At 71.2% G+C, this 56,372-nt stretch carries 51 protein-coding genes (1 of these 51 cut by a window edge); 22 read left to right on the top strand and 29 right to left on the bottom strand.

Annotation, left to right across the window (positions count from 1 at the left end; genetic code table 11):
* Positions 1-28, top strand: partial view of a M81 family metallopeptidase gene (locus tag RIC31_RS08130; protein ID WP_350104999.1) — the 3' portion only. It extends 1,487 nt beyond the left edge of the window; only the last 28 of its 1,515 coding nucleotides appear in the window; the start codon falls outside the window, past its left edge; its stop codon occupies positions 26-28.
* Between the two features lie 432 nt (positions 29-460).
* On the opposite strand, the gene RIC31_RS08125 is transcribed toward RIC31_RS08130, so the two are convergent.
* The 7 genes from RIC31_RS08125 to RIC31_RS08095 all read right to left on the bottom strand — a co-directional run bounded on the left by RIC31_RS08125 (position 461) and on the right by RIC31_RS08095 (position 7,052).
* Entirely contained in the window at positions 461-1,267 is an 807-nt protein-coding gene (locus RIC31_RS08125) for an ABC transporter ATP-binding protein (RefSeq protein ID WP_350104997.1), read from the bottom strand.
* A complete protein-coding gene (locus tag RIC31_RS08120; protein WP_350104994.1) occupies positions 1,264-2,307 on the bottom strand; it encodes a FecCD family ABC transporter permease in 1,044 nt (347 codons plus the stop codon). The genes RIC31_RS08125 and RIC31_RS08120 overlap by 4 nt, the downstream gene beginning before the upstream one ends.
* On the bottom strand, positions 2,283-3,317 hold the full coding sequence (locus RIC31_RS08115) for an iron ABC transporter substrate-binding protein (RefSeq protein ID WP_350104992.1): 1,035 nt from the start codon (positions 3,315-3,317) through the stop codon (positions 2,283-2,285). Before RIC31_RS08115 ends, RIC31_RS08120 begins: the two co-directional genes overlap by 25 nt.
* A gap of 13 nt (positions 3,318-3,330) precedes the next feature.
* On the bottom strand, positions 3,331-4,056 hold the full coding sequence (locus RIC31_RS08110; protein ID WP_350104990.1) for a substrate-binding domain-containing protein: 726 nt from the start codon (positions 4,054-4,056) through the stop codon (positions 3,331-3,333).
* Positions 4,053-4,571, bottom strand: coding sequence for a GNAT family N-acetyltransferase (locus RIC31_RS08105; RefSeq protein ID WP_350104988.1), 519 nt, complete (start codon positions 4,569-4,571; stop codon positions 4,053-4,055). Before RIC31_RS08105 ends, RIC31_RS08110 begins: the two co-directional genes overlap by 4 nt.
* Positions 4,568-5,740, bottom strand: coding sequence for an aminotransferase (locus RIC31_RS08100; RefSeq protein WP_350104986.1), 1,173 nt, complete (start codon positions 5,738-5,740; stop codon positions 4,568-4,570). Before RIC31_RS08100 ends, RIC31_RS08105 begins: the two co-directional genes overlap by 4 nt.
* A gap of 205 nt (positions 5,741-5,945) precedes the next feature.
* The gene (locus tag RIC31_RS08095) at positions 5,946-7,052 is read right to left on the bottom strand and encodes an aminotransferase class V-fold PLP-dependent enzyme (RefSeq protein ID WP_350104983.1); all 1,107 of its coding nucleotides are present in this window, start codon (positions 7,050-7,052) and stop codon (positions 5,946-5,948) included.
* A gap of 93 nt (positions 7,053-7,145) precedes the next feature.
* On the opposite strand from RIC31_RS08095, the gene RIC31_RS08090 reads away from it, so the two are divergent.
* Together RIC31_RS08090 and RIC31_RS08085 are read left to right on the top strand one after the other, a co-directional pair.
* Positions 7,146-7,934, top strand: coding sequence for an enoyl-CoA hydratase/isomerase family protein (locus RIC31_RS08090; protein WP_350104981.1), 789 nt, complete (start codon positions 7,146-7,148; stop codon positions 7,932-7,934).
* A gap of 200 nt (positions 7,935-8,134) precedes the next feature.
* On the top strand, positions 8,135-9,670 hold the full coding sequence (locus RIC31_RS08085; protein WP_350104978.1) for a class I adenylate-forming enzyme family protein: 1,536 nt from the start codon (positions 8,135-8,137) through the stop codon (positions 9,668-9,670).
* 112 nt (positions 9,671-9,782) lie between these two features.
* On the opposite strand, the gene RIC31_RS08080 is transcribed toward RIC31_RS08085, so the two are convergent.
* From RIC31_RS08080 to RIC31_RS08060, 5 genes are all read right to left on the bottom strand, one after another.
* Entirely contained in the window at positions 9,783-10,283 is a 501-nt protein-coding gene (locus RIC31_RS08080) for an LLM class flavin-dependent oxidoreductase (protein WP_350105709.1), read from the bottom strand.
* 48 nt (positions 10,284-10,331) lie between these two features.
* The gene (locus tag RIC31_RS08075) at positions 10,332-10,523 is read right to left on the bottom strand and encodes a hypothetical protein (RefSeq protein WP_350104976.1); all 192 of its coding nucleotides are present in this window, start codon (positions 10,521-10,523) and stop codon (positions 10,332-10,334) included.
* A 14-nt stretch (positions 10,524-10,537) separates the two neighbouring features.
* Positions 10,538-11,701, bottom strand: a complete 1,164-nt coding sequence (locus tag RIC31_RS08070; protein ID WP_350104974.1) for an aminotransferase class V-fold PLP-dependent enzyme — start codon at positions 11,699-11,701, stop codon at positions 10,538-10,540.
* Positions 11,702-11,903: 202 nt separating this feature from the next.
* Complete coding sequence (locus RIC31_RS08065; RefSeq protein WP_350104971.1) at positions 11,904-13,052, bottom strand: CaiB/BaiF CoA transferase family protein; 1,149 nt, start codon at positions 13,050-13,052, stop codon at positions 11,904-11,906.
* A 280-nt stretch (positions 13,053-13,332) separates the two neighbouring features.
* A complete protein-coding gene (locus RIC31_RS08060; RefSeq protein WP_350104969.1) occupies positions 13,333-14,598 on the bottom strand; it encodes an acetyl-CoA hydrolase/transferase family protein in 1,266 nt (421 codons plus the stop codon).
* A 125-nt stretch (positions 14,599-14,723) separates the two neighbouring features.
* On the opposite strand from RIC31_RS08060, the gene RIC31_RS08055 reads away from it, so the two are divergent.
* A complete protein-coding gene (locus RIC31_RS08055) occupies positions 14,724-15,524 on the top strand; it encodes an IclR family transcriptional regulator domain-containing protein (RefSeq protein WP_350104967.1) in 801 nt (266 codons plus the stop codon).
* 173 nt (positions 15,525-15,697) lie between these two features.
* Here RIC31_RS08055 and RIC31_RS08050 read toward each other — a convergent pair whose 3' ends face one another.
* Complete coding sequence (locus tag RIC31_RS08050; protein WP_350104964.1) at positions 15,698-16,558, bottom strand: MaoC/PaaZ C-terminal domain-containing protein; 861 nt, start codon at positions 16,556-16,558, stop codon at positions 15,698-15,700.
* 184 nt (positions 16,559-16,742) lie between these two features.
* On the bottom strand, positions 16,743-17,876 hold the full coding sequence (locus tag RIC31_RS08045) for an acyl-CoA dehydrogenase family protein (RefSeq protein ID WP_350104962.1): 1,134 nt from the start codon (positions 17,874-17,876) through the stop codon (positions 16,743-16,745).
* A gap of 209 nt (positions 17,877-18,085) precedes the next feature.
* Here RIC31_RS08045 and RIC31_RS08040 point away from each other — a divergent pair, with 209 nt between their 5' ends.
* The 7 genes from RIC31_RS08040 (at position 18,086) to RIC31_RS08010 (ending at position 26,984) form a co-directional block, all read left to right on the top strand.
* Positions 18,086-19,105 (top strand): LLM class flavin-dependent oxidoreductase, encoded by a 1,020-nt coding sequence (locus tag RIC31_RS08040; RefSeq protein WP_350104960.1) that lies wholly within the window; start codon positions 18,086-18,088, stop codon positions 19,103-19,105.
* A 17-nt stretch (positions 19,106-19,122) separates the two neighbouring features.
* Positions 19,123-20,361, top strand: coding sequence for an MFS transporter (locus tag RIC31_RS08035; RefSeq protein ID WP_350104958.1), 1,239 nt, complete (start codon positions 19,123-19,125; stop codon positions 20,359-20,361).
* Positions 20,362-20,478: 117 nt separating this feature from the next.
* Positions 20,479-21,414: an SDR family NAD(P)-dependent oxidoreductase gene (locus tag RIC31_RS08030; protein ID WP_350104955.1), complete on the top strand. Its 936-nt coding sequence runs from the start codon at positions 20,479-20,481 to the stop codon at positions 21,412-21,414.
* Positions 21,415-21,611: 197 nt separating this feature from the next.
* The gene (locus tag RIC31_RS08025) at positions 21,612-23,066 is read left to right on the top strand and encodes a 3-oxoacyl-[acyl-carrier-protein] synthase III C-terminal domain-containing protein (protein WP_350104953.1); all 1,455 of its coding nucleotides are present in this window, start codon (positions 21,612-21,614) and stop codon (positions 23,064-23,066) included.
* Between the two features lie 12 nt (positions 23,067-23,078).
* Positions 23,079-24,284 carry an acetyl-CoA acetyltransferase gene (locus RIC31_RS08020; protein WP_350104951.1) on the top strand — a complete coding sequence of 402 codons (1,206 nt, stop codon included), beginning with the start codon at positions 23,079-23,081 and terminating at the stop codon, positions 24,282-24,284.
* Between the two features lie 175 nt (positions 24,285-24,459).
* The gene (locus RIC31_RS08015; RefSeq protein ID WP_350104949.1) at positions 24,460-25,227 is read left to right on the top strand and encodes an SDR family NAD(P)-dependent oxidoreductase; all 768 of its coding nucleotides are present in this window, start codon (positions 24,460-24,462) and stop codon (positions 25,225-25,227) included.
* Positions 25,228-25,331: 104 nt separating this feature from the next.
* The gene (locus RIC31_RS08010; protein WP_350104947.1) at positions 25,332-26,984 is read left to right on the top strand and encodes a flavin-containing monooxygenase; all 1,653 of its coding nucleotides are present in this window, start codon (positions 25,332-25,334) and stop codon (positions 26,982-26,984) included.
* Here the strand turns inward: RIC31_RS08010 and RIC31_RS08005 are convergent.
* From RIC31_RS08005 to RIC31_RS07995, 3 genes are all read right to left on the bottom strand, one after another.
* Complete coding sequence (locus RIC31_RS08005) at positions 26,957-27,505, bottom strand: PAS domain-containing protein (RefSeq protein WP_350104945.1); 549 nt, start codon at positions 27,503-27,505, stop codon at positions 26,957-26,959. The genes RIC31_RS08010 and RIC31_RS08005 overlap by 28 nt on opposite strands.
* Positions 27,506-27,600: 95 nt before the next feature.
* Positions 27,601-28,707 carry an alanine racemase gene (locus RIC31_RS08000; RefSeq protein WP_350104943.1) on the bottom strand — a complete coding sequence of 369 codons (1,107 nt, stop codon included), beginning with the start codon at positions 28,705-28,707 and terminating at the stop codon, positions 27,601-27,603.
* A gap of 5 nt (positions 28,708-28,712) precedes the next feature.
* A complete protein-coding gene (locus RIC31_RS07995; RefSeq protein ID WP_350104941.1) occupies positions 28,713-29,669 on the bottom strand; it encodes a dihydrodipicolinate synthase family protein in 957 nt (318 codons plus the stop codon).
* Positions 29,670-29,760: 91 nt separating this feature from the next.
* Between RIC31_RS07995 and RIC31_RS07990 the strand changes: the two genes are divergently transcribed.
* Positions 29,761-30,075 carry a type II toxin-antitoxin system HigB family toxin gene (locus RIC31_RS07990; RefSeq protein ID WP_502990113.1) on the top strand — a complete coding sequence of 105 codons (315 nt, stop codon included), beginning with the start codon at positions 29,761-29,763 and terminating at the stop codon, positions 30,073-30,075.
* A gap of 2 nt (positions 30,076-30,077) precedes the next feature.
* Positions 30,078-30,455, top strand: a complete 378-nt coding sequence (locus tag RIC31_RS07985; protein ID WP_350104939.1) for a helix-turn-helix domain-containing protein — start codon at positions 30,078-30,080, stop codon at positions 30,453-30,455.
* A 27-nt stretch (positions 30,456-30,482) separates the two neighbouring features.
* Here RIC31_RS07985 and RIC31_RS07980 read toward each other — a convergent pair whose 3' ends face one another.
* The 8 genes from RIC31_RS07980 to RIC31_RS07945 form a co-directional block, all read right to left on the bottom strand.
* Positions 30,483-31,913, bottom strand: a complete 1,431-nt coding sequence (locus RIC31_RS07980) for an amidase (RefSeq protein ID WP_350104937.1) — start codon at positions 31,911-31,913, stop codon at positions 30,483-30,485.
* 9 nt (positions 31,914-31,922) lie between these two features.
* Positions 31,923-32,957 (bottom strand): ABC transporter ATP-binding protein, encoded by a 1,035-nt coding sequence (locus tag RIC31_RS07975; RefSeq protein ID WP_350104935.1) that lies wholly within the window; start codon positions 32,955-32,957, stop codon positions 31,923-31,925.
* Complete coding sequence (locus RIC31_RS07970) at positions 32,957-33,967, bottom strand: ABC transporter ATP-binding protein (RefSeq protein WP_350104933.1); 1,011 nt, start codon at positions 33,965-33,967, stop codon at positions 32,957-32,959. The genes RIC31_RS07975 and RIC31_RS07970 overlap by 1 nt, the downstream gene beginning before the upstream one ends.
* Positions 33,968-33,976: 9 nt before the next feature.
* Positions 33,977-34,882 carry an ABC transporter permease gene (locus tag RIC31_RS07965; protein ID WP_350104932.1) on the bottom strand — a complete coding sequence of 302 codons (906 nt, stop codon included), beginning with the start codon at positions 34,880-34,882 and terminating at the stop codon, positions 33,977-33,979.
* 21 nt (positions 34,883-34,903) lie between these two features.
* Complete coding sequence (locus tag RIC31_RS07960; protein WP_350104930.1) at positions 34,904-35,821, bottom strand: ABC transporter permease; 918 nt, start codon at positions 35,819-35,821, stop codon at positions 34,904-34,906.
* 63 nt (positions 35,822-35,884) lie between these two features.
* The gene (locus RIC31_RS07955) at positions 35,885-37,435 is read right to left on the bottom strand and encodes an ABC transporter substrate-binding protein (RefSeq protein WP_350104927.1); all 1,551 of its coding nucleotides are present in this window, start codon (positions 37,433-37,435) and stop codon (positions 35,885-35,887) included.
* A 314-nt stretch (positions 37,436-37,749) separates the two neighbouring features.
* Positions 37,750-38,718: a LysR family transcriptional regulator gene (locus RIC31_RS07950; protein ID WP_350104925.1), complete on the bottom strand. Its 969-nt coding sequence runs from the start codon at positions 38,716-38,718 to the stop codon at positions 37,750-37,752.
* 148 nt (positions 38,719-38,866) lie between these two features.
* Positions 38,867-40,402, bottom strand: coding sequence for an acyl-CoA synthetase (locus tag RIC31_RS07945; RefSeq protein WP_350104922.1), 1,536 nt, complete (start codon positions 40,400-40,402; stop codon positions 38,867-38,869).
* A 158-nt stretch (positions 40,403-40,560) separates the two neighbouring features.
* On the opposite strand from RIC31_RS07945, the gene RIC31_RS07940 reads away from it, so the two are divergent.
* The 3 genes from RIC31_RS07940 (at position 40,561) to RIC31_RS07930 (ending at position 44,318) form a co-directional block, all read left to right on the top strand.
* Entirely contained in the window at positions 40,561-41,901 is a 1,341-nt protein-coding gene (locus tag RIC31_RS07940; RefSeq protein WP_350104920.1) for an NAD(P)-dependent oxidoreductase, read from the top strand.
* An 11-nt stretch (positions 41,902-41,912) separates the two neighbouring features.
* Complete coding sequence (gene preA, locus RIC31_RS07935) at positions 41,913-43,220, top strand: NAD-dependent dihydropyrimidine dehydrogenase subunit PreA (protein ID WP_350104918.1); 1,308 nt, start codon at positions 41,913-41,915, stop codon at positions 43,218-43,220.
* A 153-nt stretch (positions 43,221-43,373) separates the two neighbouring features.
* Complete coding sequence (locus tag RIC31_RS07930; protein WP_350104916.1) at positions 43,374-44,318, top strand: DMT family transporter; 945 nt, start codon at positions 43,374-43,376, stop codon at positions 44,316-44,318.
* A 28-nt stretch (positions 44,319-44,346) separates the two neighbouring features.
* Here RIC31_RS07930 and RIC31_RS07925 read toward each other — a convergent pair whose 3' ends face one another.
* A complete protein-coding gene (locus RIC31_RS07925; protein ID WP_350104914.1) occupies positions 44,347-45,138 on the bottom strand; it encodes a phytanoyl-CoA dioxygenase family protein in 792 nt (263 codons plus the stop codon).
* A 219-nt stretch (positions 45,139-45,357) separates the two neighbouring features.
* On the opposite strand from RIC31_RS07925, the gene RIC31_RS07920 reads away from it, so the two are divergent.
* The 4 genes from RIC31_RS07920 to RIC31_RS07905 all read left to right on the top strand — a co-directional run bounded on the left by RIC31_RS07920 (position 45,358) and on the right by RIC31_RS07905 (position 49,989).
* The gene (locus RIC31_RS07920; protein ID WP_350104912.1) at positions 45,358-46,281 is read left to right on the top strand and encodes a phosphotransferase family protein; all 924 of its coding nucleotides are present in this window, start codon (positions 45,358-45,360) and stop codon (positions 46,279-46,281) included.
* A 174-nt stretch (positions 46,282-46,455) separates the two neighbouring features.
* On the top strand, positions 46,456-47,706 hold the full coding sequence (locus tag RIC31_RS07915; protein ID WP_350104910.1) for a Zn-dependent hydrolase: 1,251 nt from the start codon (positions 46,456-46,458) through the stop codon (positions 47,704-47,706).
* Between the two features lie 26 nt (positions 47,707-47,732).
* On the top strand, positions 47,733-49,187 hold the full coding sequence (hydA, locus tag RIC31_RS07910) for a dihydropyrimidinase (RefSeq protein ID WP_350104908.1): 1,455 nt from the start codon (positions 47,733-47,735) through the stop codon (positions 49,185-49,187).
* A gap of 19 nt (positions 49,188-49,206) precedes the next feature.
* Positions 49,207-49,989: an ABC transporter ATP-binding protein gene (locus RIC31_RS07905; protein WP_350104905.1), complete on the top strand. Its 783-nt coding sequence runs from the start codon at positions 49,207-49,209 to the stop codon at positions 49,987-49,989.
* Positions 49,990-50,149: 160 nt separating this feature from the next.
* Here the strand turns inward: RIC31_RS07905 and RIC31_RS07900 are convergent, their stop codons facing one another.
* Entirely contained in the window at positions 50,150-50,788 is a 639-nt protein-coding gene (locus RIC31_RS07900; RefSeq protein ID WP_350104903.1) for a TetR/AcrR family transcriptional regulator, read from the bottom strand.
* A gap of 123 nt (positions 50,789-50,911) precedes the next feature.
* Here RIC31_RS07900 and RIC31_RS07895 point away from each other — a divergent pair, with 123 nt between their 5' ends.
* Both RIC31_RS07895 and RIC31_RS07890 read left to right on the top strand, forming a co-directional pair.
* The gene (locus RIC31_RS07895; protein ID WP_350104901.1) at positions 50,912-53,266 is read left to right on the top strand and encodes an efflux RND transporter permease subunit; all 2,355 of its coding nucleotides are present in this window, start codon (positions 50,912-50,914) and stop codon (positions 53,264-53,266) included.
* A gap of 5 nt (positions 53,267-53,271) precedes the next feature.
* Positions 53,272-54,069, top strand: a complete 798-nt coding sequence (locus tag RIC31_RS07890) for an outer membrane lipoprotein-sorting protein (RefSeq protein WP_350104899.1) — start codon at positions 53,272-53,274, stop codon at positions 54,067-54,069.
* Positions 54,070-54,976: 907 nt separating this feature from the next.
* On the opposite strand, the gene RIC31_RS07885 is transcribed toward RIC31_RS07890, so the two are convergent.
* Positions 54,977-55,633: a dioxygenase family protein gene (locus RIC31_RS07885; protein WP_350104897.1), complete on the bottom strand. Its 657-nt coding sequence runs from the start codon at positions 55,631-55,633 to the stop codon at positions 54,977-54,979.
* Positions 55,634-55,638: 5 nt separating this feature from the next.
* Positions 55,639-56,271, bottom strand: coding sequence for a protocatechuate 3,4-dioxygenase subunit alpha (pcaG, locus tag RIC31_RS07880; protein ID WP_350104895.1), 633 nt, complete (start codon positions 56,269-56,271; stop codon positions 55,639-55,641).
* Positions 56,272-56,372 lie beyond the last annotated feature (101 nt).

Here is a 56,372-nt window from a genome sequence, read left to right as displayed (position 1 = left end):
GACCCTCTACCCGTTGCGCGCCGGCTGACCGGCCAGCGCCCTCTCTTCCCCTGTCGTCATTCCGGAGCGGAGCGCCGCAGGCGGGACGGAGCCTGAACCCAACAGCCGCAGCCGTCGCAGGAGGTGGCACCCGTCGTCACGTTTATGGTGTTCACACATCGCGAAAACGTCAGCTTCTTGAAGTATTTGGCAGTGCCCGTCACGCAGTGGATCCCGGAGCCGGCTGCTCGCGCAGCCCCTCCGGAATGACGAAGTGAGGGGTGGATCCAGGAGGGAAACCGGCCAAATCCTGCCCACCTTCGTCATTCCGGAGGGGACGCGCGAGCGTCCGGCTCCGGAACCCACCCGCCGCCGAGAAATGTGTGAATCGCGAAGGTCGTCACGTGGGTTCCGGCTCGGCGGCGCCGGGGGCGGCGCATCCGTCCGGAATGACGAAAGGGAAGGAGGCACGATACCGGAATCAGCCGGTGCCGGGCTCGGCCAGCGCCGGCACGCAGACCCGGCGGCCGGAGGCCAGGGTCTCGACCGAGACCGGCACGCCGTAGACCGCGCTCAGGGCGGCGTCGGTCAGCACCTCCGGCGGTGCCCCGAGCCCGCGGATCCGGCCGTCCTGCAGCAGCGCCACCCGGTCGCCGACCGCGAAGGCGTGGTCCGGGTCGTGGGTCGACAGCACGATGCCGAGGCCGCGGTCGGCCAGCCGCCGGATCTCGGTCAGCACCAGGGCCTGGTTCCCGAAATCCAGGCTGGCGGTCGGCTCGTCCATGACCAGCAGCGGCGCCGCCTGGGCCAGCGCCCGGGCGATCAGCACCAGCTGGCGCTGGCCGCCGGACAGGTCGGTGTAGGGAGACCCGGCGCGCTCCGCGAGCCCGACCGCCGCCAGCGCGTCGTCGGCCGCCTGCCGGTCGGCGGCGCCGGGCTGCGCGAACAGGCCGAGCCGGGCGGTCCGGCCCATCAGCACGACCTCGTGGGCGCTGAACGGGAACACCGGGGCGTGCGACTGCGGGACATAGGCGGCGCGGCGGCCGATCTCCGGCCGCGGCATCCGGTCGAGCGGGTCGCCGCCCAGCCGCACCGTCCCGCCCTGCGCCGGCAGCAGGCCGAGCAGGGTGCGGAACAGCGTGGTCTTGCCGGAGCCGTTCGGCCCCAGCAGGCACAGCACCTCGCCGGCGGCGACCGCCAGGTCGATGTCGCGGCCGACCGCCCGGCCCGGATAGCCGATCGCCAGGCCGCCGGCTTCGACGAGCGGGTTCATGGGGCGCGCGGTCACGACCAGCTGCGCCGGCCGCGCGCCAGCAGCCACAGGAAGAACGGCGCCCCGATCGCCGCCGTCAGGATGCCGAGCGGCACCTCGGCGGTCCCGATGCTGCGGGCCAGGGTGTCGACCACCAGCATGTACAGGGCGCCGAGCAGGGCCGCGACCGGCAGCAGCCGGCCGAAGCCGGGGCCGACCAGCATGCGCGCGACATGCGGGATCACCAGCCCGACCCAGCCCACGACGCCGGCGATCGCCACCACGCTGGCGGTCACCAGGGTGGCGCACAGGATCACCCCGGCACGCAGCCGGCGGACCTCGACGCCGAGCGCCCGGGCCTCGTCGTCGCCGAGCGCCAGGACATTGATCCGCCAGCGCAACAGAACCAGCGGCACCAGCCCGACGGCGACCGCCGGCAGCGCCGGGACCAGGTCGCCGGCGCGGATCGAGGCCAGGCTGCCGAGCAGCCAGAAGGTGATGGCCGGGAGCTGGTCGTAGGGATCCGCCAGCACCTTCAGCAGCGAGGTCGCGGCCCCGGCCAGCGCGCCGACCACGACGCCGGCCAGCACCAGCACCAGGATCGGGTCGCGGCCCCGGACCGCAGCCGCCACCGCCGCCACCAGGGCGACGCAGGCGAGGCCGCCGGCGAACGCCATGCCCTGGATCGCCGCGACCGGCAGCGACAGGAAGATCCCCAGCACCGCGCCCAGCCCGGCGCCGGCCGACACCCCGAGGATGTCGGGCGACACCAGCGGGTTGCGGAACAGGGTCTGGTAGCAGGTGCCGGCGGCCGCCAGCGCGCCGCCGACCAGCAGCGCCGCGGCGACCCGCGGCAGCCGGATCGCGAACACCACGGTGTCGACGCTGTCGCCGATCGTTGCGCTTCCGGACAGCCGGGCGGCGACCGCCGCCAGCACCTGGGCAAGCGTCAGCGGGTAGGGCCCGACCAGCATCGCCGCCGGCACCGCGGCCGCCAGCAGCAGCGCCAGGATCGCGACCGCGCCGGGCGACCGCATCGCGCCCGGGCCGGTCAGGGCGCCCGCCCGTCGGCCCATTCGATCAGCCGGTCGATCGCCGGCCCGTCGAGGTTCACATGGTAGTAGGTGCTGTAGAACGTTCGGACCTGGGTGCGCAGATCGCTCGGGAATCGCTCCGGGTAGAACAGCCCGGCCAGCCATTTCAGGCCCATCAGCCGGTTCAGCGACGGCGGCCGGTCGATCCAGCCGAACGGCGCGGTCGGCGACAGGTAGACCCGGCCGCGCTTCACGGCGGCGATACCGGCCCACAGCGGGTCGGTCCGGACCGCCCGGTAGAAGTTGCGGTCCCAGGTCACGATGGTGTCCGGGTCGGCGACGATCACCTGCTCGAGCGAGGCCTGTACCAGGCCGCGCCGACCGTCGCCGGGGTCGGCGACGTTGCGGCCGCCGGCGCGCTCGATGATCTCGGTGTTGATCGAGCCCTTCAGCCCGGTCTCCAGCCCGTCCGGTCCGCGCGCCAGGTAAACCCTCGGTCGTTGCGCTTCCGGAATCTCCGCCAGCGCGGCGTCGAGCCCGGCGAAGCTCGCCTCGACGTCGCGCGCCAGGGCCTCGCCGCGATCGGCCACGCCGAGCGCCGCGCCGGCGGCCCGCAGCGAGGCGGCGGTGCTCTCGAACCGGCCGTCGAACAGCAGGTAGGGGATGCCGGTCTGGGCCTGCACCCGGTCGGCGAGCGAGACGTAGGTGTCGCGCACCGAGCCGAAGTCGACGATCACGTCCGGCTTCAGCGCCAGCACCAGCTCCAGGTTGGCGTCGCCGCCGCGCCCGGTCAGCCGGCCGGTCTCCGGCAGGTCGCGGTAGGGCTCGGCGACGTAGGGCCGCTCCTCGGCGCGCAGGGCGCGCGGCCAGCCCAGCAGCGCCTCGGGCTTCAGGACGTAGACCAGCACCGAGGCCGGCGGGCCGGCGGCGAACACCCGGCCGACGCTGTCCGGGACCTCGACGGTTCGGCCGGCGGAATCGGTGACGGTCCGAGCCGCCGCCGGAAGCGCCGCGAGCAACACCGCCAGGATCAGGAGTACCCGCTGCACCATGCGTCCCGGTCCGTCATCCGTCGGTCGTGAAGCCGTGGACCTGCAGAACCTCCCGGCCGTCCGGCGCCAGTATAGCCAGGGCCAGCCGGCGGGCCGAGGCGGGGGCGTGGCGCCGTACGGCAAGGGCATAGGATGCAGCCACCGACAGTGCCGGCGGCGGGTCGACCATCCGCAGCGCCGGGTTGTCGGCGATCGCCGCGACCGCGTTGGTCCGGTAGGTCAGGAACAGGTCGGCCTGGCCGCCGTCGACCAGCCAGGCGTAGACGTGGCGGCCGGGCGGCGCGGCCGGCGGGACCTCGCCGCCGGTCAGCACCCGGGCCTTGGCCACCAGCGCGGCCCGGGCGCCCGGCCGCAGGGTGTCGGCGGCGGCGAACAGCCGCCAGGCGTAGTCGCCGGACGGATCGGCGCCGGGCGTCGAGGTGCCGACCGTCACCGCCGGGTCGAGCAGCACGTCCAGCAGGGTCCCCGGCGAGACCGCGAGGCCGGGTCGCGCCAGGGCGCACAGCCCGTTGCCGGCAAACCGCACGACCGCCGATGCCCAGCCATGGCGGGCCAGCGCCAGCGGGTGACCGAGGTCGGCCGACAGGAACAGGTCGCAGCGCTCACCCGCGGCGATCCGCCGACGCAGCAGGCCCGACGGGCCGACCGTGATGTCCGCGTCCATTCCGGGCCGCGCCGTGAGGTCGGCGACCGCCGCGGCCAGGCTGCCGGCGGCCCACAGCGCCGGGCGCCCGGTCATCGCCCGCCCGGTCCCCGGCCGCCCGGTCCCCGGCCGACCGGCTTGGCCATCGACGCCGAGGTCGGGCGGTCGAAGCCGGGATGCGCGGTGCGCGCGGTCTCGACGTAGCCGAGCCGCTCGAACATCCCGATGTTATCCGCCAGGGCCAGCCGCACGCCGAGCGTCACCGAGGCGGCGCCGGTTTCGGCGGCGAAGGCTTCGACCGCCGCCACCAGGGCCGCCGCCACCCCGCGCCCGCGGGCCGCCGGCGGCACCGCCAGACGGTCTAGATAGATCGCTTCGCCCTTACGCTCGGCACAGACCGCCCCGATCACCGTGCCGTCGGCATCCTCGGCGACAAACAGCGCGCCGGCGGCCAGCCGCCGGGCCAGGCTGTCGACGGTCTCCTTCATGGCCGCCGACGGCGGCGCCAGCTTCCCTTCGTATTCGGCGAAGGCGCCGTGGATGGCGGCCAGCACCTGCGGCAGCCGGGCCGGCCCGTCCAGCCGGACGACCCGGACGCCGGCGGCATTCACACCGCGCCCCGCAGCCGGTCGCCGACCTCGCCCATGCGCTCGGCCTCCAGGTTGGCGAAGGCCAGTCGCAGATACGGGTCCTGGCCGGGGCCGAACACCGTGCCGGGCAGCGCCAGCACGCCGTGCTCCTGGGCCAGCCGCTTGGCGACGGCCGCCGCGGTCTCGCCGACGAAGGGGTGGCGCAGATAGGCGAAATAGGCGCCGGTCGACACCAGCTCGAAGCCGAGGTTGCCGCTCTCGAACTCGCGCAGCAGCGCCTCGCGCCGGCCGGCCATCATGGCCCGCTTCCCGTCGGCCCAGGGCAGCAGGTGCCGCAACGCGTACAGCGCGCCGTCCTGGGCGATCCGCGAGGCGCAGATCGACACCGTGTCCATCAGCTTGGCGACCTGGTCGACGAAGCCGGCGCCGGCGACGATCGAGCCGACCCGGTAGCCGGTCAGGCTGAACGCCTTGGAGAAGCTGTAGAGCTGGATCACCGTGTCGCCCCAGGCCGGGTCGCGGAACAGCCCGTGGCGCGGCTCGCCGGGGTCCAGGAAGTCCTTGTAGGTCTCGTCCAGCACCAGGGCGATGCCGTATTCGGCGCAGACGTCGCGGAACTGCGCCAGCACGTCGGGCGGGATCACCGCGCCGGTCGGGTTGTTCGGGGTGACCAGCACCAGCGCCCTGGTGTTCGGGCCGATCAGCTTGACGGCGTCGGCCGGGTCGGGCACGCCGCCGCGGTCCGGCCGGAACGGCAGGTGCCGGGCGGTCACGCCGAGGGCATCCAGCCACATCTGGTGATTGAAGTAGTAGGGCAGCGGCAGGATCACCTCGTCGCCGCGCCGGGCGAGCGCCATCAGCGCCAGGGTATAGGCCTGGTTGCAGCCGCCGGTGACCAGCACGTTGTCGGCGTCGATCGAGCCGCCGTACACCCCGGCCATGTGCTCCGCGAGCGCCTCGCGCAGCGGTGCTATACCGGTGATCGCGGTGTATTGCGCGGTCTCGAACAGCCGCACGCGCTCGGCCAGGTGGGCGCGCAGCTCCTCGGCCGGCGGATAGCTCGGCACCGCCTGGCAGAGGTCCAGCAGCGGCCGGTGCGCCGGGTAGGTGCGTCCGGCGACCCAGCCCTTGGCCTCGGCGATCGGCGGCTCGACGACGGACACGACGTCGGGATTGGCGGCGAAGGGCATGGCGCGGAAACCGGTAGGTGGCGGACGGCGGAGGATATGGCGGGCGAGCGGGCGCGCGCCATACCCTATCTACCGCTCGTCGCTGCGTGGGTCCCGGAGCCGGCTGCTCGCGCAGCCCCTCCGGGATGACGACCTAATGTTTCCGTCATCCCGGAGGGCCCGCGACAGCGGGCGGCTCCGGGACCCACAGGGCGACGGGCGCCCCCTACCGCACCCCCTCCGCCGCCAGCCACTCGAGCAGCCGGTCCACGTCGCCGTCGTCGTTGAACAGGTGGACCGAGCAGCGCACCCGGCCGGAGCCGTCCCACAGGTGGATGCCGGCGGCGGCGGCGCGGGCGACGATGCCGGCATCGTCCGGGTGCGCGAAGGCGACGTTGCCGGCCCGCTCGGCGGCCGGTCCGGGGGTGACCATCTCGAGGCCGCGCGCCGCGAGGCCGGCATGCAGGCGGGTCGCGAGCCGCTCGGCGTGGGCGGCGATCGCCGGGATGCCGAAGCCGGCCAGGTAGTCGAGCGAGGCGCGCAGCAGGTAGACGTCGAGATGGTTTGAGTTGCCGGCCTGGGCCCGGCGGCCGTCGGCGTGCGGAACGTAGCGGCTGTGGTCGGGCCCGTCGCTGCCCGAGCACCAGCCGACCGCCAGCGGCTCGAAGTCCGGCCGGCGCGCCCGGTTCCAGGCCAGCACGCCCATCTGGGTGGCGCAGAGGTACTTGTAGCAGCTCGATACCGTGACGTCGGCGAGGGTGCCGTCCACCGGCACCACGCCGAGCGCGTGGCTGGCGTCGACGATCAGCATGGTGCCGGCCGGCAGGCCCGCGGCCAGCGCCGCGACGTCGATCCGCTGGCCGGTCAGCGAGGTGACCTGGCTGGCATACAGCGCCCGGGTGCGGGCGTCGCAGGCCGCCAGCAGGTCGGCGGGCTCGATCCGCCAGCCGCGGCCCGGCACGACGCGCGGCTCGACCCCGAGCTGGGCCAGCCGCAGCATCGCGTGCCGGCCGGCGGCGTAGTCGAGCGCCGAGACCACCACGCTGTCGCCTTCCCGCCAGTCGATCGCCGACAGGGCCCGCGCGATGCCCTCCGACGCGCTGCCGATCAGCGCGTGGTCGGCGGGCGGCAGGCCGGTCAGGGCGGCCAGCCGGTCCTTGGCCTCCAGCCCGACGTCCCAGTGCCGGTGGTAGCCGGCGGCGCCGCCGGCCTTGTCGGCTGCATAGGCCTCGAAGGCGGCGCGGTGGGCCTTCAGCAGCGGCGGCTGCCCGCCGGTCGCCAGGTGGACGCGGCCGTCGTCGAGGCCGATGAAGTCGGATTTCGGGGCCAGCATGGAGGGATGATAGGGCGGCGGCGAAGACGATTGTCAATTTCGCAGAACGAAACGACAGTTCAAGAAAATCGATCGGATCCAGGGAGGCACGACATGGACGGAAGCGACGGGCAATCGGTGCTGCTGCGCCGCGAGGGCGCGGTGGCGGTGGTCACCCTGAACGAGCCGGCGTCGCTGAACGCGCTGTCGGCCGGCATCAAGGACGGCATCGAGGCCCACATCCCCGCGCTGGTGGCCGATTCCGCGGTGCGGGCGATCGTCATCACCGGCACCGGCCGGGCGTTCTGCGCCGGCGGCGACATCCGGGCCTTCGACCAGCGCGACACCACGGCGATGCGGCTGCGCATGCAGCGCACCTACCGCTGGCTGGTCCCGCTGCTCACATCCGACAAGCCGGTCGTGACCGCGGTCAACGGGGTCGCCGCCGGGGCCGGGTTCTCGCTGGCGCTGGCCGGCGACGTGGTCTGCGCCTCGACCGAGGCGAAATTCAAGCCGGGCTTCCCGGGCATCGGCGCGGTGCCCGACCTGGCGCTGGCCTATGCCCTGCCGCGCGCCGTCGGCATGGTGCGGGCCAAGGACATCCTGCTGTTCAACCGCGAGGTCTCGGCTACCCAGGCGCACGAGATCGGCATGGTGGCGCATCTGGCCGAGCCCGACGCGCTGATGGACACCGCGCTGGAACTGGCCGGCCAGCTCGCCGCCGGCCCGACCCTGGCGTTCGGCCTGACCAAGCAGCTGCTGCAGCGCGCCTTCGAGCTGCCGCTGGAGGGGTTCCTGGAACTGGAGGCGATGGCCCAGACCACCGCCTTCGGCAGCGCCGACTTCGCCGAGGGGGTGGCGGCCTTCCGCGGCAAGCGCAAGCCGGACTTCAAGGGCGGGTGAGGTGCGGGGCGGCGGGTGGGTTCCGGCTCCGGTCCGCCGTCGGCGGCCCGGTCCGGAATGACGAAGGGAGGGGAGGCGTCGGAGGCCCTATCCGCATATTGTCGTCATCCCGGACGCAGCGGCGCAGCCGCGTAGATCCGGGACCCACCCACCGCCGAGAAGTTTCCAGGCGCCGACCCCGACCGAACCCCGAGCAGACCATGACCGAACCGTCCCAGCCCATCCGGGCGCCCGAGATCGCCGGCGAGGAACTGGTCGACTTCGGCGCCCGCGTCGCCGCCAACGCCGCCGCGTTCCCGGACAGGCCGGCGGTGATCGACGAGGACCGCACGCTCACCTGGCGCGAATTCGGCGTCCTGGCCGCCCGGATCGCCGCCCGGCTGGCGGCGGCCGGGGTCGGGCGCGGCGACAACGTGGCCAGCCTGGCGGAGAACTCGGCCGCCCATGTGGCGCTGTACGCCGCGGCACTGAGTGCCGGCGCCTGCATGGTGCCGCTGCCGTTCAGCGCCGCCCCGGACGCCCTGCGGAAGATGCGCGACGACAGCGGCGCGCGGCTGCTGTTCGCCTCGACCGCCCGGATGGCGACCGCCACAGGCCTCGGTGCGACGGAGACGGTCGACCTCGCCGACATCGACGGATGGTGCGGCGATGCCGCCCCGCGCCCGCCCGTGGCCGTCGACCCCGGCGACCCGTTCAACATCATCTATTCCAGCGGCACCACCGGCACGCCCAAGGGCATCCTGCACCCGCACCGCTTCCGCTCGCGCCAGATCCGGCGCTTCGCGACCATGGGGATCGGCCCCGACACGATCATGCTGGCCTCGACCCCGCTGTACTCCAACACCACCCTGGTGGCGGTGCTGCCGACCCTGGCGCTGGGCGGCACGGTGGTCACCATGGCGCGGTTCGACACGAAGCGCTTCCTGGCGCTCAGCCAGCGCCACCGGGCGACCCACACCATGCTGGTGCCGGTGCAGTACATGCGGCTGATGGACGAGCCGGAATTCGACCGCTTCGACCTGTCGTCCTACCGGGCCAAGTTCTCGACCTCCGCACCGCTGCCCGGCCCGCTGATCGCGCGGGTGATGGCGCGCTGGCCGGGCAACCTGATCGAGATCTACGGCCTGACCGAGGGCGGCATCTCGACGACGCTGGACTGCGCCGCCCACCCGGACAAGTGGGACACCGCCGGCCGGCCGTCGCCGGGCGCCGACGTCAGGATCATCGACGAGCACGGAACGGAACTGCCGCCGGGGTCGTTCGGCGAGATCGTCGGCCGATCCGGCGCCATGATGCAGGGCTATTTCAACGCCCCCGACAGATCCGCCGAGATGGTCTGGCGCAGCCCGGAGGGCGACGACTTCATCCGCTCCGGCGACATGGGGCGGTTCGACGCGGACGGCTTCCTGCAGCTGCTGGACCGCAAGAAGGACATGATCATCTCCGGCGGCTTCAACATCTACGCCGCCGACCTGGAGGCGGTGCTGCGCGGCCACCTCGACGTCGCCGACGTGGCGGTGATCGCGATCCCCAGCCGGGAATGGGGCGAGACCCCGCTCGGCCTGGTGGTGGCGAGGCCAGGGACGGCCGCTGACGCCGAGGCGATCCGCGACTGGGCGAACGCCCGCCTCGGCAAGACCCAGCGGCTGTCGGCGGTCGAGCTGCGCGAGGACCTGCCGCGCAGCGAGATCGGCAAGATCCTCAAGCGCGAGCTGCGGGCGGCGTATTGGGGGTAGCGGCCCTTCGCGGCCCCCGGCGCGAGGCCGGGGGCACCTCAGGGCGACAGAATATATCACTATCGCCCTGAGGTGCCCGCAGCGCAGCGAAGGGTCGGCCAGCCGCGAGGGGCTACCCCCGCAGATTCTCCCGCAGGGTGCTGCCGGTATAGCGCTTGCGGAAGATCCCGCGACGCTGCAGCTCCGGCACCACGGCGCGGCAGAACTGCTCGAACATGCCCGGGAACATGGTCGGCGACAGCACGAAGCCGTCGCGCACCCCGGCCTCGAACAGCCCCTGCAGGCGGTCGGCGATCTGCGCCGGGGTGCCGACCAGCTCGCGCCGGCGGTGGCGCCGGGCCGCGGCCTCGGCGAGAGTCAGGCCCTCGGCCTTCATCGAGCGCTCCTCGCGCGGCGGCAGCGCGTCCATGCCGGCGTTCCTGGCCTCCAGGTCGGTCGCCGAGGTCACCACGTTCCAGGCGACCCGACCGCCGCTCAGCACGTCGAGCGAGCCGAGCCAGCGCGCCAGGTGACAGGGCGTGTGGAAGCTGGTCGACAGGGTGGCACCGAGGCCGAGATGCGTGGTCGCCGCCGCCATGACCGGCAGGACCACGGTCGGGTCGAGGAAGCTGATCTGGCCGCCGCGCCGGACATAGGGGTCGAAGCCGGCGCCGTGGATGTCTTACAGCCCGAACAGGTCGGCGAAGAAACAGCCGTCAAAGCAGCCGGCCTCCAGCACCCGGGCGATGTGCTGGTAGCGGCTGGGGTGCAGGATGTCGTCGAGGGTCGATTCCGGGTGCCGCCAGCCGCCGACATGCAGCGCGGTCGGCCCGGTCTTGAGGTAGGCGACCAGATGCATCTGACGCTGGGCCATGAAACCTCGGGTCTTCAGCGGATGCCGGACTTCTCGACGAGAGCGGCGGCCAACTCGTCGATCTCGTCCTCCGAGTTGTAGTAATGTGGCGAGACGCGAAGCGCACCCTCGCGAAAGCCGATGTGAATGCCCCGATCCCGCAGGTAGGCGACGGTTTCCGGATCGGCGATCGCCGGATGGTGGAAGCTCAGTATCCCGGACCGGGCGCCGGCTTCCATCGGACTTCTGACCTCGAAGCCGTGCCGTCGCGCCAGGTCGGCAAACCGGTCGTTCAGGTGAAGAATTCGTCGTTCGATGCCCTCGATCGTGTAGGCCTCGATTTCTCTGATCCGCTGCGCCAATCCGAAGATCCCCGCCGCGTTCTCGGTGCCGGGTTCGAAACGGGTGGCATTGTCGGGCAGGTCGATTTCACGATTGAAGGCGAAGGGGTCGTTGACGCTCAGCCAGCCGAGCTGGGTTACGCGTGTTCTGGCGAGCATCTCGCCGGACAAGGCCATGAAACCGATGCCCAGGGGGCCGAGCATCCACTTGTGGGCGCTGACGACCAGTGCATCGATTCCCATCGCCTCGACATCGATCGGGACCGCACCGACGCTTTGCGTTCCGTCGACCACGAGGAGTGCGTTGCGGGCATGGGCCACCTCGGCGATCGCCGACAGGTCCGCTCGGAAGCCGTTGAAATACTGAACATGGCTGAGAGCGACCACTCTTGTGCGGTCATCGATCGCGCGGCTCAGTTCCTCCGCCGTTGCCCGACCCTGGACGACCTTCAATCTGCGGAGTTCGACGCCCCGATCCGCCAGGTTGAGCCATGCCAGGTAGTTCGATGGAAATTCCATCTCGGGCACGATGACGTTGTCGCCCGCGCGCCAGTCCTGACCGTTGGCCAGGAGCGAGATGCCGTGCGAGGTGTTCTGGACGAATGCGACATGCGCCGCACTCGTGCCGACCAGCCGCGCAACGGACTCGCGGCATTCCCTGAAGACGGGCTCATATCTCTCGGTCGCGGTTTCATGCTGGGTCGTGTGGATCTCGGTTTGCCGACGGATCGCTTCCTGGACGCCGCGGGAGATCGGTCCGGTCGCCGCGTGGTTGAGATAGTTCACGCGTTCCGACACTGGAAAACGCCGCCGCAGCTCCTCCAGGGACAGGGAGGCACCGTGATCGAAATCGTTCAACTGACCTCTCCCACACAACAGCCGCGAGGAACTCTGAACGGGCCTGCTCCGCTCAACCTACCTGACGGGCCGTGTCCGTCCCACCGATTCACGGCGGCGCCAGAGCCCGGATCAGCGGACCCTTGCCGAGTATCCGACGCAAACGGCGAGGGCGCGCGGCGAAGCGGCACCGAGGCACGGCCCGATACCGCGCCACCGTGCCTCACCCGCCTCCCACCACCCCCGCCTTCCGGAGCGCTGCGATCCGCCCCGGCTCCACGCCCCAGTCGGCCAGCGCCGCGCCGGTGCCGGCGCCGGCGGCCTCCGGCGGCGTCGGGGTCGCCGGCACCGTGCGGCTGAAGCGTGGGGCCGGGGCCGGCTGGGTCACGCCGTCGATCTCGACGAAGGTCCCGCGCGCCCGGTTGTGCGGGTGGCCCGGCGCCTCGGCCATGGTCAGGACCGGGGCGACGCAGGCGTCGGTGCCCTCCAGCACGGCGCACCACTGGTCGCAGGTCCGGGTGGCGATCCGGGCCGCGACCAGGCGCTTCAGCTCGGGCCAGTCGGCCGGGTCGTCGCCGGAGGGCGCGTCGTCGCCGAGCTCGATCAGCCGGAAGAACTCGGCCCGGAAGCGCTTCTCGATCGGCGCCACCGACAGCCAGCGCCCGTCGGCGCAGCGGTAGACCTCGTAGTACGCCGCCCCGGAATCCAGGATGTTGGCGCCGCGCCGTTCGCCCCAGATCCCGGCGGCGGCCATGCCGTAGAAGCCGGCCATCAGCGAGGCGGCGCCGTCGACCATGGCGGCGTCGACCACCTGGCCCCGGCCGGAGCCCCTGGTCTCCAGCAGCGCACAGACCACGCCGAAGGCGAGATACAGCGCGCCGCCGCCGTAGTCGCCGACCAGGTTCAGCGGCGGCGTCGGCGGCGCACCCTCGCGACCGATGGCGGCGAGCGCGCCGGTCAGCGCGATGTAGTTCAGGTCGTGGCCGGCGGCCCTGGCGAGCGGGCCGTCCTGGCCCCAGCCGGTCATCCGGCCGTAGACCAGACGCGGGTTGCGGGCGAGGCAGTCGTCCGGCCCGAGGCCCAGCCGCTCCATGGTGCCGGGGCGGAAGCCCTCGACCAGGGCGTCGGCGCGGGCGACCAGATCGAGCGCCAGGGCCACGCCCTCCGGCTGCTTCAGGTCGATGGCGGCCGAGCGGCGCCCCCGGTGGGTGACCTTGAAGCGGTCGGGCGAGGCGATGCCGAGGTCGCCGGCCGCCTCGATGCGGTCGAGCTTGAGCACCGTCGCCCCCATGTCGGCCAGCAGCATGGCGGCCATCGGCCCGGGGCCGATGCCGGCGAACTCGACGATACGAAATCCGGCGAGCGGTCCCATGGGCGTCTCCTCGTCAGAGCGTGAGAATGTATCCCAGCGCGGTCTGCGCCGGTCTCCCGCGTCCGTCCGCCAGGAGGGCGGCGCAGCGCGATGCGGTGCATCGGGCAAGCCGGCCGACGCCGAGGGCGGGCGCGGGAGACCGGCCCTTCGGGTCGCGTCAGGAAGGCCGCCGGACGGCGTTGCGACGTCTCGCCGATGCGCCGCATCGCCTTCGCCGCCGCTCCTGGCCGGCGACCTTCCTGACGCGACGCAGGCCGTGCTGGGATACATTCTCACGCTCTCAGTCGCTCTTCAGCAGGGCGCCGGCGGCCCGTTCCAGATCGTCGCGGAAGGCAGGATCGGCGATCGCGATCATCCGCCGCGCGCGCTCGGCCAGGCTGCGGCCCTTCAACTCGGCGACGCCCCATTCGGTGACCACCAGGTCGGCGTCGCTGCGCAGGCTGGTGACCGGCCGACCGTCCAGGCTGGCGACGATCCGGCTGACCGCGCCGTCGCGGGCGGTCGAGGGCAGGGCGATGATCGACCGTCCGCCGGGCGCCAGGTTGCCGGCCCGGACGAAGTCAACCTGGCCGCCGACCGCGCCGACATACCTGTTCCCCGCGACCTCGGCGTTGACCTGGCCCGAGAGGTCGACCTCGACCGCCGAGTTGATAGCGGTAAATCCCGGCAGCCGGGCCATCACGTCGACTCCGTGGCTGATTGCCGGCGGCACCAGTTTCACCGCCGGGTTGCGGTCGGCGAAGCGGAACAGCCGCCCGGTGCCGAACAGCGAGCCGCCGGTGGTGATCCCGGTGTCGAACGGCTTGCGCGCGTTGCTGACGGCACCGGCCTCGATCAGGTCGAGGAAGCGGTCGCCCAGCATGCCGGAATGCACGCCGAGATCGCGGTGGCCGGCGAGCGCCGAGAGGATGGCGTCCGGCATGGCGCCGATGCCGGTCTGGATGACGGCGCCGTCGGGGATCCGCCCGGCGACCAGCTCGGCGATGCGCTCCTCGACCGGCCCGATCCGGGCCGGCGCCAGCTCGGCCAGCGGGCGCGAGGTCTCGACCGTCAGGGCGATCTCAAGGTCGTCCGGCCACTCGGCGCCGAAGCAGAACGGCGCCCGGTCGTTGACCTCGGCGATCACCGTCCGGGCCCGGCGGGCGGCGGCCAGCGAGTAGTCGTTGTTGCAGGCCAGGCCGAGCCGGCCGTCGCCGTCGCGCGCCAGCTGCAGCAGCGCCACGTCCACCGGCAGGATGCCGTCGGCGAACAGCCCGGGGATCCGGCTGTACTGCGCCGGCACCACGTCGAGCCGGCCGGCCCGGGCCAGGGCGCCGGCGCCGCCGATGGCGCCGTAGCCGGAAAACGCCAGGCCGTCGGTCGCCGCCGGCGCGAAGCTGTCGGAGAACAGCGCGCCGACGAACACCGTGAGCGGCCCCAGCGCGTGGCGTTGCCGGACCAGCGCCTCGGACAGCGCCGTCGGGTCGCCCGAGGCCTGGCCGACCACCACCGTGTCGCCGGGCCGGACCAGGCCGGCGAAGTCGATCATGTCTGCGGTCGCACTCATTGCCGCCTCACCGGAAGGGCCTGGGAGTGCTATAGTAGCGGGTGCCTGGGGATTGGCGCTTCATCTGTTGAAATACCATTTCATTTTGTGGTATGGTGCCGCTTCGTTTTCGGCGGGAGGAAACCATGCCGTCATTCAAGCCCGTCATCGCGCTGTCCCGCGGCCTCGACGTGCTGCGGGTGGTCAACCAGGAGCGGCTGGCCACCGTCGGCTCGATCCACAAGGCGATCGGCCTCGACAAGGCGACCATCGTGCGGATGCTGGAGACCCTCGAGCACGAGGGCTACGTGATGCGCGACCCGGAGCGCGCCGCCTACGCCCCGACCGGCCGCACCCTGCTGCTCAGCCAGGGCTACAACCAGCATCTCTGGGTCGGCAGCGTGGCCGACCCGATCCTGCAGGAGGTCCGCGACCAGGTCGGCTGGCCGGTCGACATCGCGCTGTTCGACGGCGACGCGATGATCATCTCGCAGACCGCCCAGGAACGCGGCTCGGTGCTGTTCGTGCGGCGCCGGCCGGGCTTCCGGATCCCGGTGCTGACCACTTCGCTGGGGCGCGCCTACCTGGCCTATTGCGGCGACGATGAGCGCCGGGCGATCATCGCGCGGCTGGCGGAGATCCCGGGCCCGGCGACCGAGCTGGCGCGCGACCCGGCGCGGCTGGAAGGCATCCTGGCCGAGGTCCGCCGGCGCGGCTATGCGATCACCGATCCGAGCTACAGCCACGAGATGTTCGACGACAAGGTCTGGGCGATCGGCGTGCCGGTCGGCACCGGGGCCCGGGTATTCGCGGCGATCAACGTCATGCTGCTGCACAGTGCCGTGAAGGAGGCCGACGGCGTGCGGCAGTTCCTGGAGCCGCTGCAGCGCACCGCCGCCCGGATCGCCGAGGCGCTGAACGAGCGGACCGAGCGGCGGCGGGCCTGACGCCCGTCGCACCGTGGGTTCCGGATCGACCGCGCCGAGGGCGGCGCGTCCGTCCGGAATGACGAAGATGGGGGTGAGGTGGAGCCGTTCCGCCTGCCCTTTCTTCGTCATTCCGGACCGGACCGCCGCAGGCGGAACGGAGCCGGAACCCACCGGCCGCTCCGTCGCTCCCCTCATCCCGCGATCACCGCCAGGCCGTTGTTCAGGATCACCGTGTCGCGCTCGACCGCCCGGCAGCGGAACGACACCGTCCCGCCGTCCAGCCAGATCTCGGTGCGGATGGTCTCGCCCGGATAGACCGGTGCCGAGAACCGCACGTCCAGGCGCTTCAGCCGCGCCGGGTCGTTGCCGCAGCACGCCCGCAGCACCGCCCGCCCGGCGACCCCGTAGGTCGCGAGGCCGTGCAGGATCGGCCGGTCGAAGCCGACCGCCCGGGCCACCTTCGGGTCGGCGTGCAGCGGGTTGGTGTCGCCCGACAGCCGGTAGATCAGCGCCGCCTGCGGCAGGGTCGGCAGGTCCAGGACGAGCTCCGGGTCGCCGTTCGGCATCGCGTGCGGCGCCGGGGTCGGGCCGGACGGGCCGCCGAATCCGCCCTCGCCGCGCATGAAGGTGGTCGAGGTGACGGTGCACAGCACCTCGCCGCTGGCCTTGTCGACGACGTCGCGCTCCGAGAACAGCAGCGCGCCCTTGCCCTCGCCCTTGTCGACGATCTCGGTCACCCGCGACCGTCCGATCACCGTGCCGGACGGCGGCAGCGGGCGGTGCAGGACCAGCCCCTGCTCGCCGTGCAGTACCTTGCGCCAGTCGACCCCGGTCTCCGGGTCCTTCAGCCAGAACCCCGGATAGCCCAGCACCACCGCCATGGTCGGCAGCGCCTGCAGCCCGTCCTCGTAGACATGGCGCAGGTCGGCGGCGTCCAGCGGGTCGTGGCCGCAGCCCACCCCGAGCGCGTACAGCATGGTGTCGCGCTCGGTGTAGCTGTGCTCCAGCTCCGGGAACGGCCAGTTCATCAGCTTGTCGTAGTCGATCGGCATGCTGTGATCTCTCCTCTGCATTTCTCGCGGCCGGTGGGTTCCGGCTCCGCCGCGCCGAGGGCGGCGCGTCGGTCCGGAATGACGAAGGCTGGTGACGACGACGCTCCATCTCGTCATTCCGGACCGGGCCGCCGAACGGCGGAACGGAGCCGGAACCCACGATGCGACGGGCGGCGGGCGTCGGCTACAGGCTTCTGGCGACGATCTCCTTCATGATCTCGGTGGTGCCGCCGTAGATCCGGTGGACCCGGGCGTCGGCATAGGCGCGGGCGATCGGGAACTCGGTCATGTAGCCGTAGCCGCCATGCAGCTGCAGGCAGGTGTCGACCACCTTGCCCATCAGCTCGGTCAGCCACCATTTCGCCATCGCCGCGGTCGGCACGTCGAGTTCGCCGCGCAGGTGCCTGGCGATGCAGTCGTTCAGGAACACCCGGGCCACATGCGCCTCGGTCTTGACCTCGGCCAGCTTGAAGCGGGTGTTCTGGAAGTCGGCGATCGCCCGGCCGAATGCCTGGCGCCCGCGGGTGTAGGCGATGGTCCACTCCAGGGCCGCTTCGATCACGGTGACCGCCGAGATGGCGATCAGCAGGCGCTCCTGCGGCAGCTCCTGCATCAGGTAGCGGAAGCCCTGGTTCTCCTCGCCCAGCAGATTTGTGATCGGGACCCGAACGTCGTCGAAGAACAGCTCCGAGGTGTCCTGGGCCTTCAGCCCGATCTTGTCGAGGTTGCGGCCGCGCGCGAAGCCGGCGCGGTCGGCCTCGACCAGGATCAGGCTGGTGCCCTTGGCGCCCAGGGCCGGGTCGGTCTTGCACACCACCACGATCAGGTCGGCCAGCTGGCCGTTGGTGATGAAGGTCTTCTGGCCGTTGACGACGTAGTGATTGCCGTCGCGCACGGCCGATGTGCGCACGCCCTGCAGGTCGCTGCCGGTCCCGGGCTCGGTCATGGCGATGGCGGTCACCACCTCGCCGCGGGCCATGCGCGGCAGCCACGCGCGCTTCAGGTCCTCCGACCCGTAGTGCAGGATGTAGGGCGCCACGATGTCGGAATGCAGGCGGAAGCCCGGCCCCGAATACACGTGGCGCATCATCTCCTCGATCATCACCACCGAGGTCAGGAAGTCGGCGCCGCCGCCGCCGTATTCCTCCGGGATGGCGGTCAGCAGCAGCCCGGCCTCGCCGGCCTTGCGCCAGAGCTCGCGGTCGACGACGCCCTGCTGTTCCCAGCGGGCGTGGTGCGGCGCCACCTCGGCCTCGACGAAGCGGCGCGCCGTCTCGCGGAACAGCGCGTGCTCCTCGCGGAACAGCGGCTCGGTCATCGGCTCCTCCCTGCCTCGGCGGGCCCGTTGCCGGCCCTTCGTCGGTCGAAGCCTAGCGGGATGACCCGACGAATGAAATATCGTTTCGAAAAGCTGCGGCTCGGTCGCGAAACGCGACGACACCCATGCGCGGCACGGCCGTTCTATCGCCCCCGCCGCTCGCCCGATATGGTCGCCATGGTGCCGGACCGTCTCCAGGAGCCCGTCTCGTGAAATTCTTGATCCTCGACCAGTCGATCGCCGGCTCCGGCCGCCCGCAGGGCCAGGCGATCCGCGACACCCTGGCGCTGGCGCAGAAATGCGACGCCCTCGGCTACCACCGGTTCTGGGTGTCCGAGCATCACAGCCACCCGACCATCGTCGGCACCGCGCCGGAGATCCTGATCGCGGCGATCGCCACCCACACGAAGACCATCCGGGTCGGCAGCGCCGGCGTGATGCTGCCGCACTACGCGCCGCTGAAGGTGGCCGAGCAGTTCCGGGTGCTGGACGCCCTGGCGCCCGGCCGCATCGACCTCGGGCTCGGACGTGCCCCCGGGTCCGACGGCCGCACGGCGTTCGCGCTCAACCCGCTGGCCAACGAGCGGCCGGCCCAGTTCCCGAGCGACGTCGCCGACCTGATGGCATGGCTGCACGGCGAGCCGCTGCGCGAGGGCCATCCCTTCGCGGTCGTCGAGGCGATGCCGAAGGGCGACACCGCACCGGAGATCTGGATGCTCGGCAGCTCGAACTACGGCGCCCAGGTCGGGGCGCATTTCGGCCTGCCCTACAGCTTCGCCTGGTTCTTCACCGACGGCCGCGGCGGCCAGGAGGCGCTCGACCTGTACCGCACCCACTACCAGCCGAGTGTGCGGCATCCGGAGCCGAACGCCGGGATCTGCGTGTGGGCGCTGGCCGCGGAGACCGCGGACGAGGCGCAGTACCACTACAGCTCGCGGGCCCACTGGCAGCTGCACCGCGACCGCGGCATCTACCTGCCGCTCGACCCGCCGGAACATGCGCTCGGCCAGGACTACACCGCCGCCGAGGCGGCCCGGATCGCCGAGCTGCGGCGCACCGCGATGGTCGGCACCGCACCCGAGGTCGCGGCCCGGATCCGCGAGTTGGCCGGTCGGCTGCAGGTCGACGAGGTGGCGATCGTCACCTGGGCCCATGACGAGCAGGCCCGGCACACCAGCTACAGCCTGCTGGCCAGGGAACTGGGGCTGGCGCCGCGTCCCGCCGCATAGCGGCCGCGGGAACGCCGATGCCGCCATTCGCCGCCGGGCCGGTCTCGCCGCGTCGCCTGGTGGCGATCGTCTGTGCGGCCCAGGTGCTGGCGCAGATCGGCGCCTACGCCTGGCCGGCCCTGGTGCCCGGCCGCATGGAGGCGTGGGGCATCGACAACGCCGACGCCGGCTGGATCACCGGCCTGTTCTACCTGGCCTATGCGGTCGCCGTGCCGGTTCTGGTGACCCTGACCGACCGGGTCGATCCCAAGCGCGTCTACCTGTTCGGCGTGGCGGTGACCGTGGTCGGCCATCTGGTCTTCGCGACGATCGCCGACGGCTTCTGGTCGGCGGCCTTCGCGCGCGTGCTGGCCGGGGTCGGCTGGGCCGGGACCTACATGACCGGGCTCAAGCTGCTGGCCGACCGGGTCGACGACCGGCTGATGTCGCGGGCGGTCGCCGGCCATGCGCTCAGCATCGGGCTGGCCGGCGCGGCGTCCTTCCTGTTCGCCGGCGTGCTCGACGACCTGTTCGGCTGGCGCAGCGTGTTCTGGGGGTCGGCGGCCTGCGCGGCGGCGGCCTGGCTGACGGTCGCGCTCGCGGCCCCGGCCCAGCCGGGGCGCAGCGAGCCGCTGGCCGGAAGGCTGTTCGACTTCATGCCGGTGCTGCGCAACCGCTCGGCCATGGCCTACGCGATCGCGTACTGCGTCCACACCTGGGAGATGAACACCCTGCGCGGCTGGGGCGTCGCCTTCCTGGTCTGGGTGGCGGCGACCACCGGCGAGGAGCCGTGGCTGCCGGCGACCGCCGCGATCACCCTGGTCGGGCTGGCCGGGACCTGGGCCAGCGTCGCCGGCAACGAGGCGTCGATCCGCCTGGGCCGGCAGCGGCTGGTGCGGGCCGCGATGCTGGCGTCCGCCGTCTGCGCCGCCGGAATCGGCTTCCTCGGCCCGGTCTCCTACAGCGTCGCCGTGGCGCTGGTGCTGGTCTACGGCGTGGTGATCTGGCTCGACTCCTCGTCGCTCACCGCCGGGGCCGCCGGCAGCGCCCTGCCCGGCCGGCGCGGCGCCACACTGGCGGTGCATTCGATGCTCGGTTATGCCGGCGGCTTCGCCGGACCGCTGATCATGGGCGTGGTGCTGGACCTCGCCGGCGGCATGTCGACGCAAGGCTGGGGCCTCGCCTTCCTGCACGTCGCGGCGGCCATGCTGGTCGGCCGCGTCGCCTTCGCGATGCTGCGCCCGCGGGCGCTGCCGGGCGACCGTCCGGGCGGCTGATCGCCTCTCGATTTCGTCCGGTGAAACGGCGTTTCGGTCGATTGACGCCGCCGTTCCCGGGTGCAAAGCTTCGGGGCCGCAAGAAGCAGACGAAGACGAGTCCGGGAGAGAGACGACATGGAATCGGGCAACCCGTCCGCCGGCCGGGCCCTCGACGGCAAGGTCGTGGTGGTGACCGGCGCCGGCCGCGGGATCGGGCGCGAGATCGCGCTGCTGGCCGCCGCCGAGGGCGCCAGGGTGGTGGTCAACGACTTGGGCGGCGCGCCCGACGGCGAGGGCGCCAGCGCCGCGCCGGCCGAGGAGGTGGTCGAGGCGATCCGGGCCGCCGGCGGCACCGCGGTCGCCAGTTTCGACAGCGTCGCCGACCCGCTGGCCGCCGCCGCCATCGTCGAGACCGCGCTGACCCACTACGGCCGGCTCGACGGCGTGGTGAACAACGCCGGCATCCTGCGCGACGCGATCTTCCACAAGATGAGCGTGGCGGACTTCGAGACCGTCATCAAAGTCCACCTGATGGGCAGCTTCTACGTCAGCCACGCCGCCGCCCGGATCTTCCGCGAGCAGGAGAGCGGGTCCTTCGTCCATTTCACCTCGACCTCGGGGCTGGTCGGGAACTACGGGCAGGCCAACTACGCCGCCGCCAAGATGGGCATCGTCGGGCTGTCGAAGTCGATCGCCCTCGACATGGCGCGCTTCAACGTGCGCTCGAACTGCGTGTCGCCGTTCGCCTGGAGCCGGCTGATCGGCACCATCCCGACCTCGACCGAGGCCGAGAAGGCCCGGGTCGCCCGCATCCAGGCCATGGGGCCGGAGAAGATCGCGCCGCTCAGCGCCTTCCTGCTCGGCGACGCGGCGAAGGACGTCACCGGGCAGATCTTCGCGGTCCGGATGAACGAGATCTACCTGATGGGCCAGTCCCGGCCGATCCGCTCGGTACACCGCTCCGACGGCTGGACCTGCGACAGCATCGCCGAGCACGCCATCCCGGCGCTGCGGTCGTCGTTCTACCCGCTCGACCGCTCGGGCGACATCTTCTCCTGGGACCCGGTGTGAGATGAGTGGGGATGCCTTGGAGCGGCGGGTGGGTTCCGGCTCCGTCCCGCCTCCGGCGGTCCGGTCCGGAATGACGATGAAGGGGGAAGGCGCGGTCCTCGCCACGTTCTCCTCCGTCGTCATTCCGGACGGGCGCGCCGCCCTCGGCGCGGTCGAGCCGGAACCCACCGTCCCGATGGCAGCCCGGAGACCATGACATGACCACCGGCATTCTCGCCTACGGCGCCTACATTCCGCGGCTGCGGCTGCAGCGCCGTGTCATCGCCGAGGCCAACGGCTGGCTGAACCCGGCGCTGAAGGGCCTGGCGCGCGGCGAGCGGGCGATCTGCAACTGGGACGAGGACCCGGTGACCATGGCGGTCGAGGCGGCCCGCGACGCGCTGGCCGGCCGCGACCGCGCGACCGTGGCGGAGCTGCGCTTCGCCTCGACCACCTTCCCGTTCCAGGACCGCCTGAACGGCGGCGTGGTCGCCGAGGCGCTGCGGCTGTCCGAGGAGATCGCCGCGACCGACGTCGGCGCCACCCAGCGCGCCGCCACCTCGGCGCTGGCGGCCGCCCTGAAGAGCGGGTCGGAATCCCTGGTGGTGGCCGCCGAGCAACGCCGGGCCAGGGCGGCCAGCCCGCTGGAGATGGCGGCCGGCGACGGAGCCGCCGCGGTGCTCGTCGGGGACGGCGAGCCGGTCGCGGTGCTGCTGGCCAGCGCCGCCCGGACGGTGGATTTCGTCGACCACTACCGGACCGCCGACTCGGTCTACGACTACCAGTGGGAGGAGCGCTGGATCCGCGACGCCGGCTACATGCCGACGGTGCCGCCGGTGATCGGCCGCTGCCTGGCGGCGGCCGGGGTCGGTGCCGCCGAGGTCACGCATTTCTGCATGCCGACGACGCTGCCGCGGGTCGCGGCGATGGTCGCCAAGGCGGCCGGCATCCCGGACGACGCGGTGCGCGACAACCTGGCGGCGGTGTGCGGCGACACCGGTGCCGCGCACCCGCTGATGCTGCTGGTGGCGGCGCTCGAGGACGCCAGGGCCGGCGACCGCATCCTGGTGGTCGGCTTCGGCCAGGGCGCCGACGCGCTGCTGTTCGAGGTCACCCCGGCGATAGCGGCCCGGCCGGCCGGGCTCGGCGTGAAGGGCCACCTGGCCCGCCGGCGCGAGGAGACCAGCTACGCCAGGTTCCTGGCGTTCAACGACACCGTCGAGGTCGAGCGCGGCATGCGCGCCGAGGCCGACAAGCTGACCCCGCTGTCGGCGATGTGGCGCAACCGCGACGCGGTGACCGGCTTCGTCGGCGGCCATTGCCGGCAGTGCGGCACCCTGCAGTTCCCGCGCAGCCGGATCTGCGTGAACCCGAACTGCAACGCGGTCGACAGCCAGGAGCCGCACCCGTTCGCCGAGAAGCGGGCCAGGGTCAACTCCTACACGGCGGACCGGCTGACCTACTCGCCGGACCCGCCGGCCTGCTACGGCATGATCCAGTTCGACGACGGCGGCCGCTGGATGATGGACTTCACCGACATCGACGCCGACGACCTGGCGGTCGGGCAGGCGATGCGGATGACGTTCCGGATCAAGGACATCGACACGCAGCGCGGGTTCCGCCGGTACTTCTGGAAGGCCGCGCCCGCAACCGGCGGCAGCCAGCCGCGATAGGGAGGATCGGATATGCCCCAGGGAATCCGCGACAAGGTCGTCATCCTCGGCATGGGCTGCTCGAAATTCGGCGAGCGCTGGGACATGGACGCCGACGACCTGATGGTCGAGGCCTACACCGAGGCGCTGGCCGACGCCGGGATCGAGACCAGGCAGCTCGACGCCGCCTGGCTCGGCACCGCCATCGAGGAGCAGCATGTCGGCAAGTCCGGGGTGCCGCTCGCGGTGGCGCTGCGGCTGCCCTACATCCCGGTCACCCGGGTCGAGAACTACTGCGCCAGCGGCACCGAGGCGTTCCGCGGCGCCGTCTACGCGGTCGCCTCGGGGGCCGCCGACATCGCGCTGGCGCTCGGCGTCGAGAAGCTGAAGGACACCGGCTACGGCGGCCTGCCGCAGCGCGGCCGCGGCACCCTGAACAACATGACCTGGCCGAACCTGTCGGCGCCCGGCTCGTTCGCCCAGCTGGCCGCCGCGTACCGGGCCAAGCACGGCTCGGCGCCCGAGGACCTGAAGCGGGCGATGGCCCATATCTCGGTCAAGAGCCACGACAACGGCGCGCGCAACCCGAAGGCGCATCTGCGCAACCGCATCACCATCGACACCGTGCTGAACGCCCCGACCGTGGCCGAGCCGCTCGGGCTGTACGACTGCTGCGGTGTCAGCGACGGCGCCGCCTGCGCCATCGTCACCACCCCCGACATCGCCCGCGGCATGGGCCGGCGCGACCTGGTCGCCGTCAAGGCGCTGCAGCTGGCGGTCTCGAACGGCCAGGAGGCGCAGCACAATTCCTGGGACGGCAGCTACTTCGCGACCACCCGGATCGCCGCGACCCGGGCCTATCGGGAGGCCGGCATCGAGAAGCCGCGCGAGCAGGTCAACCTGATGGAGGTCCACGACTGCTTCTCGGTGACCGAGCTGGTGACCATGGAGGACCTGCACATCTCGCCCGAGGGCCGGGCGGTGCACGACGTGCTGGACGGCTTCTTCGACGCCGACGGCACCATGCCCTGCCAGATCGACGGCGGGCTGAAGTGCTTCGGCCACCCGATCGGGGCGTCGGGCCTGCGGATGATCTACGAGATGTACCTGCAGATGCAGGGCCGCGCCGGCGAGCGCCAGCGCAAGGAGACCCCGCGCATCGGCCTGACCCACAACCTGGGTGGCTTCCCGCACCAGAACGTCTGCTCGATCTCGATCATCGGCCACCACGGGGCGTAAGCTCGCCGGGGCGACGCCCGTCGCTCCGTAGGTCCCGGATCGAGTCCGCGCGCGCGGCCTCGTCCGGGATGACGTCAGGAGGGGCGGGTCCCATTCATTGACGTCATCCCGGGCGAGCGGAGCGAGACCCGGGACCCACCCGCCGCCACAAACGCTAGACAGGAGAACACCACCCATGGGCAAGCTCGACGGCAAGGTCGCAATCATCACCGGGGCCGGCGGCGGGATCGGCGTCGCGGCGGCGAGGCTGTTCGCCGCGGAGGGCGCCAAGCTGATGCTGGTCGACCTGGACGGCGACCGGCTGGCCGCCCTGGCGCAGTCGATCGGCGACGACCGTGCCGACTGGGCAGTGGCCGACGTCACCGACGCCGAGCAGGTGAAGGGCTACATCGCCAAGACCGTCGACCGCTTCGGCGGCGTCGACGTCACCCTGCTGAACGCCGGCATCGAGGGCAAGGTCGCCCGCATGCAGGACCAGGGCGACGACGATTTTGACAGGGTGATCGCGGTCAACGTGCGCGGCGTCTGGCTCGGCCTGAAGTACACCATGCCGGAGATCGCCAGGCGCGGCGGCGGCTCGGTCGTGATCACCGCCTCGACCGCCGGCATCCGGGCGGTGCCGGGCATCTCGCCCTATATCTGCAGCAAGCACGCGGTGATCGGGCTGATGCGCTCGGGCGCCATGGAGGGGGCGGCGTCGAAGGTTCGGGTCAACACCGTGAACCCGTCGCCGATCGAGACCGACATGATCCACCGGCTCGAGGACGCCTACAATCCGAGCCGCGGCAACCGCCAGCCGATGGCCGAGGGCACGCCGCTGAAGCGCTACGGCCAGCCGGAGGAGGTGGCCCGGCTGATGCTGTTCCTGGCATCCGAGGACTCCTCGTTCTGCACCGGCGGCGTCTACATGGTGGACGGCGGGGTGTCGGCCGGCCGCGCCTGAAGCCGGGCCATGTCGGGTGGGTCGGGCGCCGCACAGATGGATTGTCAAAAAATGAACGATGGGTCATTGTTCATTTCGCTGCATCGAAGGAGTCCGTGACCGTCATGAGCACTGCAGTTCCGGATCGGGCGGAATCCCCCGCCACGGTCGTCGACGCGCTGATCATCGGCGCCGGGTTCTCCGGCATGTACCAGCTGCACTGCCTGCGCGACCGCCTCGGCATGAGCGCGCGGGTGCTGGAGCAGGGCGACGGGGTCGGCGGCACCTGGTACTGGAACCGCTATCCCGGCGCGCGCTGCGACTCCGAGAGCCACTCCTACTGCCTGACCTTCGACAAGGACCTGTACGAGAGCTGGGAGTGGTCGGAGCGCTATCCCGAGCAGCCCGAGATCCTGCGCTACATGAACCACGTCGCCGACCGCTTCGACCTGCGGCGCGACATCCGGTTCGGGACCCGGGTGACGGCGGCGCGCTGGGACGCCCGCGCCGATCGCTGGACGGTCGAGACCGCCGACGCCGAAGGCGGGGCCGGCGAGCGGTTCGCGGCGACCTGGCTGATCACCGCGGTCGGCTGCCTGTCCTCGGCCAACGTGCCGAAGCTGCCGGGGCTCGAGAGCTTCGCCGGCGACTGGTACCACACCGGCCAGTGGCCGCATGACGGCGTCGACTTCTCCGGCAAGCGGGTCGGCCAGATCGGCACCGGCTCGACCGGCATCCAGGCGGTGCCGGTGATCGCCGAGACCGCCGGCCACCTGACCGTGTTCCAGCGCACCGCCAACTACAGCATCCCGGCCCGCAACGCGCCGCTGACCCCGGAGTTCAAGCGCTACATCCGGGAGAACCGGCCGGCGATCCGCGAACTGATGCAGTCGACCCCGAACGGCCACGCCTTCGCGATCGCCGACCGCTCGGCCCACGACATGACCCCGGACGAGCGCGAGGCGGTCTACGCCGCGGCGTGGGAGAAGGGCGGCCTGCAGTTCCGGGCCACCTTCCGCGACCTGCTGGTCGACAAGGCGGCCAACGATACCGCCGCCGACTTCCTGAAGCGCAAGATCCGCGAGACCGTGAAGGACCCGGAGACCGCGCGGCTGCTGTCCGACATCGACCACCCGTTCGCCACCAAGCGGCCGCCGATCGACAGCCACTACTTCGAGGCCTTCAACCGCCCGAACGTCAGCCTGGTGGATGTCCGGTCCGACCCGATCGAGCGCATCACCCCGACCGGCCTTACCCTGCGCAGCGGCGCCGAGCACGCGCTCGACGTGATCGTGTTCGCCACCGGCTTCGACGCCATGACCGGGCCGCTGCTGAACATCGGAATCACCGGGCGCGACGGCCTGACCCTGAAGGAGGCCTGGCGCGAGGGCCCGAAGACCTATCTCGGCCTCGGCGTCGCCGGCTTCCCGAACCTGTTCACCGTGACCGGGCCGGGCAGCCCGTCGGTGCTGTGCAACATGCCGGTGGCGATCGAGCAGCATGTCGAGTGGATCACCGACTGCATCGCCGCCATGCGCGAGAAGGGTGTTTCCCGCATCGAGCCGGCCGCCGAGGCGGCCGAGGGCTGGGTCGCCCACGTCAATGCCGCGGCCGACGCCACCCTGCTGCCGATGGCCGGGCATTCCTGGTATCTCGGCGCCAACATCCCCGGCAAGCCGCGGGTGTTCATGCCCTATGCCGGTGGCATGGCGCACTACCGCAGGATCTGCGACGACGTCGCGGCGAAGGGCTATGAGGGGTTCGTGAAGAGCGCCTGACCGGCCGGTCGGTCGCTGAAGAACTCCATCACCCCGACGATCAGCCGGGCGCGGCCGTCCTCCGCCCCGACCGGCAGCAGCAGGCGGGCGTAGAGGTTGAGGTCGTCCAGGCCGGCGACCCCGACGCTGTTCACCACGAACACGCCGGCCAGGTCCTCGGCGCAGCGCCGGTGCTCGTACAGGGTCTCGTCGAGCGCCGGTCCCGCCGGCATCAGCTCGCGCAGGGTGGAGCCCTTGCGAATGCGATAGCGGGCCTTCACCGCTTCGCCGACCAGCCGGAACCGGAAGTCGCCGTCGCAGACGTCGAGCACGATCAGGTTGGCCAGCAGCGCCGGCATCGCCAGCGGGTCGACGTCGCTCCATTCCGGCGCCTTCCGGCCGCCGGCCCAGCCCTGCCAGACCTCGACCAGCCGGCTGGCGAGCGGGAACGCCGCCAGCGCCGCCGGCGGCGACGCAGGGTCGAAGGCGGCCAGACGCTCCGGGCGGAACGTCGGCTGGGGCCGGCGGATCGGGCCAGTCATCGGTTTGGCGGCGGTCGTCCGTGGGATGGGGGCGGCGATTCGCCGGGACCATGCCAGGGACCGGTTAACACAGCGTTACGCCGCCGGTCCGGCCCCTAGAGGTAGAGCTTCGGGACGTGCCCGCGCATGCCGCAGATCAGGTCCTCGGTCTTCAGCCCCCACTGGGCCGCCAGCTCGTACATCGTGATTCCGGCGTCGCCCTGGCGGCCGAGCAGGCAGACCTCGTCGCCGACCGTTGCATCGGGGATCCCCGTCAGGTCCAGGCGGATCTGCTCCAGGTGGGGCGGGCCGACGACTGGGGCCCGTTGCCCGCGGACCAGGGCCCAGGCGCCGTCGGGCGTCCGCTTCGGAAAGCCGTCGCCCCAGCCGAAGCCGGCGATGCCGAACGACCGGATGCCGGCCGGCAGTCCGACGGTGTCCGGGGTCTCCGGCCCGATCGCCCGGATCGCGGTCAGCCGGGTGCGGATGCCGGTCAGCGCCGGTTGCAGGCAGAGGGCGGCGCGCTTGGCCGGCGGGCTCAGCCCGAACAGCAGGACCCCGACGTCGACCATGGAGTAGTCCAGGTCGCGCTCGCCGTGCACGGTGTCGGTGCTGGAGGCGCACACCCAGCGCAGCGCCGGGCAATGCCGCCGGCACAGGTCCACCGCCCGGTCGAAGATCCGCTTCTGCGCGGCGATCGCCTCGGCCGGGGCGTCGGGCTTCTCCGACAGGTGGGTGTAGACCCCGACGACGTGGAGCCGGTCGCATTGCGGCAGGATGGTCTCGAGGAATCCGGCCAGCTCGGCCTCGCCGAAGCCGAAGCGCAGCAGGCCGACGTCGACCTTCAGGAACACCGGCCGGGGCCGCCGCAGCGCCGCGTTCCAGGACACGGCGTCGTGCTCGCCGGCGATCGTCACCGTCAGGTCGAGGGCCTCGGCCTCCGCGGCCTCCTCGGCCAGCGTGCCGCCATACAGCAGGACCGGCTTGTCCGGGGCGGCGGCCCGGATCGCGGCGGCGTCGTCCAGGCGGGCGGCGGCGAAGCCGTCGGCGCCGGCCGCCGCTAGGATCGCCGCCACCGGCCCGGCCCCGAACCCGTAGCCGTCGCGCTTCAGCGAGCAGAACGCCGCCACCCCGGCCGGCAGCAGGCCGCGCAGCCGGCCGAAATTGTGCCGGATGGCGGCGGTGTCGATCTCGTAGCGCGGCGAGGGAAGCGGAGCAGGCACCGTCCTCATGCGACCTTGGCGTACACCGTCTCGCCGCTGAGGCCGGCGGCGTCCATGGCGCGGGCGATCCTGGCGATCTCGGCGTCCGGCAGCTTCATCAGCGGCGGCCGGACGTGGGCCGCCTTCATCCGGCCGAGATGCACCAGGGCCTCCTTCATGCGGTTGTGCATGTCCAGGAACGGCGGGTCGTAGAACGCGCCCGTCGTCGGGTAGATGCGGTCGGCGACCGCCCGCGCGGCCGCCATGTCGCCGGCCTGGACCGCCCGGAACAGGGCGACCTGCAGGGCGGCGATCACGCTGCCCGCCCCGGACAGCAGGCCGTCGCAGCCCAGCACCAGCGACGACAGCAGCCAGGACGAGTGGGTCGAGAGCACCGAGATCCGGCGCGGCAGGGCGTGCAGCTCGCGGACCTGGCGCTCGTGCTGCTTGGTGTCGTTGCACCAGTCCTTGATGGCCACGACCGTGTCGATCTCCTGGCAGATCCGCAGCAGGGTCTCGACCGGATAGCCGAGGCCGGTTGCCAGCGGGTACTGGAACACCACGATCGGCAGGTCGGTGGCCTCGCGGATCGTGCGGAAGTGGCCGAGCGCCATCTCCGGCCGCATCGCGCCGCCGGCCGCGAAGGTGCCGGACGGGAACACCAGCAGGGCGCTCGCCCCGCCACGCTCGGCCCGCCGGGCGATGGCGGCGGCCAGGTGCGAGCCGTCGGAATACACCCCGTGCACCACCGGCAGGCGGCCGCCGACCTCCTCCATGGTGATCGCCATCACCCGCTCCTGCTCCTCGATGGTGCAGGTCGCGACCTCGCTGGCATGGGCGTTGACGGTGACCGCGGTGATGCCCTCGACCGCGCCGACGTCGCGCAGATGGGCACGGTAGCCGGCCTCGTCGATCGAGAGGTCGGCGTGGAACGGCAGCAGGCAGGCGGGGATCACCCCCTTGGGCTGGAACGGTAGCGGCATGGCGTCCTCCCGGGACGAGTGTTCGTTGGGCGGAGTGTAGGGTCGATGGACCGTGGGTTGGAAGCGGTAGCGACTTGCTCCCATTTTGGGAGTGCTCTATTCTGCAGCGATGCGGATCATCGCGCGGAAGACGCTCCGGGATCACTGGGAGAAGCCCGGGCGCCGGGACAGCGAGGAGCCGCTGAAGGCCTGGTACGCGATCGCGGCGGCCGCGGACTGGCCCGGCCCGGCCGACGTCAAGGCGCAGTACCGGTCGGCCAGCTTCGTCGGCGACCGCGCGGTGTTCAATATCGCCGGGAACAAGTACCGGCTGGTCGCGTGGATCAACTATCCATATCGCGTGCTCTATGTCCGCTTCGTGGGCACGCACCGGGAATACGACGCCATCGACGTCACGGAGGTCTAGCGATGACGCAACCCGAAATCAGGCCGATCCGCGACGCGGCGGATCACGAGGCCGCGCTGGACCGCATCGCATCGCTGATGGCGGCAGAGCCCGGCACGGCGGAGGGCGATGAGCTGGATGTGCTGGTCACGCTCGTCGAGGCCTATGAGAGCCGCAACCATGCGATCGAGGCGGCCGACCCAGTCGCGTTGATCGAGCATCTGATGGAGGCGCGTGCCCTCACGAGGGCGGATCTGCGGCCGGTGCTCGGTTCGTCGGGACGGGTGTCGGAGATCCTGAACCGCCGGCGCCCGCTGACCATCGCCATGATCCGCGGCCTGCACGAGCGTTTCGGATTGCCGGCCGAGGTGCTGATCCGGGAATATCCGCTGGCGGGGTGACCGAACCGGGATCTCGGCCGCCGACGCTCAGCTCAGCGCCGCGATGTCCGGCTTCGGCCGCGCCCTTGCCGGGATCGTCTGCAGGTGGCGCTCCAGGGCGGCGGCGACCGCCAGCAGCCGGTGGTCGCCCCAGCGCCGGCCGCAGACCTGCAGGCCGAACGGCGTGCCGGTGGCGTCCAGGCCGCAGGGGATCGAGATCACCGGGTGGTCGGTCAGGGTCAGGCCGTAGGCCAGCCCCAGCCAGTGGAAATAGCTGCGCAGCTCCTCGCCGTTGATATGGGTCGGGTAGAGCTGCGCGACCGGGAACGGCGGCACCGCCGCGGTCGGCGCCAGCAGGATGTCGTAGTCGTCCATGTAGGCCAGGAACGCCCGGTACAGCTTGGTCTGGCCGGCCTGGGCCTTGGCGGCGTCGGCGAAGGAATAGCCGTAGGCCTGCTCCATGTTGGCGATCAGGTTCGGCCCGAGGTCGGCGCGCCGGTCGCGGTAGTGGGCCTCGTGGCCGATCAGGAAGGACATCGACCGCAGCACCTCGAAGATCTCGTCGGCGCCCTGCAGCGGCGGCGCCTTGTCGTCGACGCTCGCGAAGGCGCCGCCGAGGTCGGCGATCACCTCGCCGAAGGTCCGGCGGATGCCGTCGTCGACCGGCGCGAAGCCGAGATCGGCCGAGACCGCGACGCGCAGGCCGCTCAGGTCGACCTCCGGCAGGATCGCCAGGGCGGCGGGGTCGCCGTTCCAGGCCAGCGGGTCGACCGGGTCGCGGCCGGCGATCGCCGACAGCATCAGCGCGGTGTCGGCCACGTCGCGGCCCATCGGGCCCTGCACCGAGATCGAGGTGTAGCCGATCCCGCGCCGCGACATCGGCACCAGGCCGGGGCTGGGCCGCATGCCGACCACCCCGCAATAGCCGGCCGGGGTGCGCAGCGACCCGCCGGTGTCGGAGCCGGTGGCCAGCGGCACCATGTCGGTGGCCAGCGCCACCGCCGAGCCGCCGGACGAGCCGCCGCAGATGCGGGCCGGGTCGAACGGGTTGCCGGTCGGCCCGAACACCGGGTTGGTGGTGTTGGCGCCGGCCCCGAACTCCGGGACGTTGGTCTTGCCGACGGCGACCGCGCCGGCGCCGCGCACCGCCGCGACGATCCGCTCGTCCTCGGCCGGCACGTTGTCGGCGTAGATCGGCGAGCCGAAGGTGGTGCGCACGCCGCCCGACACCATGGTCTCCTTGATGCCGATCGGCAGGCCGTGCAGGGCGCCGAGCGGCCCGCCGGCCATCACCTTGCCCTCGGCCGCGCGGGCCTCGGCCTCGGCGCGCTCCCAGCAGAAGGTGACGAAGGCGTTGAGCCGCGGGTTCACCCGCCCGATCCGGGCCCGGCAGGACGCCAGCAGCTCGACCGGGGAGATCTGCCGGGCGCCGATCATCCGGCGCAGGGTCAGGGCGCTGAGTTCGCAGAGCTCGGTCATCGGTGGGCCTTATTGTGCGGCGGCGTGCGCCGGGTCGCGGTGGGCGGGATCGTGCAGGTGGCACTCGACCATGCTGGCCTCGACCGTCAGCGGCCGCGGCGCCAGCTCCCGGCAGACCGGCATGGCGTGCGGGCAGCGCGGGTGGAAGGTGCAGCCCGGCGGCGGGTCGATCGGGTTCGGGAAGGTGGTGCCGAGCTGGGCGTCCGGCACGCCGAGCCCGGGCTCCGGCGTCAGCACCGAGTTCAGCAGCGCCTGGGTGTAGGGGTGCCGGGGCGCGCGGAACAGGGTCTCGCTGTCGGCCTCCTCGATGATCCGGCCGAGATACATGACCGCCACCCGGGTGGCGATGTGCTGCACCACCGCGAGGTTGTGGCTGATCAGGATGTAGGTCAGCCCCAGTTCCTTCTGCAGGTCGAGCAGCAGGTTCAGGATCTGCGACTGCACCGAGACGTCGAGCGCCGAGGTCGGCTCGTCGCAGATCACCACCTCCGGGCGCATCACCAGGGCGCGGGCGATGGCGACGCGCTGGCGCTGGCCGCCGGACAGCTGGTTGGGATAGCCGTCATAGGCCCGGCGCGGCAGGCCGCACAGGTCCATCATCTCCTTCACCTTGCGCTCCCAGTCGGCCGGGCCGCCGACGCCGTGCACCCGCAGCGGCAGCGAGATGATCGAGGAGATCGACTTGCGCGGGTTCAGCGAGGAATACGGGTCCTGGAAGATCGGCTGGATGCGCCGGGCGACCGCCTTGCGGTCCAGCCCGACCAGCGGCTCGCCGTCGATCGCGATGCTGCCGGAGGTCGGCTTCTGCAGGCCCAGCAGCATCTTCGCCAGGGTCGACTTGCCGCAGCCGGATTCGCCGACCAGGCCGAGCACCTCGCCCTTGTTCACGCTGATCGAGACGCCGTTCACCGCCTTCAGCGGGCGCTTGGGCTTGAACACCCCCTGGCGGACCTGGAACACGCAGGTGAGGTCGTCGGTCGAGATCGTCGGGGGAGCGGTCGTCGGGGAAGCAGTCGTCGGGGAAGCAGTCGTCGGGGCCGCCATCACGCCATCTCCGCCTGCCGGGCGGCCGCGCCGGCCGGGTCGAGCACGCATCGCACCATGCGGCCGGGCGCCAGGTCGCGCATCGGCGGCTCCGCCTGGCAGGCCGGCATGGCATGCGGGCAGCGGTTGGCGAAGGAGCAGCCCGCGATCTCGCCGATCAGCGACGGCACCACGCCCGGGATCGAGCCGAGATGCTCGCCGCGCGGCGTCCGCCCCGGGATCGGGATGCACTGCAGCAGGCCCTGGGTATAGGGATGGGTCGGGGCGGCGAATACCTCGGCCGCGGTGCCGGTCTCGACGATCTGGCCGGCATACATCACGGCGACCCGGTCGGCCATGCGCGCCACCACCCCGAGATCGTGGGTGATCAGGATGATGGCCATGTTGAACTCGCGCTGCAGGTCGCGCAGCAGGTGCAGGATCTGCGCCTGGATGGTGACGTCGAGCGCCGTCGTCGGCTCGTCGCAGATCAGCAGGTCCGGCCCGCACATCAGGGCCATGGCGATCATCACGCGCTGGCGCAGGCCGCCGGACAGCTGGTGCGGATACTGCTGCAGGCGGCTGGCGGCGGCGGTGATCCCGACCTTCTCCAGCAGGTAGATCGCCCGCTCGCGGGCCTCGCCGCGGCCGAGCGTGCGATGCCGGCGCAGCGCCTCCTCGAGCTGGTTGCCGATGGTGTAGGCCGGGTTCAGCGAGGTCATCGGCTCCTGGAAGATCATCGCCATGCTCTCGCCGCGCACGTCCGACATCTGGCGTTCGCTCAGGGCCGTCAGGTCGCGGCCGTGCAGCACCAGGCGGTCGGCGCCGCGCACCGCCTTGGCCGGCAGCAGTCCCATCAGGGCGAGCGAGGTCAGCGACTTGCCGCAGCCGGACTCGCCGACGATGCAGAGCGTCTCGCCCCGCGCCACCTGGAACGAGATTCCGCGCACGGCGCGCAGCGTGCCTTCGGCGAGCGGGATCGACACCGTCAGGTTCTCGACCTCAAGGGAGGGGCCTTCGGACTCGTTCATCTTGCAGGCCTAGCCTCGATTCTCGGGAGCGGTGACGTCTCTGACCCCGTCGCCCAGCAGGTTCACCGCCAGCAGCAGGGTGAACAGCGCGAGGCCGGGGATAGCGATCAGCCAGGCGTCGAACAGGATGTAGTTGCGTCCCTCGGCGATCATCAGGCCCCAGGACGGCAGCGGCGGCTGCACGCCGAGGCCGAGGAAGCTTAGCGCGGCCTCCAGCAGCACCGCGTGGGCGAACTCCAGGGTGGCCACCACGATCAGCTGGTTCATGACGTTCGGCAGGATCTCGCTGACCAGGATGTGCCAGGTCGAGCAGCCGGTGGTCTGGGCCGCCGCCACGAAGTCGAGCGACCGGACCTGCAGGGTGCTGGCCCGCATCACCACGGCATAGCGGTCCCACAGCAGCAGGCCGAGCACCAGGATCACCACCTCCAGCGAGCCGCCGATCACCGCCACCACCGCCAGGCTGACCAGGATCACCGGCAGCGACAGCCGGCAGGTGATCAGGAACGTCACCACCAGGTCGACGCGGCCGCCGAAATACCCCGCCGCCACGCCCATCGCGGTGCCGATGATGCCGGACAGCACGGCCGCGAACAGGCCGATCATCAGCGAGATCTGGGCGCCGTAGATCAGCCGGCTGAGGTAGTCGCGGCCGACCTGGTCGGTACCCAGGACATGTTCCCAGGTGCCGCCGGGATACCAGACCGGCGGCTTGATGCGGGCGGTCAGGATCTGCTCGTAGGGGTCGTAGGGTGCCAGCAGCGGCGCCAGCACCGCCATCAGCACGATGATGCCGAGGATCACGCCACCCAGGACGATGCCGCGATGCCCGAAGATCCGCCGGCGCAGACGCTGGCCCGGCGTCGGGCCGACTATCTCCTGGGCCGAGGGCAGCCCGCTGCTGACGACGCTCATCTCAGATCCACTCCCAGGCTCTCAGCCCACCCTGATGCGCGGGTCGAGCCATGCGTTCAGCAGGTCGGCCACGAAGGTCAGCACGATGTAGAGCAGCGAGAACAGCAGCAGGATCGCCTGCACGGTCGGGAAGTCGGAGCGCGAGATCGACTCCCAGGCCAGGAAGCCGGCGCCGTGCAGGGCGAACACCGTCTCGATGATCACCGAACCGCCGAGCATGAAGCCGAACTGCACGGCGGCCAGGCTGACCACCGGGATGATGGCGTTGCGCAGCGCGTGCTTGAACAGCACCGAGGCCGGGCGCAGCCCCTTGGCCCGGGCGGTCCGGATGTAGTCGGAGGACAGCACGTCGAGCATGCCGGTGCGGGTCAGCCGCATGAAGGCGGGCGTGGCGTAGTAGCCGAGCACCACGGTCGGCAGCACGAAATGCGCCCAGCTGTCCGAGCCCGAGGCCGGCAGCACCGGCCAGGTGAAGGCGAACAGCACGATCAGCATCAGCGCGAACCAGAAACTCGGCATGGCCTGCCCGACCACCGCCAGGAACAGCGCGCTGCGGTCGATCAGGCTGTTCGGATACATCGCCGCCAGCACGCCGAGCGGGATCGACAGCAGCACCGCGAACGACATCGCGCTGACCCCGAGGGTCATGGTGGTCGGCAGCCGCTCGAGGATCAGCTCCGATACCGGCAGGCGGAAATACAGCGAGGTGCCGAACTCGCCGCGCGCGGCGTTGCCCAGCCAGGACAGGTACTGCACCCAGACCGGCCGGTCGAAGCCGTAGTCGCGGCGCAGCTTCTCGATGTCGGCGTCGGTGGCGCTCTCGCCGGCCAGGGCGGTGGCGGGATCGCCGCTCAGATAGAGCAGGCTGAACACCAGCATGGAGATCGTCAGCGCCACCAGGATGGCCAGCACGATCCGCTTCGCTGTGTAGACGAGCATCCGGGTCCGCCTTGAAAAGAGGGCGGCCACCGCCCGGATGGACGGTGACCGCGGGTCTGCGTCTTACTGCCAGGAGGCCGTGAAGAAGCGCGGGATCTCGTCCGCGGTCGGCGTCCAGTTCAGGTCCTTGGTCATGGCGTAGTTGGTCGGATAGGTGAACAGCGGCACCCAGTAGGCCTGGTCGGCGATCTTGCCGAGCGCCTTGGCGTAGGCCGCCTTGCGGACCGCGCTGTCCATCGTGCCCGCCCCTTCGGCCAGCCACTTCTGCACCTCGGCGTCCATCGAGGTGTCGTCCGGCCCGCCGCCGAAGAACACGGCGGTGATGGCGTCGACGTCCGGCACCGAGCCCGAGCCCCAGGTCATGAAGGCGAACGGCACCTTGCTGCTGCGGATCGCGTCGCGGGTGGCGGCGTATTTACCGAAACGCAGGTCGGTCTTGATCCCGATCGCCGACAGGTAGCCGATGATCGGCTCCAGGAAGTTGCGGTCGCGATAGGCGTAGATCTCGGTCTTGAAGCCGTCCGGATAGCCGGCCTTGGCCAGCAGTTCCTTGGCCTTCTTCGGATCGTAGTCGTATTTGGTGACGTCCTGGGTGCAGCCGAACTGCTCCGGATAGCAGGCCGAATGCACGACCGTGGAGCCGCCGCGCACGATGTTGTCGGCGATCGCCGGGCGGTCGATGGCATGGGCCACCGCCTGCCGGACCTCGAGCTTCTGGAACGGGTTCTCACCCGACCGGCCGGCGGCGTCGAAGGTCATGTAGCCGATCCGCATGGTCGACGCCGGCTTGACCACCAGGTTCGGCAGGGTCTCCAGCTTCTCGGCCTGGTCGGCCGGCACCTTGAAGATCCAGTCCAGGTTGCCCGAGGCGAGCTCGACGATCTGGGTGTTCACGTCCGGGATGGTCCGCTGGACGATCTTGCCGATCTTCGGCTGGCCCTTCGGGCTGTCCTTGAAATAGTCCGCGTTCTTCTCGAACACGATCCGCTTGCCGGGCTCGACGGTGGTCACCTTGTAGGGCCCGGTGCCGATCGGCTTCACGCCCATGCCCTCGGCGCCGACCTTGTTGTAGTAAGCCATCGGATAGATCGGGATGTCGGCGGACAGGTACAGCAGCGCCAGCGGCGTGGTGTCCTTGGCGTAGATCCGCACCGTGTTCGGCCCGGTGGCCTCGGCGCGGTCGATCCAGGCGACCGGCTGGTTCTGCAGGATGCCGGTGCCTTCCTTGGTCAGGAAGGCGATGGTGCCGACCACGTCGTCGACGGTCAGCGTGGTGCCGTCGTGGAACTTGACGCCTTCGCGGATCTCGAACTCGAAGGTCTTGTCGTCGACGACCTTGTAGCTCTTCGCCAGCAGTCCCTTGAACTCGCCGCTCGCCGGGTCGAGCCACAGCAGGCAGTCCCAGACGTGGCGGTTGATGATGATGCCTTCGCGCGAATTCTGGAAGTAGTAGTCCAGCGTCGGTTGTTCGCGCTCCCAGGCGATGTTCAGGGTGTCGTTGGCCTTGCTGGCATGAGCGTCGCCGGAGGCCAGCATCGTGACGCCGGCGGCGCCTATAGCTGCCGACAACGCCAGACCCATCCAGCCCCCACGCCGATTTTTGATGCTGTCCATCTTGAAGTAACTCCCTGATCTTCTTGTTTCACCCACCTGAGATCCGGCGGATTCTTGTCGCCTTTCCTGACCCGAGCGCACCCCGTGAGCCGCTCGATCGTCGGAAGTGCGGCGCCTGCCGTCGTTTCCGGACCACGGTCATATCCGCACTGTTCTGTGCGCCCCGGTCGATCAATGCCTCATTTCATACCTGCCGCGCAAGCGTGGCAGGGCAACCTTCCATCCCCCGCAGACGCTATCAGCCGACCAATTCTGCAACAAATTACATTTCCCTCCGCTGCCATAACCTTTAAGTAATGCTCAAACGCGAACGTCTAGCCTTTGAACAGATCCCTGGCCGCCTGGACCAGGCAGGCCCTGAACAGGGTGACGGTTTCGTCCGCCTCGTTCGACAGCCAAAAGCACCTGGCTTCCGACAGGATGCCGTCCAGGTGCAGCGGCAGGATCGACAGCTCGCCGCGTGACGAGTGATAGCGGGCCAAGCCTTCGGGAAACAGCGCCAGATAGGGCATGGTGCGCATCAGGCTGAGGCTCAGGAGGATCGATGCCGCCTCGACCTGGCCGGCGAGCCGCCGGAGGCCGCGCTCGGCAAGGAACGCGTCCATCGCGTCGCTGGCCACCGATCCGGCTGTGGTCCGCAGCCACGGCCATTCCAGCGCCGCCTCCCAGGTGATGGTGTTCTGCCGCACCAGGGGATGGCCGGAGCCGGCCACGACGAGCAGCGGGTCGACACCGAGCGACAGCTGCTCCACGCCATCGAGGGGGGCCGGCCTCCACACCCGCGTCAGCATCATGTCGATCTCGCCGCCCAACAGCGTCGGCAGCATCTGGTAGAAATGCCCTTCGGAGACCGTCACGACAGCCGATGGCGCGGCCTGCACCATCAGCCGTATCGCTTCCGGCAGGATGGTCGGCATCAGGCTCGCCGCGACGCCGATCCTGACATGTCCGCTGAGGCCCTTGCGCAGCGCTTCGATATCGAACTCGGTGCGCTGCATGCGGTTCAGCACGTCCTTGGCGTGACGCACGAGCAGGGCCCCGACCGGGGTGAAGCCGACGGTATTGCCCTGGCGGAGGATGATCGCGCTGCCGAGTTCACGCTCCAGATCGGCTATCTGCTTGGAGACTGCCGGCTGCGTGACGTTGAACGCCCTGGCGACCTTGGTGATCTGGCCCAGCTGGTCCAGAGCTGCGAGAATCCGCAGGTGACGGATCTTCAACACGTCGCGGAAGAACCGGGTGTTCAAGCCGTCCGGATAACCCTTCAGCTGTTCGTTGCTCACGCCCGAGCTTCCACCGCCTGCCAAAGCGTCAGCGTAGGGCGCGGTGAGATCTATTCAAGCGAGAGACCGATTGCCTCCCTCGGCAGCGGAAATCCAGTCAGGTCGAAGGGTGGCCCGCGGTCGATCGGGATTTGCCTCGTTCTGCGGCTCAGATCCGCCGCCCTTCGGCTTCCCAGTACGGGTCGCGCAGGCGGCGCTTGAAGATCTTGCCGCTGTCCTCGCGCGGCAGGCCGGTGCGGATCTCGAAATGCCTCGGCACCTTGTAGCCGGCGAGCTGCGGCAGCATCGCCGCCCGCAGCGCTTCCGGTTCCAGCACCGCGCCCGGCTGCGGCTCGACCACCGCCATCAGGGCCTCGCCGAACTCCGGGTCGGGGATGCCGAACACCGCGCAGTCCTGCACCCCGGGCAGGCCGTGCAGCACCGCCTCGATCTCGGCCGGGTAGATGTTGACGCCGCCGGAGATCACCATGTCGCGCTTGCGGTCGCACAGGAACACGTAGCCGTCCGGGTCGCGCCAGCCGATGTCGCCGCAGGTCAGGAACCCGTCGCGCTCGACCGCGCGGCGCTTGTCCGGGTCGTTCTGGTAGGTGAAGTCCGGATAGCCGTCGATCCGCGAGTAGATCTCGCCGGGCTGGCCGTCCGGCACCTCGCGGTCGTCGTCGTCCAGGAAGCGAAGGCTGCAGCCGGGCGAGGCGCGGCCGACGGTCCCGGGCCTGGCCAGTGCCTGCTCGCTGGTGCAGTAGGTCACCGGCCCGGTCTCGGTGCCGCCGTAGAACTCGTGGATCACCGGCCCCCACCACTCGATCATCGCCCGCTTCACCTCGGCCGGGCAGGGCGCGGCGGCGTGGCAGACATGGCGGATCGACGACACGTCGTAGCGCCGCCGGACCTCCTCTGGCAGCTTCAGCAGCCGGATCAGCATGGTCGGCACCATGAAGGCGGTGTCGATCCGGTGCGCCTCGACCAGTGCCAGGAAGCCCTCCGGGTCGAACCGCGGCATCATCGCCACCAGCGCGCCCAGGCGGCCGGCCGCGACCCCGTAGCTGTTCGGGGCGGAGTGGTACAGCGGGCCCGGCAGGACGGCGCGGATGCCGGGCTTCAGCCCGTACACCAGGGCGCGCAGCCGGCCGGTCGTCTCGGCCTCGTAGGCGGTCGGGGCCCGGCGGCGCACGCCCTTCGGATAGCCGGTGGTGCCGGAGGTGTAGATCATGCTCTGCGGCGGCGGCAGGGCCGGGCCGTCATACGGTGCGCAGCCGGCCAGCCAGGCCTCGAGAGCAACGGCGCCGGGAAGCTCCGGCAGATCGTCCGCGATCCCGTAGGCCTCGCCGACCTCCGGCGGGACCGGCACCGAAACGACCGCCGGCCCCGGCGGGATCGCGGCCCCGAGCGTGGCCAGCAGGTCGGCGTGGGCGAACACCGCCCGGGCGCCGCAGTCGCGCAGCACATAGGCAATCTCCTCGGGCCTGAAGTGCCAGTTGACCGGCACCGCGTAGGCGCCCAGCAGCATGGTGCCATAGGTCGCCGCCAGGAAATCCGGGTCGTTGCGCATCAGGATCGCGACGCAGTCCCCCGGGCCGACGCCGAGCGCCTGCAGCCCGCCGGCGATGCGCTGGGCGCGCGCCGCGGTGGCGGCGGCCGGAACCCGGCGGTCGCCGCTGACGATGTCGGCTGAAAGGCTGATCACGGCCCCTGCTCCTCCCGCGGCCGTCTGCGGCGGCCATTGGCGTGAATCTGACACTTTGAAACGGCTTTTCGCAAGCGCGCCGCCGAACAATGAAATTGACCAAACGATCAACTTCGGTGCCAGAATGGCGGGTGGCCACGCAACGGCAGGAGGGTCGGATGTCCGAGCGACGTCTGGAGGCGGGGGTGGCGGCCGGACGGCTGGCGCCCGAGGAATACGCGAGCAACTTCGCCGACCTGCACCCGCCGCTCGACCGGCACGAGGCGCTGGTGGCGGCCGACCGCTGCTATTTCTGCTACGACGCGCCCTGCGTCACCGCCTGCCCGACCGGCATCGACATCCCGCTGTTCATCCGGCAGATCGCCACCGGCAATGAGATCGGCTCGGCCAGGACGATCTTCGACCAGAACATCCTGGGCGGCATGTGCGCCCGGGTCTGCCCGACCGAGACCCTGTGCGAGCAGGCCTGCGTGCGCGAGACCGCCGAGGGCAAGCCGGTGGAGATCGGCCGGCTGCAGCGCTTCGCGACCGACGCGGCGATGGCCGCCGGCAAGCAGTTCTACGGGCGCGCCGCGGCGACCGGGAAGCGGGTGGCGGTGGTCGGCGCCGGGCCGGCCGGCCTGGCCTGCGCCCACCGGCTGGCGGTGCACGGCCACGCGGTCACCGTCTACGACGCCCGGCCCAAGGCCGGCGGCCTGAACGAATACGGCATCGCCGCCTACAAGACCGTCGACGGCTTCGCCCAGGCCGAGGTCGACTACGTCACCGCGATCGGCGGCATCGACATCGAGTACGGCAAGGCGCTCGGCCGCGACGTCACGCTCACCGAGCTGTGCGGCGGCTGCGACGCGGTGTTCCTGGGCATGGGCCTGGCCGGGGTAAACGCGCTCGGGGTCGAGGGCGGCGACGCCGACGGCGTGACCGACGCGGTCGACTGGATCGCCGAGCTGCGCCAGGCCGGCGACCTCGCGGCCCTGCCGGTCGGCCGCCGGGTGGTGGTGATCGGCGGCGGCATGACGGCGATCGACGTGGCGGTGCAGGCCAAGCTGCTGGGCGCCGAGGAGGTGACCATCTGCTACCGCCGCGGCAAGGAGAGCATGAACGCGTCGGAGTGGGAGCAGGACCTGGCGGCCTCGCGCGGTGTCGCCATCCGGCACTGGCTGCGGCCGAAGCGGGTGCAGACCCAGTCCGGCAAGGTGACCGGCATCACGCTGGAATACACCGCCGTGCAGGGCGGCCGGCTGGCCGGCACCGGCGAGACTCTGACCCTGGCCGCCGACCAGGTGTTCCGGGCGATCGGCCAGAGCTTCGTCGCCGACCCGCTGGCCGGTGCGGTCGAACTGGAGAACGGGCGTATCAGGGTCGACGCCGAGGGCCGCACCTCGGCGCCGAAGGTCTGGGCCGGCGGCGACTGCGTGGCCGGCGGTGACGACCTCACGGTCTCGGCCGTCGCCATGGGCCGCGACGCCGCCGAGAGCATCCATGCGGCGTTGAGCTGAGGGAGACGGACATGGCCGACATTCGCAGCAGCTTCGTCGGGATCAGGTCGCCGAACCCGTTCTGGCTGGCCTCGGCGCCGCCGACCGACAAGGAATACAACGTGGTGCGCGCCTTCAGGGCCGGCTGGGGCGGCGTGGTGTGGAAGACCCTCGGCCTCGACCCGCACATCGTCAACGTCAACGGCCCGCGCTACGGCGCGGTCTGGGGCGCCGACCGCCGGCTGCTCGGGCTCAACAACATCGAGCTGATCACCGACCGGCCGCTGCAGGTGAACCTGGACGAGATCAAGGCGGTCAAGCGCGACTGGCCGGACCGGGCGGTCGTGGTGTCGCTGATGGTGCCCTGCGAGGAGGCCTGCTGGGCCGACATCATGAAGCAGGTCGAGGATACCGGTGCCGACGGGGTCGAGCTGAACTTCGGCTGCCCGCACGGCATGTCGGAGCGCGGCATGGGCTCGGCGGTCGGCCAGGTGCCGGAATACATCGAGATGGTGACGCGCTGGGTGAAGGCGTCGTCGCGCATGCCGGTGATCGTCAAGCTGACCCCGAACATCACCGACATCCGCTACCCGGCGCGGGCCGCCCACAAGGGCGGGGCCGACGCGGTGTCGCTGATCAACACCGTCAGCTCGATCACCTCGGTCGATCTGGACAGCTTCTCCCCCGAGCCCTCGATCGACGGCAAGGGCAGCCACGGCGGCTACTGCGGGCCGGCGGTCAAGCCGATCGCCCTGAACATGGTGGCCGACATCGCCCGCGACGTCGAGACCCGGGGGCTGCCGATCTCCGGCATCGGCGGCATCACCACCTGGCGCGACGCCGCCGAGTTCATGGCGCTGGGCGCCGGCAACGTGCAGGTCTGCACCGCCGCCATGACCTACGGCTTCAAGATCGTCCAGGAGATGATCGCCGGCCTCGAGAACTGGATGGACGAGAAGGGCCACGCCGACCTCGCCGCCTTCACCGGCCGGGCGGTGCCGAACGTCACCGACTGGCAGTATCTGAACCTGAACTACGTCACCAAGGCGCAGATCGACCAGGACGCCTGCATCAAGTGCGGGCGCTGCCACATCGCCTGCGAGGACACCTCGCACCAGGCGATCACCAGCACGGTCGACGGGGTGCGGCGCTTCGAGGTGATCGACGAGGAGTGCGTCGGCTGCAATCTCTGCGTCAATGTCTGCCCGGTCGAGGGCTGCATCACCATGGTGCCGTTGGCGGCCGGCGCGATCGACCGGCGGACCGGCCGGCCGGTGTCGCCGGACTACGCCAACTGGACGACCCACCCGAACAACCCGGCCTCGGCTGCGGCGGAGTAGCGGTGCGGCCGATGGCCCGCTATACCCGGTGGGGCTGGCGGCGTTCGTGGATCCCGGGGCCGGCGGCGGGCGCCGCCCCTCCGGGACGACGAAAAGAGATTGGCCGATGAGCCGCCCGTATTCTCCTCGCCTCCGTCATTCCGGAGGGGGCGCGTGAGCGCCCGGCTCCGGAACCCACCCGCCGCTCCCATGCCCGGGCAGGCTGCCCCGGTCCGCCGCGACGCGATGCGCGGCCACGCCGCCATGCTGGTGTTCGCGACCCTGATCAGCGGGTCGTTCAGCCTGGGCGGCATGGCGGCGCCGTTCATCGACCCGGCCGCCCTGACCGCCATGCGCTTCGTCATCGCCGCCGCGGTCATCGGGGCGGCGGCGGTGGCGATGGGGGCGCTGCGCCGCGCCGACCTGGCGTCGCCCTGGCGCTATCCGGTGGTCGGCGGCCTGCTGGCGACGTATTTCGTGCTGATGTTCGAGGGGCTGCGGCTGGCCGACCCGGTCAGCATCGCCGCGGTCTTCACCATGACGCCGCTGATGACCGCCGGGCTGGCCCGGCTGGTCGTCGGGCAGCGGGTGACCGCCACGGTGCTGGCGGCGCTGCTGCTGGCGGCGGCCGGTGCGCTGTGGGTGATCTTCCGGGCCGATCTCGACCGTCTGCTGGCGTTCGACCTGGGGGCCGGCGAGGCGCTGTTCCTGGTCGGCTGCCTGTGCCATGCCCTGTACATCCCGCTGGTCCGGCGCTTCGCGCGCGGCGAGAGCGGGCTGGCCTTCACCTTCTGGACCCTGTGCGCCGCCGGCGCGGTCACCGCGGTCTATGCCGCGCCGGCCCTGGCGGCGACCGACTGGCCGGCGCTGCCGCCGGTGGTGTGGACCGCGCTGCTGTACCTGGCGCTCGGCACCTCGGCGGTCACCCTGTTCCTGCTGCGCTACGCCACCCTGCGGCTGCCGTCCGCCAAGGTCATGGCCTACGGCTACCTCATCCCGAGCCTGGTCGCGGTCGAGGAGGGGCTGCTCGGCCATGGCTGGATCGCCGCCCCGGTGCTGCCGGGGGTCGCCGCCACGGTGGCGGCGCTGGTCTGGCTGGTGGCGATGCGCGAAGGCTGAGGCGACGCCGCGGCCGGGCCGTCCAGGGCTAATCCAGGCTGGCGAACATCTGCGGCAGGCCGGCCGCCAGCAGCCGCTGGGCCATCGCATAGGGCATCACCCGCACCTCCATCGACATCCGTCGGCCGGGATTCGCGATGCCGGGCTGCGTGCCGTGGATGTACTGGTGGTCGAAGATCATGACGTCGCCGACGTCCAGGACCGGTTCGACCAGCGGCCACTCGTCCTCGGCCCGGGCCAGCGCGTAGATCTCGTCCTGCGGAATTCCGGCCCGGCCGGGATCGATTCGCCGGTACAGGAGGCCGGCGTCGTCGACACGGCCTGCCAACTCGTTCCAGTAGTCCAGCGGCCAGTGCGGGCGGGTCGCGATCGCCAGCCCCGGCGCGTCGACGCCGACCGGGTTCAACGGCACCCAGACGGTGACGATCGGGATGTGCGGCCCGAACACATGGGCGTCGAAATGCATGGTCGCCGGCGCCGAGCGGAGACGCGGGTTGAAGTCCCGCAGCAGCGACTTGTCGATCGAGTACACGAGCCCGGGCCCCAGGATCTCCCGGCACAGCGCCGGAACCTCTGACTGCCGCAGCACGCCGACCAGCTCTCCCGGATTCTTCAGATGTCCCTGCACCATCAGGGTGCGGAACTGGACCGACCAGTTGCGATCGGCCTCGCCCTCGGCCGGTGGCGGGCGGTTGCCCAGTACCCTGGTCACGTAGTCCCGGATGCCCGCGACCCCGTCCTTCGCCAGAACCTGTCTGTGGATCTGAAAGGCCGGCGGAACGGCGAAGCGGATCCCCTCGGTCGCGGTGCTGATGGACATGATGGCTCCGCGTCGCTCCGGCCCGTCGAGTCGCCGCGGACGCTAGCATCGCCGGGGCGGACCGGCAATCGGCCGTCGCCGGGCCGGGCCGGGCCGGGCCAGGGCAGGACGCGGCCCCGGTCGGCCGCGCGCGATCGCTGCCGGGATGCTATTGTCGCACCCGTCTGCGGATGCCCGGCCCGTGTCCCGGATGGCGCCGCAACGGATTGGATCGCCAGGATGACCGCAGAGCAGGTGGCGCACAGGGTCGCCCGGGTCTTCGCCGACCGCCACCCGGCCTGGCACGGCGCGCTCCGGCCGGTCGGGCACGGTCTCGAGGCGGTGGTGTTCCTGACCGAGCTGGAACCTTACGGAGCGGTGGCGGTCAAGGCGCCGTGGCGGCGCTTCCCGGGCGGCAGCTACGGCGCCGGGGTCGACTGCCGGGCGCTGCTGCGCCAGGAGCGGGTCCTGGCCGCCTGGGCCGCCGCCGCCGGGCTGCCGGTCGCCCGGCCGCTTGCCCTGCACGAGACCGACGATCAGGACCTGCTGGTCTCGGCCTATGTGGAAGGCGACGACCGGCCGCCGGATCCGGCCGGGCTCGGCGCCCTGCTGAGCCGGCTGCACGCGGCGCCGCCGCCCGAACTCGTGCCGGTCGTGCACGGGCCGTCGGGCGATTTCCGGACCGCGCTGGCGGCGCGCATCCCGGACCGGCTCGATCGGGTCGAGCGGCTGGCCGGCGAGGCCCTGGCGGCCGACCGGTCCCGGCTCGACGCCGGGCGGCTGCGGGCGGCGCTGCCCGTCCGGCCGGGCCGCCTGCTGCACATGGACTTCCGGGCGGCCAACCTGCGCTGTCGCGGCGGGGCGATCCGGGCGGTCCTGGACTGGTCGAATGCCGCAATCGCCGATCCGGCCTTCGAGCTGGCGCGCATGCACGAGGCCGGCACCCTGACCGACGCGGTGCTGGACGGCTATGGCGACCGCGACTGGGCGGCCCGGGTGCCGCCCGCCGCCCGCATTCTCTATCACCTCGACGCCGCGCTGATGTTCGCCCTGGTGTTCCGCCTCGGCGCCCCCGACCCGGAGCGGGCGGCCGGTGCCACCGAGCGGGCGCGGGTCCTGCTGGCGGAGCTGCCGGCGGCGCTGGAGCGGCAAGCTTCGGCTTGACCGGGTCCGGCGCCCGGCTAAGGTTGTCCAATCGGTCAGGTTCCGGGCTGCGGTGCGGCGGCGCGCGGCGCTGGACGGCGGCGTTGGACGGGTGGCCGACAGGGGGATAGCGTGGACTGCGCGGGCGACGTCACGACCCGCCGCCACCGAGCAGCAGAACCGGGAGCAGGGGACATGACAGCACCCGCCGCGAACATGAGAATCAACGGCGAGCGCCTCTGGGACTCGCTGATGGAGATGGCGAAGATCGGCCCCGGCATCGCTGGCGGCAACAACCGCCAGACCCTGACCGACTTCGACGCCGAAGGCCGGGCGCTGTTCCAGCGCTGGTGCGAGGATGCCGGCATGACCATGGGGGTCGACCGGATGGGCACCATGTTCTTCCGGCGCGAGGGCACCGACCCGGACGCCCTGCCGGTCTATGTCGGCAGCCACCTGGACACCCAGCCGACCGGCGGCAAATACGACGGCGTGCTCGGCGTGCTGGGCGGCCTCGAGGTGGTCCGCACCCTGAACGACCTGGGGATCCGCACGAAGCACCCGATCGTGGTGGTCAACTGGACCAACGAGGAGGGCACCCGCTTCGCGCCGCCGATGGTCGCGTCCGGCGTGTTCGCCGGGGTCCACGCGCTGGACTGGGCCTATGCCATCAAGGACGCCGCCGGCAAGACTCTGGGCGGTGAGCTGGAGCGCATCGGCTGGGTCGGCGACGAGGAGGTCGGCGCCCGCAGGATGCACGCCTTCTTCGAGCTGCACATCGAGCAGGGCCCGATCCTGGAGGCCGAGGGCAAGGACATCGGCGTGGTCACCCACGGCCAGGGCCTTAAGTGGATCCAGGTCACCCTGACCGGCAAGGAGAGCCACACCGGCTCGACCCCGATGCCGATGCGGGTGAACGCCGGCCTCGGCATGGCCCGGGTCACCGAGCTGGTCGACGAGATCGCCTGGAGCCACCAGCCCAAGGCGGTCGGCGCCATCGGCCATGTCGAGGTCTACCCGAACTCCCGCAACATCATCCCGGGCCGCACGGTGTTCACCGTCGACTTCCGGTCGCCGGACAAGGCGATCCTGGACGACATGGACGCGCGGCTGCGCGAGGGTGCGAAGAAGATCGCCGACGAGATCGGCCTCGGCATCGAGATCGAGCAGGTCGGGCATTTCGACCCGGTCACCTTCGACGAGACCTGCGTCGGCACGGTCCGGGCCGCCGCCGAGCGGCTCGGCTACTCGCACCGGAACCTCATCTCCGGCGCCGGCCACGACGCCTGCTGGATCAACCGGGTGGCGCCGACCGCGATGATCATGTGCCCGTGCGTCGACGGGCTGTCGCACAACGAGGCCGAGGAGATCTCGCCGGAATGGGCGAAGGCGGGGACCGACGTGCTGTTCCACGCCGTGGTCGAGACCGCCGGGATCGTTTCTTAGGGCCGCAGGGGCGTGAGGAGGCAGGCATGAGCAAGGTGATCAAGGGCGGCACCATCGTCACCGCCGACCGCAGCTGGAAGGCCGACGTGCTGGTCGAGGGCGGCCGGATCGCCGCGATCGGCGCCGACCTGAAGGGCGACGAGGTGCTGGACGCCGCCGGCTGCTACGTGATGCCGGGCGGCATCGACCCGCACACCCATATGGAGATGCCCTTCATGGGCACCTACTCCGCCGACGACTTCGAGTCCGGCACCCGCGCCGGGCTGTCGGGCGGCACCACCATGGTGGTCGATTTCTGCCTGCCGGCCCCCGGCCAGTCGCTGCTGGAGGCCATGCAGGCCTGGGACAACAAGTCGTCCAAGGCCTGCGCCGACTACTCGTTCCACATGGCGATCACCTGGTGGGGCGAGCAGGTCTGGAAGGAGATGGCGACGGTGGTCGACCGCGGCATCACCACCTTCAAGCACTTCATGGCCTACAAGGGCGCGCTGATGATCGGCGACGACGAGATGTACTCGTCGTTCCAGCGCTGCGCCGACCTGGGCGCCATGCCGCTGGTGCATGCCGAGAACGGCGACGTGGTCGCCCACCTGCAGGCCAAGCTGATGGCCGAGGGCAACAACGGGCCGGAGGCGCACGCCTTCTCGCGGCCGCCCGAGGTCGAGGGCGAGGCCGCCAACCGCGCCATCATGATCGCCGACACGGCGGGCGTGCCGCTCTACATCGTCCACGTGTCCTGCGAGCAGGCCCACGAGGCGATCCGCCGGGCCCGCCAGAAGGGCATGCGGGTGTTCGGCGAGCCGCTGATCCAGCACCTGGTGCTGGACGAGAGCGAATACGCCCATCCGGACTGGGACCACGCCGCACGCCGGGTGATGTCGCCGCCGTTCCGCAGCAAGCTGCACCAGGACGGGCTGTGGGCCGGCCTGGCCGCCGGCAGCCTGCAGGTGGTGGCGACCGACCACTGCGCCTTCACCACCGAGCAGAAGCGCTATGGCGTCGGCGACTTCACCAAGATCCCGAACGGCACCGGCGGGCTGGAGGACCGGCTGCCGGTGCTGTGGACCCGCGGCGTGAACACCGGCCGGCTGACCATGAACGAGTTCGTGGCGGTGACCTCCACCAACATCGCCAAGATCCTGAACATGTACCCGCGCAAGGGCGCGATCGTGGAGGGCGCCGACGCCGACATCGTGGTGTGGGACCCGAAGCGCTCGAAGACGATCTCCCACAAGTCCCAGCAGTCGGTGATCGACTACAACGTGTTCGAGGGCATCGAGGTGACCGGCCTGCCGCGCTTCACCCTGACCCGGGGCGAGGTGGCGGTCGAGGAATCGACGGTCAAGGCGCGGCCGGGCCACGGCGAGTTCGTGAAGCGCGAGGCCAACCCGGCGCCGAACCGGGCGCTGTCGACGTGGAAGGAGATCACGGCACCCCGCAAGGTGGTCCGCGACCCGAAGAACATGCCGGCGGGGGTCTGATGCCTGGACTTCGGCGGCGATGAGCGGACCGATCGTCGAGGCCAAGGGTCTCGGGCTGACCTTCGAGACCAACGACGGTCCGGTCCATGCCCTGTCGGATGTCGACCTGCGGGTCGGCAAGGGCGACTTCGTGTCGTTCATCGGGCCGTCCGGCTGCGGCAAGACCACCTTCCTGCGGATCGTCGCCGACCTGGAGAAGCCGACCGCCGGCAGCATCCGGGTCAACGGGGTCAGCCCCGAGGAGGCGCGCCGGAAGCGGGCCTACGGCTACGTGTTCCAGGCGGCGGCGCTGTATCCCTGGCGGACCATCGAGAAGAACGTCGCCCTGCCGCTGGAGATCTCCGGCTTCTCGAAGGAGGAACAGCGCGAGCGGGTGGCGCGGACGCTGGAACTGGTGAACCTCACGGGCTTCGAGAAGAAGTACCCCTGGCAACTCTCGGGCGGCATGCAGCAGCGCGCCTCGATCGCCCGGGCGCTGGCCTTCGACGCCGACCTGCTGCTGATGGACGAGCCGTTCGGGGCGCTCGACGAGATCGTCCGCGATCACCTGAACGAGCAGTTGCTGGAGCTGTGGGCGCGGACCGAGAAGACCATCTGCTTCGTCACCCACTCGATCCCCGAGGCGGTCTATCTCTCGACCCGCATCGTGGTGATGTCGCCGCGGCCCGGTCGGGTGACCGACATCGTGGAGAGCACCCTGCCGCGCGAGCGCCCGCTCGACATCCGCGAGAGCCCGGAGTTCCTGGAAATCGCCCACCGGGTGCGCGAGGGCCTCAGGGCCGGGCATTCCTACGAGGACTGAGGGGGGCGCACGTCGGCCCGTGGGTTCCGGATCGGCCGCGCCGTGGCGCGTCCGTCCGGAATGACGGCAGGGGGGTGTTAGGTCGCTCCTCCTCTTTCGTCATTCCGGATCGGACCGCCGGAGGCGGGACGAAGCCGGAACCCACGAGGCGACGGGCGTCCTACCCCTGCGTCGGCCGGTGCGCCGCCAGGAACATGCGGGTCGCCTCGCGGGCGATGCGGTCGCGGTCGGCCTCGGTGTAGGGCGCCTCGCCGGTGAACAGCGTCGGCAGGAAGATCGGGCCCGCCACCATGCTCTGGAACATGCCGGCCGACAGCCGCGGGTCCGGAACCGACAGCGCCCCGGCCTCGTGCTGGCGGGCAAGGTACTCGGTGACTTCCTGGACCAGCTTGCCGGGGCCGATCGCCCAGAACCGCTGCCCCATCTCCGGGAAGCTCGCCGATTCCGCGGCGATCGTCCGGGTGACCGAGTGCATGCGCGGGTCCAGCACCTTGGACAGCAGGAACTTGGCGACCGAGCACAGATAGCGCTCGGGCGCGTCCGCCGGGTCGATTGCCTCGCGGTCGCCGACGCCGAACTGCGCGCACATCCCCTCCATGACCTCGACGAACAGCAGCTCCTTGCTGCGGAAATGGTTGTAGACCGTGCGCTTGGAGACGTTCGCCTCGGCCGCGATCGCGTCCATCGAGGTGATCTCGTAGCCCTGCTCCAGGAACAGCCGGCGGGCCGCCTCGACGATCTGGGCTTCCTTGGGCGACCGGGTTTCCGGTTCCGAATAGGGCGCGAATTCCGTGGCCATCGCCTCTTGACTCACTCGGGTACACTCACCAGTTTACAGAAACTACACCGTGTAGTTTACATGACTGCCCGTTCACCGGGACGAAAACATAGCACGGGCGAACCGTAGCGCAGGAGCAGGGGAATGGCACGGAACCCGGGGTGGCTGGACCGGCGCGTGGTGGGATACGCGGAGTGGCTGATAAAGTGGCGATGGATTGTCGTCATGGTGTCGGTGGTGGCCGCGCTGGCCGCCGGCGCCGGCGGGCAGTTCCTGGGGTTCTCCACCAACTACCGGGTGTTCTTCAGCCCGCAGAACCCGCAGCTCCAGGCCTTCGAGTCGCTGCAGCGCATCTATATCCGCGACGACAACATCTCGATCGTCATCCACCCGCACCAGGGCGACGTGTTCAACGCCGGCCTGCTGCGCGACGTGCGGGCGCTGACCGAGGCTGCCTGGACGATCCCCTACGCGACCCGGGTCGACAGCATCACCAACTTCCAGAACAGCACCGCCGAGGGCGACGACCTGGCGGTGCGGGACCTGGTGCCGCAGGACAGCCCCCTGGATGCCGCCGACCTGGTCCGCATCCGCTCGGCCGCGCTGGCCGAGCCGCTGATCCTCGACCGCCTGATCGCGCCGGATTCCCGCACCCTGTCGGTCAACGTCACGGTCACCCTGCCGCTGCAGTCGCAGACCGAGGTGCCGGAGGCGATGGCGAAGGCGCGCGCGCTGGCCGACGCCTTTCAGGCCGACCATCCCGAGGTCCGGGTCGCGCTCACCGGCTCGGTGGCGCTGAACAACGCGTTCTCGGAGTCCGCCGAGGGCGACATCGCGACCCTGGTGCCGCTGATGTACGGCGTGCTGCTGCTGGTCATGGGGGTGCTGCTGCGCTCGCTCGGCGGCACCTTCGCGACCCTGCTGGTGATCGGGCTGTCGGCGACGACCGCGATGGGGCTGGCCGGCTGGCTCGGCATCATGCTCACGCCGCCGTCGGTGACCGCGCCGACCATCATCCTGACCCTGGCGATCGCCGACTCGGTCCACATCCTGATCACCATGCTGCAGCAGATGCGGCGCGGCGTGGACAAGCGCACCGCCCTGGTCGAGAGCCTGAAGATCAACTTCGAGCCGGTGTTCCTGACCAGCCTGACCACGGTCATCGGCTTCCTCAGCCTGAACTTCTCCGACGCCCCGCCGTTCCGCGACCTGGGCAACATCACGGCGATCGGCGTGGTGGCGGCCTGGGTCTACTCGATCGCCTTCCTGCCGGCGCTGATGGCGATCCTGCCGATGCGGGTGAAGCAGCGGCCGGTCGGCTATTCGGGCGCCATGGACCGGCTGGCCGACTTCGTGGTCGGCCGGCGGCGCGCCGTGCTGGCGGTGATGCTGGTGGTGGTCGCCGGCCTGGTCAGCCAGGTCCCGCGGATCGAGCTGAACGACCAGTTCGTGAACTACTTCGACCGCTCGATCCCGTTCCGCCGGGACACCGACTTCGCGATGGAGCACCTGTCGGGCATCTACCAGGCGCAGTGGTCGCTCCCCGCCCCGGGCCCGGGCGGGATCGCCGATCCGGACTACCTCGCCCGGGTCCAGGACTTCGCCGCCTGGCTGCGGGCCCGCGACAGCGTGGTGCACGTCCAGACCATTACCGACATCTTCAACCGCCTGAACCGCAACATGCACGGCGACGACCCGGCCTGGTACCGGCTGCCGCGGGAGCGCGACCTGGCGGCCCAGTACCTGCTGCTGTTCGAGATGTCGCTGCCCTACGGCCTCGACCTGAACAACCAGATCAACGTCGACAAGTCGGCGACCCGGATCGTCGCCACCCTCGAGAACGTCACCACCAACGAGCTGCGGGCGCTGGACGACGCGGCGGCGGCCTGGCTGAGCGGCAACCTGCCATCGGCCGCCGGGACCACGGCGTCGGGCCCGTTCGTGATGTTCGCCTACATCGCCAAGCGCAACATCGAGGGCATGCTGACCGGCACCTTCGTGGCCTTCGTGCTGATCTCGGCCAGCCTGATGGTGGCCCTGCGCAGCGTCCGGCTCGGCCTGATCAGCCTGGTGCCGAACCTGGTGCCGGCGTTCATGGCCTTCGGGGTCTGGTCGCTGCTGGTCGGCCAGATCGGCCTCGCTTCCTCGGTGGTGACCGCCACCAGCCTCGGCATCATCGTCGACGCCACCGTGCACTTCCTCTCCAAGTACCAGCGGGCCCGCCGCACCGCCGGCGCCGACCCCGAGCAGGCCGTGCGCTACGCGTTCTCGACCGTCGGCACCGCGCTCTGGGTGACCACCGCCGTGCTGATCGCCGGCTTCGCGGTGCTGTCGTTGTCGAGCTTCGAGATCAACTCGTCGCTCGGCCAGCTGACCGCGATCACCCTGTTCATGGGCATCGTCGCCGACTTCCTGCTGCTGCCGACCCTGCTGCTCCTGCTGCCCGGCCGGCGCGGCAACCGGCGCGCCCTCGAACCCGTCAACCAAGCCGCGGAGTGACCGCCATGAACAACCTCACCGCCGCCGTCATCGCCGGGATCATCCTGTGCTTCTCGGCGATCCCGGTCGCCTCCGAGACCGCCGAGGAGAAGGGCCGCTGGATCGCCGAGCAGACCGACCGGCGCGACCTCGGCTGGGGCGACAGCGAGGCCCACCTCACCATGACCCTGCGCAACCGCGAGGGCCAGTCGAGCGTCCGCAGGCTCAGCCTCGCCTCGCTGGAGGTCGACGACCCGATGCTGGGCGACCGCAGCCTGACCCTGTTCGCCGAGCCGCGCGACATCGAGGGCACCGCCTTCCTGTCGCACACCCGGATCCACGATCCCGACGACCAGTGGCTGTACCTGCCGGCCCTCAAGCGGGTGAAGCGGATCTCGTCGCAGAACAAGTCCGGCCCGTTCGTCGGCTCGGAGTTCGCCTATGAGGACCTGGTGAGCCAGGAGGTCGAGCGCTACACGTACAAGTACCTGCGCGACGAGCCGTGTGGCGAGCGGACCTGCTACGTCACCGAGCGGTTCCCGGTGTACGAGCACTCCGGCTACACCAGGCAGGTGGTGTGGATCGACCATACCGACTTCCAGCCCCGCAAGATCGAGTTCTACGACCGCAAGGGCGACCTGCTGAAGACCCTCGACCTGCTGGAATACCGCCAATACCTCGGCAAGTACTGGCGGGCGCACAGGCTGGAGATGCAGAACCGGCAGACCGGCAAGTCGACCACCCTGAGCTTCTCGGACTACGCCTTCGGGCTCGGCCTCGGCGAGGGCGACTTCCAGAAGAGCCGGCTCGAGCGGCTGCGGTGAGCGTGGCGGCGGGTGGGTTCCGGCCCGGCCGCGCCGGGGGCGGCGCGTCCGTCCGGAATGACGACGGGAAGGGAGCCGCACCGCTTCCCCTCGCCTTTCGTCATTCCGGACGGGGCGGCCCGCGCCAGCGGACCGGATCGAGCCGGAACCCACCCAGCGACCTACGGTGTTCACACATTTCTCGGCGGCTGGTGGGTTCCGGAGCCGGACGCTCAGGCGTCCCCTCCGGAATGACGGAAGTTTGGTGGAATTCGGCCGATTTCACCGCGAGATCCCACCCCCCTGTCGTCATCCCGGAGAGGCTGCGCGAGCAGCCGGCTCCGGGAACCACGAAGTGACGGGCGTCACGAACTGCATGAAACCGCACGCCATTTCGAGATGTCTGAACACCGTAGACGCGGCGACGAGCGCCGGCAGCGGCGAGGCCGGAGCGGCGGGTGGGTTCCGGCTCTTCGCGACTTCGTCGCTGCGGCCGGAATGACGACAAAGGGGGGGAAGCCCGGCCGACGCCGCGGGCGGGCGCGGAAAGCCGGCCCTTCGGGTCGCGTCAGGAAGCCATGCCGGAATACATTCTCACGCTCTGAGTTCGACTTTGGCCAGAATTGGCAGCGAGGCTACCACTGCCGTGCGGCAGTTGAGCCATGCCGTGAGAATTCCTTGCTGTCCCGGTCGTTCATCATCCCCCCCTTTGTCGTCATCCCGGACGCCCGCGCGCCGGCGCGGGCGAGCCGGAACCCACGCGGCGACGAGCGCCGGCGGCGGCGAGGCCGGAGCGGCGGGTGGGTTCCGGCTCTTCGCGACTTCGTCGCTGCGGCCGGAATGACGACAAAGCGGGGAAGCCCGGCCCCTGCCGGCGCGGCGAGCGCCCCGCCAATTTTGGCCAAAGTCGAGCTGAGCGATCCCGGCGTCAGTCGCCCTCGAACGGGGTCCGGTGGCGGCCGCGCATGACGATGTCCCAGACCAGGCCGTCGGCCGTGGCCTCCGCGATCGCGGCCGGCCGCTGGTCGGGCGGGATCACCATGTGGATCGGGTCCTGCGCGTTCAGCGGGTCGCCCGGGAAATACATCTGGGTGACCAGGCGCGGCCCGCCGCCGAGGATCGAGAAATGGATGTGCGGCGGCCGCCACCAGCCGATGTCGGCGCGCGCCAGATAGGCGGCCGGCCGGATGGTCCGCAGCCGGTAGCGCCCGTCGGCGTCGGTCATCAGCCGGCCGAAGCCGTGGAAGTCGGGGTCGAGCGGCGCGTCGGGATTGGCGTCGTCGACATGGGCGTAGCGCCCGGCGGCATTGCAGTTCCAGATCTCCACCACGGCGCCGCCGACCGGGCGCCCGTCGCCGTCGACGATCCGGCCCGACACCTCGATCACCTCGCCCTGCGCCGTCGGCCGGCCGGGCGCGATCCGCGACAGGTCGAGCAGCGCCGGCCCCGGCCATTCCGGGCGCGGCGGCTGGGCGGCGTAGCCGTCGCGGGCGGCCGGCGGGATCGCGCGCAGCGGCTTGGCCGGGGTGCGCGCCTCGCTCTCGCGGTCCTGGGTCACGACGTCCAGGGTACGGGTCGGCGTCATCGCGCTCACTCCTGCCAGTCGTCGAAGAACGGGGTCTCGGCGTCGCCGCGCAGCACGATGTCCAGCCGGTAGGCGGTGCTGCCGTCGGCGTCCTCGGCCGGAGAGCGCCGGGCGACCAGCCGGCCGCGGTCGGGTTCCTCCAGGCTGGCCAGCAGCGGGTCGGCCGGGTTCGCCGGCTCGTCGTCGAAATAGGCGAAGGTGACCAGCCGGTCGATGCCGGAGCCGAAGATCGTCAGCCGCAGGTGCGGCGCCCGCATGGCGTTGCCGGAGACGGCAGGGTGCGCGCCCGGCTTGATCGTGGCGATCCGGAAGCCGCCGTCGGCGTCGGTGCGGACCCGCGCGAAGCCGTCGAAGGCCGGATCCAGGGGGGCGTCGCCCTGGTGGTCCGAATGGTCGTCGTCCGGGTGGCGATAGCGGCCGTGGGCGTTGGCCTGCCAGCTCTCGACGATCATGTTGCGGATGCCGGCGCCCTGGCAGTCGAGGATCCGGCCGGTCAGCGCCACCGGCACCCCGTCGGCACGGTGGCCGGTGCCGGGGGCGGGCAGGGCCTGCCACTGCGAGCCGTCGGTGAACCGGAACGGGAAGAACGGGCCGATCGTGGCTTCCGGGGTGAAGGTCGGCTTGTTGGACGCGGTCACGGGGCCTCCGGGGTCATCATGCTTGGGCGGGGGAGCCTGTCCCCGGCCGGCCCTTCGTGGCCCCTCGCTGGCGCGAGCGGCACCTCAGGGCGACGGGGGAG

The organism is Thalassobaculum sp., assembly GCF_040219615.1.
Classification (GTDB): Bacteria; Pseudomonadota; Alphaproteobacteria; order Thalassobaculales; family Thalassobaculaceae; genus Thalassobaculum_A.
The sequence above is the reverse complement of the archived record's forward strand: the minus strand, read 5'-3'. Positions and strand labels throughout refer to the sequence as shown.

What these genes read in the sequence shown, in the direction of transcription:
- RIC31_RS08045 (WP_350104962.1), bottom strand. Translation starts at nt 17,876, where the DNA reads ATGACCGAGCCGCTGTTCCGCGAGGAGCACGCGCTGTTCCGCGAGACG.
- RIC31_RS08050 (WP_350104964.1), bottom strand. Translation starts at nt 16,558, where the DNA reads ATGCCGATCGACTACGACAAGCTGATGAACTGGCCGTTCCCGGAGCTG.
- hydA (WP_350104908.1), top strand. Translation starts at nt 47,733, where the DNA reads ATGAGCAAGGTGATCAAGGGCGGCACCATCGTCACCGCCGACCGCAGC.
- RIC31_RS07965 (WP_350104932.1), bottom strand. Translation starts at nt 34,882, where the DNA reads ATGAGCGTCGTCAGCAGCGGGCTGCCCTCGGCCCAGGAGATAGTCGGC.
- preA (WP_350104918.1), top strand. Translation starts at nt 41,913, where the DNA reads ATGGCCGACATTCGCAGCAGCTTCGTCGGGATCAGGTCGCCGAACCCG.
- RIC31_RS08025 (WP_350104953.1), top strand. Translation starts at nt 21,612, where the DNA reads ATGACCACCGGCATTCTCGCCTACGGCGCCTACATTCCGCGGCTGCGG.
- RIC31_RS08055 (WP_350104967.1), top strand. Translation starts at nt 14,724, where the DNA reads ATGCCGTCATTCAAGCCCGTCATCGCGCTGTCCCGCGGCCTCGACGTG.
- RIC31_RS07915 (WP_350104910.1), top strand. Translation starts at nt 46,456, where the DNA reads ATGACAGCACCCGCCGCGAACATGAGAATCAACGGCGAGCGCCTCTGG.
- RIC31_RS08110 (WP_350104990.1), bottom strand. Translation starts at nt 4,056, where the DNA reads ATGACCGGGCGCCCGGCGCTGTGGGCCGCCGGCAGCCTGGCCGCGGCG.
- RIC31_RS07890 (WP_350104899.1), top strand. Translation starts at nt 53,272, where the DNA reads ATGAACAACCTCACCGCCGCCGTCATCGCCGGGATCATCCTGTGCTTC.
- RIC31_RS08015 (WP_350104949.1), top strand. Translation starts at nt 24,460, where the DNA reads ATGGGCAAGCTCGACGGCAAGGTCGCAATCATCACCGGGGCCGGCGGC.
- RIC31_RS08085 (WP_350104978.1), top strand. Translation starts at nt 8,135, where the DNA reads ATGACCGAACCGTCCCAGCCCATCCGGGCGCCCGAGATCGCCGGCGAG.
- RIC31_RS08075 (WP_350104976.1), bottom strand. Translation starts at nt 10,523, where the DNA reads ATGGCCCAGCGTCAGATGCATCTGGTCGCCTACCTCAAGACCGGGCCG.
- RIC31_RS08095 (WP_350104983.1), bottom strand. Translation starts at nt 7,052, where the DNA reads ATGCTGGCCCCGAAATCCGACTTCATCGGCCTCGACGACGGCCGCGTC.
- RIC31_RS08065 (WP_350104971.1), bottom strand. Translation starts at nt 13,052, where the DNA reads ATGGGACCGCTCGCCGGATTTCGTATCGTCGAGTTCGCCGGCATCGGC.
- RIC31_RS07920 (WP_350104912.1), top strand. Translation starts at nt 45,358, where the DNA reads ATGACCGCAGAGCAGGTGGCGCACAGGGTCGCCCGGGTCTTCGCCGAC.
- RIC31_RS08090 (WP_350104981.1), top strand. Translation starts at nt 7,146, where the DNA reads ATGGACGGAAGCGACGGGCAATCGGTGCTGCTGCGCCGCGAGGGCGCG.
- RIC31_RS08030 (WP_350104955.1), top strand. Translation starts at nt 20,479, where the DNA reads ATGGAATCGGGCAACCCGTCCGCCGGCCGGGCCCTCGACGGCAAGGTC.
- RIC31_RS07925 (WP_350104914.1), bottom strand. Translation starts at nt 45,138, where the DNA reads ATGTCCATCAGCACCGCGACCGAGGGGATCCGCTTCGCCGTTCCGCCG.
- RIC31_RS08005 (WP_350104945.1), bottom strand. Translation starts at nt 27,505, where the DNA reads ATGACTGGCCCGATCCGCCGGCCCCAGCCGACGTTCCGCCCGGAGCGT.
- RIC31_RS08120 (WP_350104994.1), bottom strand. Translation starts at nt 2,307, where the DNA reads ATGGGCCGACGGGCGGGCGCCCTGACCGGCCCGGGCGCGATGCGGTCG.
- RIC31_RS07895 (WP_350104901.1), top strand. Translation starts at nt 50,912, where the DNA reads ATGGCACGGAACCCGGGGTGGCTGGACCGGCGCGTGGTGGGATACGCG.
- RIC31_RS07940 (WP_350104920.1), top strand. Translation starts at nt 40,561, where the DNA reads ATGTCCGAGCGACGTCTGGAGGCGGGGGTGGCGGCCGGACGGCTGGCG.
- RIC31_RS08100 (WP_350104986.1), bottom strand. Translation starts at nt 5,740, where the DNA reads ATGCCCTTCGCCGCCAATCCCGACGTCGTGTCCGTCGTCGAGCCGCCG.
- RIC31_RS07960 (WP_350104930.1), bottom strand. Translation starts at nt 35,821, where the DNA reads ATGCTCGTCTACACAGCGAAGCGGATCGTGCTGGCCATCCTGGTGGCG.
- RIC31_RS07975 (WP_350104935.1), bottom strand. Translation starts at nt 32,957, where the DNA reads ATGGCGGCCCCGACGACTGCTTCCCCGACGACTGCTTCCCCGACGACC.
- RIC31_RS07980 (WP_350104937.1), bottom strand. Translation starts at nt 31,913, where the DNA reads ATGACCGAGCTCTGCGAACTCAGCGCCCTGACCCTGCGCCGGATGATC.
- RIC31_RS07985 (WP_350104939.1), top strand. Translation starts at nt 30,078, where the DNA reads ATGACGCAACCCGAAATCAGGCCGATCCGCGACGCGGCGGATCACGAG.
- RIC31_RS08020 (WP_350104951.1), top strand. Translation starts at nt 23,079, where the DNA reads ATGCCCCAGGGAATCCGCGACAAGGTCGTCATCCTCGGCATGGGCTGC.
- RIC31_RS07970 (WP_350104933.1), bottom strand. Translation starts at nt 33,967, where the DNA reads ATGAACGAGTCCGAAGGCCCCTCCCTTGAGGTCGAGAACCTGACGGTG.
- RIC31_RS07955 (WP_350104927.1), bottom strand. Translation starts at nt 37,435, where the DNA reads ATGGACAGCATCAAAAATCGGCGTGGGGGCTGGATGGGTCTGGCGTTG.
- RIC31_RS07885 (WP_350104897.1), bottom strand. Translation starts at nt 55,633, where the DNA reads ATGACGCCGACCCGTACCCTGGACGTCGTGACCCAGGACCGCGAGAGC.
- RIC31_RS07995 (WP_350104941.1), bottom strand. Translation starts at nt 29,669, where the DNA reads ATGCCGCTACCGTTCCAGCCCAAGGGGGTGATCCCCGCCTGCCTGCTG.
- RIC31_RS07905 (WP_350104905.1), top strand. Translation starts at nt 49,207, where the DNA reads ATGAGCGGACCGATCGTCGAGGCCAAGGGTCTCGGGCTGACCTTCGAG.
- RIC31_RS08035 (WP_350104958.1), top strand. Translation starts at nt 19,123, where the DNA reads ATGCCGCCATTCGCCGCCGGGCCGGTCTCGCCGCGTCGCCTGGTGGCG.
- RIC31_RS08060 (WP_350104969.1), bottom strand. Translation starts at nt 14,598, where the DNA reads ATGAGTGCGACCGCAGACATGATCGACTTCGCCGGCCTGGTCCGGCCC.
- RIC31_RS08010 (WP_350104947.1), top strand. Translation starts at nt 25,332, where the DNA reads ATGAGCACTGCAGTTCCGGATCGGGCGGAATCCCCCGCCACGGTCGTC.
- RIC31_RS07900 (WP_350104903.1), bottom strand. Translation starts at nt 50,788, where the DNA reads ATGGCCACGGAATTCGCGCCCTATTCGGAACCGGAAACCCGGTCGCCC.
- RIC31_RS08115 (WP_350104992.1), bottom strand. Translation starts at nt 3,317, where the DNA reads ATGGTGCAGCGGGTACTCCTGATCCTGGCGGTGTTGCTCGCGGCGCTT.